The 55602-nt window shown below is 69.0% G+C and carries 52 protein-coding genes and 1 pseudogene (2 of these 53 only partly in view); 33 read left to right on the forward strand and 20 right to left on the reverse strand.

The window, feature by feature from the left end:
* A protein-coding gene (locus AC57B5_RS20090) for a TonB-dependent hemoglobin/transferrin/lactoferrin family receptor (protein WP_496400208.1) crosses the window boundary here: on the reverse strand, nucleotides 1-1767 show its 5' portion. It extends 660 nt beyond the left edge of the window; the window shows 1767 of its 2427 coding nt (coding positions 1-1767); it begins with the start codon at nucleotides 1765-1767; the stop codon falls past the left edge of the window.
* Nucleotides 1768-2045: 278 nt separating this feature from the next.
* Here AC57B5_RS20090 and AC57B5_RS20095 point away from each other — a divergent pair, with 278 nt between their 5' ends.
* The 4 genes from AC57B5_RS20095 to AC57B5_RS20110 all read left to right on the forward strand — a co-directional run bounded on the left by AC57B5_RS20095 (nucleotide 2046) and on the right by AC57B5_RS20110 (nucleotide 6766).
* Nucleotides 2046-3419, forward strand: a complete 1374-nt coding sequence (locus AC57B5_RS20095; RefSeq protein ID WP_034397609.1) for an aspartate aminotransferase family protein — start codon at nucleotides 2046-2048, stop codon at nucleotides 3417-3419.
* A 7-nt stretch (nucleotides 3420-3426) separates the two neighbouring features.
* Nucleotides 3427-4500 (forward strand): GNAT family N-acetyltransferase, encoded by a 1074-nt coding sequence (locus AC57B5_RS20100; protein WP_486640924.1) that lies wholly within the window; start codon nucleotides 3427-3429, stop codon nucleotides 4498-4500.
* Complete coding sequence (locus AC57B5_RS20105; protein ID WP_013800035.1) at nucleotides 4482-5393, forward strand: arginase family protein; 912 nt, start codon at nucleotides 4482-4484, stop codon at nucleotides 5391-5393. The genes AC57B5_RS20100 and AC57B5_RS20105 overlap by 19 nt, the downstream gene beginning before the upstream one ends.
* 68 nt (nucleotides 5394-5461) lie before the next feature.
* Nucleotides 5462-6766 carry a class I SAM-dependent methyltransferase gene (locus tag AC57B5_RS20110; protein WP_496400209.1) on the forward strand — a complete coding sequence of 435 codons (1305 nt, stop codon included), beginning with the start codon at nucleotides 5462-5464 and terminating at the stop codon, nucleotides 6764-6766.
* On the opposite strand, the gene AC57B5_RS20115 is transcribed toward AC57B5_RS20110, so the two are convergent.
* The 9 genes from AC57B5_RS20115 to AC57B5_RS20155 form a co-directional block, all read right to left on the reverse strand.
* A complete protein-coding gene (locus AC57B5_RS20115) occupies nucleotides 6729-7955 on the reverse strand; it encodes a DegT/DnrJ/EryC1/StrS family aminotransferase (protein WP_496400210.1) in 1227 nt (408 codons plus the stop codon). The genes AC57B5_RS20110 and AC57B5_RS20115 overlap by 38 nt on opposite strands.
* Nucleotides 7948-8442: a DMT family transporter gene (locus AC57B5_RS20120; protein WP_012202071.1), complete on the reverse strand. Its 495-nt coding sequence runs from the start codon at nucleotides 8440-8442 to the stop codon at nucleotides 7948-7950. The genes AC57B5_RS20115 and AC57B5_RS20120 overlap by 8 nt, the downstream gene beginning before the upstream one ends.
* Nucleotide 8443: 1 nt before the next feature.
* A complete protein-coding gene (locus AC57B5_RS20125) occupies nucleotides 8444-8812 on the reverse strand; it encodes a DMT family transporter (protein ID WP_012202070.1) in 369 nt (122 codons plus the stop codon).
* Nucleotides 8802-9749 carry an alpha/beta hydrolase gene (locus AC57B5_RS20130; protein WP_496400211.1) on the reverse strand — a complete coding sequence of 316 codons (948 nt, stop codon included), beginning with the start codon at nucleotides 9747-9749 and terminating at the stop codon, nucleotides 8802-8804. Before AC57B5_RS20130 ends, AC57B5_RS20125 begins: the two co-directional genes overlap by 11 nt.
* A 174-nt stretch (nucleotides 9750-9923) precedes the next feature.
* On the reverse strand, nucleotides 9924-10628 hold the full coding sequence (locus AC57B5_RS20135) for an MtnX-like HAD-IB family phosphatase (protein WP_199958774.1): 705 nt from the start codon (nucleotides 10626-10628) through the stop codon (nucleotides 9924-9926).
* Nucleotides 10621-11565, reverse strand: coding sequence for an HlyD family secretion protein (locus AC57B5_RS20140; RefSeq protein WP_034397595.1), 945 nt, complete (start codon nucleotides 11563-11565; stop codon nucleotides 10621-10623). The genes AC57B5_RS20135 and AC57B5_RS20140 overlap by 8 nt, the downstream gene beginning before the upstream one ends.
* Nucleotides 11562-12320 carry an ABC transporter ATP-binding protein gene (locus AC57B5_RS20145; RefSeq protein WP_013800028.1) on the reverse strand — a complete coding sequence of 253 codons (759 nt, stop codon included), beginning with the start codon at nucleotides 12318-12320 and terminating at the stop codon, nucleotides 11562-11564. Before AC57B5_RS20145 ends, AC57B5_RS20140 begins: the two co-directional genes overlap by 4 nt.
* A 15-nt stretch (nucleotides 12321-12335) precedes the next feature.
* Complete coding sequence (locus AC57B5_RS20150; protein ID WP_496400212.1) at nucleotides 12336-13490, reverse strand: ABC transporter permease; 1155 nt, start codon at nucleotides 13488-13490, stop codon at nucleotides 12336-12338.
* Nucleotides 13487-14959 (reverse strand): efflux transporter outer membrane subunit, encoded by a 1473-nt coding sequence (locus AC57B5_RS20155; RefSeq protein WP_496400213.1) that lies wholly within the window; start codon nucleotides 14957-14959, stop codon nucleotides 13487-13489. Before AC57B5_RS20155 ends, AC57B5_RS20150 begins: the two co-directional genes overlap by 4 nt.
* A 344-nt stretch (nucleotides 14960-15303) precedes the next feature.
* Here AC57B5_RS20155 and AC57B5_RS20160 point away from each other — a divergent pair, with 344 nt between their 5' ends.
* The 3 genes from AC57B5_RS20160 to AC57B5_RS20170 all read left to right on the forward strand — a co-directional run bounded on the left by AC57B5_RS20160 (nucleotide 15304) and on the right by AC57B5_RS20170 (nucleotide 18330).
* Nucleotides 15304-16308, forward strand: a complete 1005-nt coding sequence (locus AC57B5_RS20160) for a fimbrial protein (RefSeq protein WP_099752923.1) — start codon at nucleotides 15304-15306, stop codon at nucleotides 16306-16308.
* A gap of 133 nt (nucleotides 16309-16441) precedes the next feature.
* Nucleotides 16442-17167: a response regulator gene (locus tag AC57B5_RS20165; RefSeq protein ID WP_013800025.1), complete on the forward strand. Its 726-nt coding sequence runs from the start codon at nucleotides 16442-16444 to the stop codon at nucleotides 17165-17167.
* Nucleotides 17152-18330, forward strand: coding sequence for a sensor histidine kinase (locus AC57B5_RS20170; RefSeq protein WP_012202061.1), 1179 nt, complete (start codon nucleotides 17152-17154; stop codon nucleotides 18328-18330). The genes AC57B5_RS20165 and AC57B5_RS20170 overlap by 16 nt, the downstream gene beginning before the upstream one ends.
* Before the next feature lie 42 nt (nucleotides 18331-18372).
* Here the strand turns inward: AC57B5_RS20170 and AC57B5_RS20175 are convergent, their stop codons facing one another.
* Nucleotides 18373-19032, reverse strand: a complete 660-nt coding sequence (locus AC57B5_RS20175; RefSeq protein ID WP_496400214.1) for a TetR/AcrR family transcriptional regulator — start codon at nucleotides 19030-19032, stop codon at nucleotides 18373-18375.
* A 45-nt stretch (nucleotides 19033-19077) separates the two neighbouring features.
* On the opposite strand from AC57B5_RS20175, the gene AC57B5_RS20180 reads away from it, so the two are divergent.
* Together AC57B5_RS20180 and AC57B5_RS20185 are read left to right on the forward strand one after the other, a co-directional pair.
* Nucleotides 19078-20772 carry an acyl-CoA dehydrogenase family protein gene (locus AC57B5_RS20180; RefSeq protein WP_043823339.1) on the forward strand — a complete coding sequence of 565 codons (1695 nt, stop codon included), beginning with the start codon at nucleotides 19078-19080 and terminating at the stop codon, nucleotides 20770-20772.
* Nucleotides 20773-20817: 45 nt separating this feature from the next.
* On the forward strand, nucleotides 20818-22338 hold the full coding sequence (locus tag AC57B5_RS20185; protein WP_496400215.1) for a class I adenylate-forming enzyme family protein: 1521 nt from the start codon (nucleotides 20818-20820) through the stop codon (nucleotides 22336-22338).
* Nucleotides 22339-22383: 45 nt separating this feature from the next.
* Here AC57B5_RS20185 and AC57B5_RS20190 read toward each other — a convergent pair whose 3' ends face one another.
* Both AC57B5_RS20190 and AC57B5_RS20195 read right to left on the reverse strand, forming a co-directional pair.
* Nucleotides 22384-23496 carry a siderophore-interacting protein gene (locus tag AC57B5_RS20190; protein WP_496400216.1) on the reverse strand — a complete coding sequence of 371 codons (1113 nt, stop codon included), beginning with the start codon at nucleotides 23494-23496 and terminating at the stop codon, nucleotides 22384-22386.
* Between the two features lie 162 nt (nucleotides 23497-23658).
* Nucleotides 23659-24687, reverse strand: coding sequence for a helix-turn-helix transcriptional regulator (locus AC57B5_RS20195; RefSeq protein ID WP_034397583.1), 1029 nt, complete (start codon nucleotides 24685-24687; stop codon nucleotides 23659-23661).
* Between the two features lie 135 nt (nucleotides 24688-24822).
* On the opposite strand from AC57B5_RS20195, the gene AC57B5_RS20200 reads away from it, so the two are divergent.
* From AC57B5_RS20200 to AC57B5_RS20210, 3 genes are all read left to right on the forward strand, one after another.
* Nucleotides 24823-26022, forward strand: coding sequence for a threonine ammonia-lyase (locus AC57B5_RS20200; RefSeq protein WP_065344929.1), 1200 nt, complete (start codon nucleotides 24823-24825; stop codon nucleotides 26020-26022).
* Nucleotides 26023-26128: 106 nt separating this feature from the next.
* A complete protein-coding gene (locus AC57B5_RS20205; RefSeq protein WP_013800017.1) occupies nucleotides 26129-26278 on the forward strand; it encodes a hypothetical protein in 150 nt (49 codons plus the stop codon).
* Nucleotides 26279-26603: 325 nt separating this feature from the next.
* Nucleotides 26604-28469 carry a phosphoenolpyruvate carboxykinase (GTP) gene (locus AC57B5_RS20210; protein WP_063327825.1) on the forward strand — a complete coding sequence of 622 codons (1866 nt, stop codon included), beginning with the start codon at nucleotides 26604-26606 and terminating at the stop codon, nucleotides 28467-28469.
* Nucleotides 28470-28764: 295 nt separating this feature from the next.
* Here AC57B5_RS20210 and AC57B5_RS20215 read toward each other — a convergent pair whose 3' ends face one another.
* Nucleotides 28765-29184 (reverse strand): hypothetical protein, encoded by a 420-nt coding sequence (locus AC57B5_RS20215; protein WP_012202052.1) that lies wholly within the window; start codon nucleotides 29182-29184, stop codon nucleotides 28765-28767.
* 141 nt (nucleotides 29185-29325) lie between these two features.
* On the opposite strand from AC57B5_RS20215, the gene AC57B5_RS20220 reads away from it, so the two are divergent.
* The 18 genes and pseudogenes from AC57B5_RS20220 (at nucleotide 29326) to AC57B5_RS20305 (ending at nucleotide 48089) form a co-directional block, all read left to right on the forward strand.
* On the forward strand, nucleotides 29326-30285 hold the full coding sequence (locus tag AC57B5_RS20220) for a LysR family transcriptional regulator (RefSeq protein ID WP_013800015.1): 960 nt from the start codon (nucleotides 29326-29328) through the stop codon (nucleotides 30283-30285).
* Between the two features lie 48 nt (nucleotides 30286-30333).
* Entirely contained in the window at nucleotides 30334-31233 is a 900-nt protein-coding gene (locus tag AC57B5_RS20225; protein WP_034397578.1) for a metallophosphoesterase, read from the forward strand.
* Nucleotides 31234-31296: 63 nt separating this feature from the next.
* Nucleotides 31297-31719: a universal stress protein gene (locus AC57B5_RS20230; protein WP_012202049.1), complete on the forward strand. Its 423-nt coding sequence runs from the start codon at nucleotides 31297-31299 to the stop codon at nucleotides 31717-31719.
* Between the two features lie 211 nt (nucleotides 31720-31930).
* Nucleotides 31931-35602: a DUF3616 domain-containing protein gene (locus AC57B5_RS20235; RefSeq protein ID WP_496400217.1), complete on the forward strand. Its 3672-nt coding sequence runs from the start codon at nucleotides 31931-31933 to the stop codon at nucleotides 35600-35602.
* Between the two features lie 173 nt (nucleotides 35603-35775).
* On the forward strand, nucleotides 35776-36456 hold the full coding sequence (locus tag AC57B5_RS20240; protein ID WP_496400218.1) for a fumarylacetoacetate hydrolase family protein: 681 nt from the start codon (nucleotides 35776-35778) through the stop codon (nucleotides 36454-36456).
* Nucleotides 36453-37214: a fumarylacetoacetate hydrolase family protein gene (locus AC57B5_RS20245; RefSeq protein WP_099752418.1), complete on the forward strand. Its 762-nt coding sequence runs from the start codon at nucleotides 36453-36455 to the stop codon at nucleotides 37212-37214. The genes AC57B5_RS20240 and AC57B5_RS20245 overlap by 4 nt, the downstream gene beginning before the upstream one ends.
* A gap of 27 nt (nucleotides 37215-37241) precedes the next feature.
* Entirely contained in the window at nucleotides 37242-38699 is a 1458-nt protein-coding gene (hpaE, locus tag AC57B5_RS20250) for a 5-carboxymethyl-2-hydroxymuconate semialdehyde dehydrogenase (RefSeq protein WP_017405675.1), read from the forward strand.
* Nucleotides 38700-38741: 42 nt separating this feature from the next.
* Nucleotides 38742-39737 (forward strand): annotated as a pseudogene (locus tag AC57B5_RS20255) (tripartite tricarboxylate transporter substrate binding protein); the annotation flags it as partial.
* A gap of 20 nt (nucleotides 39738-39757) precedes the next feature.
* Nucleotides 39758-40084 carry an aromatic ring-opening dioxygenase subunit LigA gene (locus AC57B5_RS20260; RefSeq protein ID WP_239972885.1) on the forward strand — a complete coding sequence of 109 codons (327 nt, stop codon included), beginning with the start codon at nucleotides 39758-39760 and terminating at the stop codon, nucleotides 40082-40084.
* 1 nt (nucleotide 40085) lies between these two features.
* Nucleotides 40086-40904, forward strand: a complete 819-nt coding sequence (locus AC57B5_RS20265; protein WP_486704529.1) for a DODA-type extradiol aromatic ring-opening family dioxygenase — start codon at nucleotides 40086-40088, stop codon at nucleotides 40902-40904.
* Nucleotides 40905-41339, forward strand: a complete 435-nt coding sequence (locus AC57B5_RS20270; protein ID WP_012202041.1) for a 5-carboxymethyl-2-hydroxymuconate Delta-isomerase — start codon at nucleotides 40905-40907, stop codon at nucleotides 41337-41339.
* A gap of 1 nt (nucleotide 41340) precedes the next feature.
* Nucleotides 41341-42174, forward strand: a complete 834-nt coding sequence (gene hpaH / locus AC57B5_RS20275; RefSeq protein ID WP_199958719.1) for a 2-oxo-hept-4-ene-1,7-dioate hydratase — start codon at nucleotides 41341-41343, stop codon at nucleotides 42172-42174.
* A gap of 45 nt (nucleotides 42175-42219) precedes the next feature.
* Nucleotides 42220-43674: an NAD-dependent succinate-semialdehyde dehydrogenase gene (locus AC57B5_RS20280; RefSeq protein WP_496400219.1), complete on the forward strand. Its 1455-nt coding sequence runs from the start codon at nucleotides 42220-42222 to the stop codon at nucleotides 43672-43674.
* 18 nt (nucleotides 43675-43692) lie between these two features.
* Complete coding sequence (locus tag AC57B5_RS20285; protein WP_012202038.1) at nucleotides 43693-44514, forward strand: aldolase/citrate lyase family protein; 822 nt, start codon at nucleotides 43693-43695, stop codon at nucleotides 44512-44514.
* An 86-nt stretch (nucleotides 44515-44600) separates the two neighbouring features.
* Complete coding sequence (gene hpaR, locus AC57B5_RS20290) at nucleotides 44601-45089, forward strand: homoprotocatechuate degradation operon regulator HpaR (RefSeq protein WP_013800005.1); 489 nt, start codon at nucleotides 44601-44603, stop codon at nucleotides 45087-45089.
* Nucleotides 45090-45133: 44 nt separating this feature from the next.
* Nucleotides 45134-45769, forward strand: coding sequence for a 3'-5' exonuclease (locus AC57B5_RS20295; protein ID WP_013800004.1), 636 nt, complete (start codon nucleotides 45134-45136; stop codon nucleotides 45767-45769).
* 190 nt (nucleotides 45770-45959) lie between these two features.
* Nucleotides 45960-46463 carry a flavin reductase family protein gene (locus tag AC57B5_RS20300; protein WP_012202035.1) on the forward strand — a complete coding sequence of 168 codons (504 nt, stop codon included), beginning with the start codon at nucleotides 45960-45962 and terminating at the stop codon, nucleotides 46461-46463.
* Nucleotides 46464-46673: 210 nt separating this feature from the next.
* On the forward strand, nucleotides 46674-48089 hold the full coding sequence (locus AC57B5_RS20305) for an amino acid permease (protein ID WP_047470186.1): 1416 nt from the start codon (nucleotides 46674-46676) through the stop codon (nucleotides 48087-48089).
* Here AC57B5_RS20305 and AC57B5_RS20310 read toward each other — a convergent pair.
* Nucleotides 48086-49285, reverse strand: coding sequence for a DUF5666 domain-containing protein (locus AC57B5_RS20310; RefSeq protein WP_496400220.1), 1200 nt, complete (start codon nucleotides 49283-49285; stop codon nucleotides 48086-48088). The genes AC57B5_RS20305 and AC57B5_RS20310 overlap by 4 nt on opposite strands.
* Before the next feature lie 147 nt (nucleotides 49286-49432).
* On the opposite strand from AC57B5_RS20310, the gene AC57B5_RS20315 reads away from it, so the two are divergent.
* From AC57B5_RS20315 to AC57B5_RS20325, 3 genes are read left to right on the forward strand one after another with little or no spacing between them, the layout of a single operon-like run.
* Nucleotides 49433-50143: a PepSY domain-containing protein gene (locus tag AC57B5_RS20315; RefSeq protein ID WP_325100485.1), complete on the forward strand. Its 711-nt coding sequence runs from the start codon at nucleotides 49433-49435 to the stop codon at nucleotides 50141-50143.
* A complete protein-coding gene (locus AC57B5_RS20320) occupies nucleotides 50143-50823 on the forward strand; it encodes a response regulator transcription factor (RefSeq protein ID WP_099752414.1) in 681 nt (226 codons plus the stop codon). Before AC57B5_RS20315 ends, AC57B5_RS20320 begins: the two co-directional genes overlap by 1 nt.
* Complete coding sequence (locus AC57B5_RS20325) at nucleotides 50813-52150, forward strand: sensor histidine kinase (RefSeq protein ID WP_097204796.1); 1338 nt, start codon at nucleotides 50813-50815, stop codon at nucleotides 52148-52150. Before AC57B5_RS20320 ends, AC57B5_RS20325 begins: the two co-directional genes overlap by 11 nt.
* Before the next feature lie 19 nt (nucleotides 52151-52169).
* Here AC57B5_RS20325 and minE read toward each other — a convergent pair whose 3' ends face one another.
* From minE to AC57B5_RS20350, 5 genes are all read right to left on the reverse strand, one after another.
* Entirely contained in the window at nucleotides 52170-52433 is a 264-nt protein-coding gene (gene minE, locus AC57B5_RS20330; RefSeq protein ID WP_012202033.1) for a cell division topological specificity factor MinE, read from the reverse strand.
* A 6-nt stretch (nucleotides 52434-52439) separates the two neighbouring features.
* Nucleotides 52440-53252, reverse strand: coding sequence for a septum site-determining protein MinD (minD, locus tag AC57B5_RS20335; RefSeq protein WP_034397563.1), 813 nt, complete (start codon nucleotides 53250-53252; stop codon nucleotides 52440-52442).
* A gap of 49 nt (nucleotides 53253-53301) precedes the next feature.
* Nucleotides 53302-54048 carry a septum site-determining protein MinC gene (gene minC / locus AC57B5_RS20340; RefSeq protein WP_034348623.1) on the reverse strand — a complete coding sequence of 249 codons (747 nt, stop codon included), beginning with the start codon at nucleotides 54046-54048 and terminating at the stop codon, nucleotides 53302-53304.
* 168 nt (nucleotides 54049-54216) lie between these two features.
* The gene (locus AC57B5_RS20345) at nucleotides 54217-55005 is read right to left on the reverse strand and encodes a crotonase/enoyl-CoA hydratase family protein (RefSeq protein WP_496400221.1); all 789 of its coding nucleotides are present in this window, start codon (nucleotides 55003-55005) and stop codon (nucleotides 54217-54219) included.
* A gap of 24 nt (nucleotides 55006-55029) precedes the next feature.
* Nucleotides 55030-55602, reverse strand: partial view of an acyl-CoA dehydrogenase family protein gene (locus tag AC57B5_RS20350; RefSeq protein ID WP_496400222.1) — the 3' portion only. Its footprint extends 474 nt past the window's final position; the window shows 573 of its 1047 coding nt (coding positions 475-1047); the start codon falls outside the window, past its right edge; its stop codon occupies nucleotides 55030-55032.

Consider the following 55602-nt stretch of genomic DNA (forward strand, 5'->3'; position numbering starts at 1 on the left):
GAAGACCGAGCTGTTGAAGGTCACGCCCGGCGTGGGCGAACCCTTCAGGCCGAAGTCGAAGGCATTGCTGCTTTCCTCCTTCAGGTTGGGGTTGCCGACCAGCGCGTACTGGTTGCCGGTGTTGTAGTTGCTGGCCATGTTCCACGAGCCGAAGATCTCGCCGGCAGAGGGCGCGCGCCCGCTGCGCTTGAACTGGGCATAGGCGCTGAACGTGGGCGTGAGGTCATAGACCAGGGCCAGGCTGGGGCTGAGGATGGTGTTGCCACGCGTGCCGCCGTAGAGCTTCTGGACATCGGCGGGCGTGAGCACGCCCGAGACGAAGTTGTCCAGGTCGCGTGTCTTGATCTCCACGCGGTCCACGCGCAGCGCGGGAATCAGCGCCAGGCGGCGGCCACCGGCCTGGAAGCTGATCTCGTCCTGCAGGAAGGCGCCGTAGCGGCGGGTGGTGGTGTCGGGCTGGGGCTTCATGTTGCCGGACACGGCCCAGGGGCGCTCCGTGTCCTGGGTCGAGGCATTGACGCCAAAGCTCAGGCGGTGGCGGTCGATGCGCTTGTCGCCCGTGCTCGAGAAACCCCAGGTGCGCGTCTCATTGCCGGAGACGTTGTGCACCTTGGCGCCCGTGGCCAGCGTGGTGGTGTCGGTGACGTCGTTGGTGTCCGTGTTCTGGAAGTACAGCCGCGTGTCCAGCTGGTCCACCCAGGCGCCGGCCGGTGTCCACAGGTGCTGCAGCTGCAGCGTGTTGCGACTGGTGTCGCTGTTCTGGCGCGAGCTTTCGGTGATGCTGGTGTTGGTGGTGTCCCAGCCGTGGAAGGAGGTGTCGTTCTTGCGGCGGTACAGGTCGGCCGACAGCACCAGGCGGTGGGCCGGGTTGATGCGCAGGCCGCCCTTGAGCAGCAGCGCGTTGGAGTTCCAGTCGTCGGGATAGCTGTTGACGATGGCGCTGTGGTTGCGCGTCTCGTGGCCGTCGCGGCGCGAGTAGGCGATCAGGCCGTCGAGGTCGCCCGAGCGGCCAGCGGCCGTGAAGCTCTCGTTCCAGGAGCGGTCGGCCGTGTCGTGGCCGATCTTGCCGCCCAGGTAGGAGGTCTTGCCGCCCACCAGGTAGTCCTCGGCGGACTTGGTGCGAAAGCCCACCGAGCCGCCGATGCCACCGGCCGCGCGCCGCGCCGTGGTGGTGCCGGAGAGGATGTCCACGGCCGAGAACATCTCGGGGTCGATGAAGTCGCGGCCCACGCCGAAGGTGTTGGCGCCGACACGGCTCACATAGGGGCGCGTGGTGGCGTCGGGCATCTCGACGCCGTCCACATCCATGCCGATGCGATTGCCCTCGATGCCGCGGATGTTGTAGCCCGTGGTGCCCGAACGGTCGAAGCTGCTGCGGTTGCGGCTGGTGCCCGAGGCCGTGCCGGGCGCTGAGACCAGCGGCTGGTAGCGCACCACATCGGCCATGCTGCCGGCCTGCTCCAGCGCCGGGCCGCTGACGGTGGTGGAGGCGCCGGGCGTGCGCTGCACGGGCTCGGCTGCATCGACCACATCGACCTGGGCCAGCGCCTTGGTGGGAGCCTGTGCCATCAGCCGGGCCTCATCGTCCGCAGTCTGCACATGCGTCTGCGTCTGCGTCTGCGTCCGCGTCTGTGCCCAGGCGCCGGGCACGGCCAGACCGATCACGGCGGCCTGCACGGCCACGGCCAGCAGGCTGGGCCGCAATGCCGGCGTACGCGAGGGATTGCGGGAGAGGGAGAGGAAAGACGAACGCGAAGACACAGCCATGGCGGGAATCGGGGAAAGAGGGTTGCTGGCTAGCTGCCGACCTGTCCGCGGAGTGCTCTTGCGAGACCATTGCTCCCCCCGTGTGTGATTGTTCCTGCTGGCTTTCCGCGATTCTCCCATCAATTGATAATGATTATCATTTGTTTTGTCTCATTTACGTCACAGGGGCCGATCCAGGCTCCGCGCGGGCCTCCTCCACAAACCCCACACAAAGACTCGACAGCGCAGCAAGATTGCCCGCTCACACTGCGGCGGCTGAATATCTGGAGCCCTTTGCTGTGATCAATAACGCCCAACTTCTGGCCGACGAAGCCAAGTACTGCTCGTTCGGGGATACCGTCCACTACGTCAACCCGCCCAAGATTTTCTCGGGGTGCGAAGGCAGCTACATGTACGACGAGGCCGGCACGCCCTACCTTGATCTGCAGATGTGGTATTCGGCCGTGAACTTCGGCTACAAGAACAAGCGCCTCGAGCAGAAGATGATCGAGCAGCTGCAGACCCTGCCCCAGGTCGCCAGCCAATACCTGCACCCCACCAAGATCGAACTGGCCAAGTTCATCGCCCAGGATGCGGAGCGCAAGTGGGGCCATGCCGGCCGCGTGCACTTCAACGTGGGCGGCGCCCAGGCCATCGAGGACTCGCTCAAGGTCGTGCGCAATGCCAGCGGCGGCAAGAGCCTGATGTTCGCCTTCGAGGGCGGCTACCACGGCCGCACGCTGGGCGCCTCCAGCATCACCTCCAGCTACCGCTACCGCCGCCGCTACGGCCACTTCGGCGACCGCGCGCAGTTCATCCCCTTCCCCTACCCGTTCCGCCGCCCCAAGGGCATGACGTCCGAGGAGTATGCGGACTCCATCGTCCGGGAATTCGCGCGCAAGTTCGAGAACGAGTACCACGCCATCTGGGACCCCAAGACCAACCAGTGCGAGTACGCGGCCTTCTACGTGGAACCCATCCAGGGCACGGGCGGCTACGTCGTGCCGCCGCCCAATTTCTTCAAGGGCCTCAAGAAGGTGCTGGACGACCACGGCGTGCTGATGGTGGTCGATGAAATCCAGATGGGCTTCTGGCGCACCGGCACGCTGTGGTCGGTGGAGAACTTCGGCGTCAAGCCCGACGTGCTGGTCTTTGCCAAGGCGCTGACCAACGGCCTCAACGCCCTGTCGGGCCTGTGGGCGCGCGAGGAGCTGATCAACCCCACCATCTTCCCGCCGGGATCGACGCACTCCACCTTCGCCTCCAACCCGCTGGGCACGGCCCTGGGCCTGGAAGTCATGAAGATGACCCACGAGATGGACTTCGGCCGCCAGGTGCGCGAATCGGGCGCCTACTTCCTCGAAGGCCTCAAGGAGCTGCAAAAGCGCCACAAGGAAATCGGCGATGTGGACGGCCTGGGCCTGGCGCTGCGCGCCGAGATCTGCACCGAAGACGGCTTCACGCCCAACAAGGCGCTGCTGGACAAGATGGTGGACATCGGCCTCGAAGGCGGCCTGGAATACCAGGGCCAGAAACGCGGCCTGGTGCTGGACGTGGGCGGCTACTACAAGAACGTGATCACCTTCGCACCCTCGCTGATGATCTCGCGCCCCGAGATCGACGAAGCCATGGTCCTGCTGGACCAGTTGCTCACGAAAGCCAAGGCGGCCTGAAGGCGCGATGCCCGCAGAGCGCCTGCACAACCAGCTCGAACCCCCAGGCCTGCTCGCGCAGTTCGCGGCCCATCCTCCCGAGGGCTTTGCACTGCTGCAGGACTGGCCGGCGCCGGCCTTCACGGCGCCCTTCGATCTTCTGACCACGGCGGACGACGCGCTCAAGGCGCGTCTTTTGTCGTTGCCCGGTGGCGGCTGGCTGTCGCGCCGGCTGCGCCTGTCCACCGACTTCGTGGGCACCACGGTCAGCGAGTACGCCGTGCTGCCCATGGGCATCCCTGCCGCCCAGCAGGCTGCCGCGCTGCGTGCGCGCGCAGGCCGGCGCATGCTGACCATCGTCAAGGACCTGCCCCAGGATTCACCGCTGCTGCCGGACGCCGACAACGCCCACGCACGGGCGCTGGCGCAGGCGCTGGCCGATGCGGGCTTCATCCTGGTCGAAGGCCAGGCCCTGGCCCATGTACCCATCGACTTCTCCAGCCTGGACGAATACCTTGCACGCCTGTCCAGGAGCCGCCGCCAGAACCTGCGCCGCAAGCTCAGGAGCCGCGCGCAGCTGCACGTGCAGCGCATTCCCACGGGCGCGGCCTTTGCCGATGACGCCTGCGTCGATGCCTACTACGCGCTGTTCGATGCGGTGTATGCGCAAAGCGAGATCCACTTCGACAGGCTCACGCGCGATTTCTTCGCGGCCCTGCTGCGCGATGCAGGCAACGGCGGCACCGTGTTCGAGTACCGCGCGCTGCAGGACGACGGCACGCCCGGCGCGCTGCTGGGCTGGAACCTGTGCTTCGAGCACGGCGGCAAGCTGATCGACAAGTACATCGGCCTGTCCTACCCGGCCGCGCGCGAGGCCAATCTCTACTTCGTGAGCTGGATGGTCAACCTTGAATACGCCATCGAACGCGGCCTGAGCCACTACGTGGCCGGCTGGACCGACCCCGAGGTCAAGGCCCAGCTGGGCGCCAGCTTCACCTTCACGCAGCATGCGGTCTTCATCCGCAATCCGCTGCTGCGCGCACTGGGCCGGCGCTTTGCCGGCCACTTCGAAAGCGATCGCCAATGGAGCGAACAGAACTGAATGCCCAGCCGGTCGTGCTGGATGTGGATGGCTCGGTGGGGACCTTGCCCGGCGAGCTGCGCCTGCCGCTGCAGGACTGGCAGGAGCAGGTGCGCTTTGGCTGCGGCCTGCGCCGCTTTGCGCAGTTCCGCGCGGCGCTCGACGCGCAACTGCCCGCCGCGCATGGCACGGCCCTCATGGGCAGTGGCGACTTCCACCACCTGAGCTGGCCGCTGATCGAGCGCTGCATCACCGCCCAGGCCCTGTCCGCAGGCCGGCCGCTGCGCGTGGTCGTGCTGGACAACCACCCCGACAACATGCGCTTTCCCTGGGGCGTGCACTGCGGCTCCTGGGTGCGGCGCGTGGCCCTGCATCCGGCCGTCTCGCATGTGCATGTGGCCGGCATCACCTCCGGCGACATCGGCCGCGCGCACGCCTGGGAGAACTACCTCACGCCGCTGCGCGCCGGCCGCCTGAGCTACTGGAGCGCGGGCGTGGACACGGGCTGGGCGCGCCGCCTGGGCGTGGATGCCGCCTTTCGCGGCTTTGCCAGCGTGGCCGACCTGTCGCGCACGCTGGCGCGCATGCTGCGCGAGCAGGCCCAGCCCACCTACCTGAGCATCGACAAGGACGTGTTTGCGCCCGAGGTGGTGCGCACCAACTGGGACCAGGGCCGCATGCAGGAAGGCGAGGCCCTGGACATCATCGGCGCGCTGGCCGGCCAGATCGTGGGCAGCGACATCACGGGCGATGTGTCCTCCTGGCGCTACACGACCTGGTGGAAGCGCTGGATGAGCGCCGGAGACGGCCAGGACACGCAGATCGACGCGCAGACGCTGGCCACCTGGCAACTGGGCCAGCATGCCTTCAACGAACGGCTGGTCGAATACATCCAGACCTGCACCAGCCCCTAGGATCCGTCCACACCCCGCATACCCCACGTCCGCGCACCGCGGCCGACCGCAAGACAGGAGGCAACCCCATGATCGACCGGCTGACCGAAAGACTGCTGCAGCGCAGTTTCACACCCCTGGTGCGCGAGGGATTGCTCGAAATCTGCCTGCCCTGGGGGCGCATGCTCGCCTTCGGCGACGGCGGCCAGCCGCAGGCTCGCATCCGCTTCACGGACAGGCGCGCACTGTGGGCCCTGATGCGCGACCCGGACCTGAACCTTGGCGAGATGTTCATGCAGCAGCGCCTGGTGGTGGAGCGGGGCAGCATCTACGACGTGCTGGAGCTCGTGCTGCGCAACGCGCGCAACCTGCCCGTGCCGGCCAGCGTTCGGCTGCTCGATGCCTGGCGCATGCGGCTGCGCCCGCTGCTGCAGCACAACCGCCGCGGCAAGGCGCGCGCCAACGTGGCGCACCACTATGACCTCGACGACCGGCTCTATCGGCTCTTTCTGGATGGCGAGCGCCAGTACTCCTGCGCCTACTTCGAGCATGGCGACGAAAGCCTGGAGCAGGCCCAGCAGGCCAAGATGCGCCACATCGCCGCCAAGCTGCTCGTGGAGCCCGGCCACCGCGTGCTGGACATAGGCTGCGGCTGGGGCGGACTGTCGCGCTACCTGGCCGAGGTGGCTGGCGCGGGCCATGTGACGGGCGTGACGCTGTCCGGCGAGCAGCTGGCGGGCGCCCGCCAGCGTGCCGGCCAGTCCCCGTGCGCGGACCGACTCAGCTACCGCCTGGAAGACTACCGCGACACGCGCGGCACCTTCGACCGCATCGTCTCGGTGGGCATGTTCGAGCATGTGGGCACGCGTTTTCACGACGCCTTCTTCCGCCAGTGCCGGGAGCTGCTGTCCGACGATGGCGTGATGCTGCTGCACTTCATCGGCAACAGCGATGTGCCCGACTTCAACAATCCCTGGATAGAGCGCTACATCTTCCCGGGCGGCCACATCCCTTCCCTGTCGGAGTTCACGCCGGCCATCGAACGCAGCGGCCTGGTGGTCACCGATATCGAAGTGCTGCGCCTGCACTATGCGCGCACGCTGCGGCTGTGGCGCGAGCGCTTCATGGCGCGCCGCGGCGAGGCTGCCGCGCTCTACGACGAGCGCTTTTGCCGCATGTGGGAGTTCTATCTGTCCATGTCGGAAGCCGCCTTCCGCTACCAGGACATCGCCATTTTCCAGGTGCAGCTGGCACGCCGCCAGGAAGCGGTTCCGCTCACGCGCGACTATGTCGCCGAACGCAGCCAGGCCCTGCGCGGGCGCGAGCCACCGCCCGGCGCCACGCAGGCCGCAGCCGTCAGCCAGGCGCGGCGTGCGGCCTCTCCAGCAGGCTGAGCAAGGCCTCGAAGCGCGCGTCGTCGAACCACAGGCTGTTGCCCACGGCCACCAGGCGCCGTGCCCAGTCGCGCCCCTGGTCCACCACGTCCTGGCGCGCCAGGCCCAGCACATGGTCGTAGCGGCCATAGTCGGGCAGCACATGGACGAAGGGCAGCGACAAACCCCAGCCCCGCCCCCATTGCGCGCGCAGCAGCGCATCGCGCGTGGCTGCATCGCGCAGGCGCAGCAGCAGCACGGGCCAGACGCCTTGCGCACCCGGCACGGTGTCACCCACCACCTCGATCCCATCGATGGCCGACAGCCAGGCGCCGCGCTCACGGGCCTGGCGCTGCAGTTGCTGCTGGAAATCCGCCAGCCGCGCCAGCGCGCGCCGGCCCACGCGGCGGCGCCAGGCGCCCAGTTCATGGCGGGCAATGGCGTCGTCGAAATCATCGCCGGCGGCCTGCACCCAGTCGCTGCGCGACAGCGCATCGCGCAGGGGACGGCCATAGGCCAGGTCCAGCCCGGCGGGGCGGTACAGCGCCGCATAGCCCAGCAGCTCCAGGCTGCGGCGCAACTCCCAGCCCCGGTCCTGGCGCACGCTGGCCGCATGTGTCTCGCGCAGTGCCTCGCGCAGCGCGGGGTCGCGCGCCAGCAGCACGCCGCCCTCGAAGGTGGTCAGGCCCTTGCCCACGGCCAGGCTGTAGAAGCCCACATCGCCCTGCCAGCCCACGGGCTCGCCGCGCAGGCGTGCGCCCAGGGCCTGGGCCGCGTCCTCCACCACCCAGGCGCCCACGGCGCGCGCACAGTCCACGGCCGTGGCCACATCGGCCACGCGGCCGCACAGATGCGTGGGCAGCACGGCCAGGGTGCGTTCGCTGCACAGGGCGCGCAGGCGCGCGGGGTCCATGTCCAGCGTGTCGGCATGCAGATCGCACAGGCGCAGTTGCAGGCCGCAGTGCGCCACGGCCAGGGCCACCAGCGGGCAGGTATAGGCGGGTGCGATGACTTCGCTGCGGCCCGGCGCCAGGCGGCGCAGGGTCTGCAGCGCCACCATCAGCGCCGAGGTGCCCGAGCATTCAAGCTGCACGGCGGGCACGCCCAGCCATTGCGCCAGCGCCGTCGCCAGGTCCGCATCGCCCCAGGGCAGCAGGTCGGCCGCGCGCAGCGGCAGGCCCGCCGTGGGCGGCAGCACGCGTTCAGCCACGGTGCGTGCCGTGCTCGGCCGAGGCCGCCAGATGCGCGGCGCCCGCGCTGGCCGAACCCGCGCCCGGGTTGCCGCCCGCATGGCCCGGCGTGTCATCGTCTGCGCCGGGCCCCTCGGCCTCCTGCGTCTCGCTGACGGCCAGGCAGGCGATGCCGGCCACGATGAACAGGCAGCCGATGATCTGGGGCATGCCTATGCGCTCGTCGAACAGCCAGTACGACAGCGCCAGCACGGAAAGAATCTCCAGGTGCGATGCCGCAAAGGCCGGGCCGATGGGCGCGCGCTTGAGCAAGGTCATCCACGAGAAAAAGGCGCCGATGTAGCCCACGAAGGCGCCATAGATCCAGGGCTGGCCGAACACGCGCGCCAGCCAGGCCGTGGAGAACTCCAGCGGCAGCGCCGCATTGCCGGCCTGCTTGAAGCTCAGCTGGGCCAGCGTGTCGAACGCCATGAGCACCAGAAAGCCGATGAAATAAAAGCGCTTCATTTCAATGGAGGCCCACGATGGCGACGCCGATGGACACCAGAACGATGCCTGCCACGCGCATGGGTGCCAGCTTCTCGGCAAACAGCAGCCGGCCCGCGATCATGATGGCCACGATGTTGATGGAGCCCAGCAGCACGCCTTCGGACAGCGGCACCAGCGAGAGAAAGGCCAGCCACAGCACGAACTCGGCCACGTAGCAGCCCACGCCCAGCCACAGCCAGGGCCTGGAGGCCATGAAGCGCCAGCGCGCCAGGCCGTCGAGGTCACCGGGCTGGCTGGCGGCGGCCTTGAAGGCCAGCTGGCCCCCGCTGTCCACCAGCACGTTCAGCACCCACAGCGTGATGACCAGCGGCGAGAGATCACTGCCCATGCCGTGCGGCCTCCGCAGCCCGCACCTCGCGGGGGGCGGCACCGCTGGCGATGCGCGCCACGAATTCGGTGGTGCGCGCGATCACGGTGCGGCGGTCGCGGTCGATGGTGACCATGTGGTAGCTGTTGTCCAGCAGCACCAGCTCGACATGGGCCTGGCTGGCGCCATGCACGATGTCATGGGCGTTGGCCACCGACGAGATGTCGTCGTTGCGCGCATGGATGACCAGGCAGGGCGAGCGCAGCTGGGGCAGTCGCGCCAGCACATGGGCCGAGAGGCGGCGCAGCTCGATGATGGACCACCAGGGATTGCCCGGCAGGCCGGCCGCCGCGCTGTCGCCCGAATGCATTTGCTCGACCACGCGCGCGCGCAGGGCCTCGTCCTTGATGCCGTAGGGCGGCTGCTCCATGAACACGCTGTGGCGGCCAATGCCCAGCGCGCGGAACAGCGGCAGCAGGAAGGCCAGGCGCGTGTAGAAGGGAATGCTCCAGCCGTCGTAGCGGAAGGTGGTGGACAGGGCGCAGACGCCGTCCACCTTGTCGGGGTGGCGCTGGGCCACGGCCAGGGAGAGCACGGCGCCCATGGACAGGCCGCCGACCACCACATGGTCCATGTGCTGCGACAGTCGCTGCAGCCCGGCCTCCACGCTGGCCAGCCAGTCGGTCCAGCGCGTGTCCACGAGATCTTCCATGCTGCCGCAATGGCCGGCCAGCTGGACCGCATAGACGGTGAAGCCCTGCTTGTTCAGCCCCTTGGCCAGCAGGCGCATTTCGGCAGGCGTGCCCGTGAGCCCGTGCACCAGCAGCACGCCGGTGCGCGCGGCAGCGCCCGTGCCCGGCATGACGAATTCACGCTCGGTCACGCAGACATTGTCCAGCCCCGTGGCAGCAGCCTGCTCGCTGTGCTGAACCAAGGAGAGCCCATCACTCAAATTCATGTCAATTTTCCATGACGCTGCGCGTCGCCCTCTGACCGTGAAACTGGCGTGCCCTGAAGCCAGAGACACCGAGGAAGGGCCTTGGCCGGCCGCGCCGCCCCGCACCGAAGGTATCGTCCCCCTTGGGGGGCGCCGTGCAACGGGAAGGCGCGAAGCGACTCAGGGGGTGGTATGTCATGCCAGCGCCTCCAGGCCCAGGACCACCTTGTCGAGCAGGGCCGTGGCCTGCTCGAAATGCTCGAAGGGCGCATGGGCGATGCCCCGGCTTTCGCAGTGGGCGATGAGCTTGTACTTGGCCAGCACGAAGTCGGCCCGGCCCGAGACGCAGAAGTCCGAGGTGCTGTCGCCCACGTAGAGCACGCGGCCGTGCAGGGCCTGCTGCTCGGCCAGGCGCTCGCACTTGCAGTTGCCGCTGGCGCGCGCGCACTGCGCGCTGGCCCAGGGAGAGTCCAGGCGCCAGCTACGCTCGCCGGTCTGCACCAGGCGGTTGGCGATGACCTGCAGATGGCCCAGGCCATGGCGCTCCAGCACATGGCGTATGGCGTAGTCGATGCCGTCGCTGACCACCTGCACCACCATGCCGTGGGCCTGGGCGGCCTCCACGAAGCCGGCAAAGCCGGGGTCGATCTCGATGGTGTCCAGGTGGGCGCGCAGCTCGGCCTCGTCCATGTCCAGCAGCGCGACCTGGCCCTTCATGCATTCGCGCGAGCCGATCTCGCCGCGCTCCCAGGCGTCTTCCAGTTCCTGCCAGCCGGGCTTGCCGAAGCGGTTGAGCAGGGTGTCGGTCACGTCCAGCAGGCTGATCGTGCCGTCGAAGTCGCTTTGCACCATCCAGCCGGGGGCGGCGGTGTCCAGATACAGGGGAATGCGCTTATTCATGGAACTGCACCCTTACGTTTTGACCCACGCGCACGGCGGCGGCGGGAGCTTGCTCGAAGACCAGCACGCACTCGATGACACGCACCGGCCCGCGCTGCTGGTCGTCCTGCAGCCGCGCCGTGCCATAGACGGGACTGATGCGCAGCACGCGTGCCGAGGGCAACTGCTGCTGTGCGGCGCCATCGGCGTCCAGCGTCACCGTGGCCCGCATGCCTTCGCGCACGGCGGCGGCGAAGCTTTCGTTGATTTCGGCTCGCACCTGCAGCGGGCGCTGCGGCAGCAGCACCACGGCCGGCGTGCCGGGCACGGCCTGGCTGCCCGCGTGGGTGGCCAGGCGCACCACGGTGCCGGCCTCGGGTGCGCGCAGTTCCTGGCGCTTGTGCTGGGCGCGCAATTGTTCGAGCTTGCGCTGTGCCACCTGGGCCTCGGCCGCGGCCACGTCGATCTCGGCCTGGGCATCGCGCAGCGCCTGCGCGGCCTCGTCCACGTTCTGCGCATCGGCGGCGCCCTCGCGCGCTGCGGCCTGCCAGCGCGACAGGGTCTGCTTGAGCTGGGGCAGGCGCGCGGCGCGTGCCTTCTGGCGGGCCTTGGCCAGCTGGGCCTCGGACTCGGCCACGGCCAGGTCGGCCTGGCCCGTATCGTCGGCCAGCCTCAGCAGCAACTGGCCGCGCTGCACGGACTGGCCTTCCTTGACGGACAGCTGCTGCACCACGCCGGCCACGGCGGGCGACAGGTCCAGCAGGCCGCCTTCCACCTCGATCTTGCCGCGCGCCACGGCCACGGCCGCCGGGCCGTTTTGCTGCGCCTTGGCGCTGGCCTGGCCGGCATTGGCAGGCGCATCGTGCGAAGGACCGCAGCCCGCCAGCAGCGCGGCGGCGGCCAGCGCCGCAGCCAGACCGGCAGTGGACGCGGCAAGGCCGCTCAGGGGGTACTTCATTCTTTTTCCTTCAACGGGGAGGTCTGGCGCCAGTCGCTGCGGATGGCGCCGTCCTCCATGCCGAGCACGCGGTCGGCATGGCGCACCAGGCGCGGGTCATGGCTCACGCACAGCACGGTCGTGCCATGGTTGCGCGCCGCGCGGTGCAGGATGTCGATGACGCGCTGGCCGCTTTCGGCATCCAGCGCACTCGTGGGTTCGTCGGCAAACAGCAGCTGCGGCGCCTTGGCCATGGCGCGCGCGATGGCCACGCGCTGCTTTTCGCCGCCCGACAGTTCGGCCGGGCGCATGTGGGCGCGGTGGGACAGGCCGACCTCGTCCAGCGCCTGCTGGGCGCGGCGCAGGGCCTCGTCGCTGCGCAGGCCCATGTAGCCCAGGGGCAGCTGCACCTGCTCGATGGCCGTCAGCGCCGGGAACAGGTTGAAGCCCTGGAAGACGAAGCCCGTGTGGCGCAGGCGGAATTTCTCCAGCGCCCGCGTGCCCAGCTTGCCCAGGTCCTCGCCCAGCGCCATGGCGTGGCCGCTGTCGGGCGCCTGCAGGCCCGACATCAGCGACAGCAGCGTGCTCTTGCCGCAGCCCGAGGGCCCGGAGATCAGGCTCAGCTCGCTCGGGTACAGCGACACGGACAGGCCTTGCAGCACCTGCACGCTGACCATGCCCGACAGAAAGGACTTGCACAGGCGCACGGCCTCCAGGCTGGGGGCCGTGCGGGGCGCCGCCGTGGGCGCGGGGGAGTGGGCATTCATCACGTTCATGGGGTCTGGCCGTCTTCAGCGCAGCAACGTGGCCGGGTCGGCACGCAGCAGGCTGCGCATGGCGCCCAGGCCCGACAGCAGGGACAGCACGGCCACCAGCACGGCGCAGGCCAGCACGGCCGATGCGTTCAGCGCCACGGGCACGCGGTAGGCCATGGCCAGGGCCAGCAATACGGCGCTGGCCAGCGCGGCCATCACAAAGCCCAGGCCGCCGATCCAGCAGGCCTGCTCGACCACCACGCGGCCCAGTGCCGCGCGGCTCACGCCCAGCGCGTTGAGCACGGCGTACTCGCGCGAGGAAGCGGCCACCACGGCCTTGAGCGACTGGCTGGTGACCACCGAGCCCACCAGGCAGACGATGACGGCCATGAACAGCACGCCCGCGCCGGCGCCCGTGTCGAACATCCAGTAGCGCTGCGAGCGCCGCGCGAATTCCCTGGCCGTCCAGGCCTCGTAGGGGCCGAAGCTGGGTGTGGGCTGGTTCAGGCGCTGCTTCACGGCCTTGGCCGAGGCGCCCGGGCGCACGCGCGCCACGAAATAGGTGCTGCCCTGGCCGGGGTCGCCCGCAATCTCGCGGGCCGTGGCCAGCGAGGCCAATACGTTCACGCCGCCCAGGCCACGCAGGCCGTCCACGGCCGCCACCACCTGCACGCGGTGGTTGTTGACCCAGGCCACGCCGCCTTCGCTGGTGCCCAGGGTCTGCAGGTCGGCCCGGTCCACGATCACGGCGCCGGTCTCGCGCAGGCGCTGGCGCTGCCAGGGCTGGAGCACGTGGGAAAACAGCATGGAGGCGTCATCGGTGGCAATGCCCGACAGGTAGACCGACACGCCGCCGCCGTGCTCGCTCGCCGCGCCGCCGTCGGCCGAGTCCGAGCGCCAGTCGCCGTCCACCCAGACATAGGGCTCGACCGCCGCGACATCGGGGTCCATGCGCAGGCGCATGTCCACATCGCGGCCGATGGTGCGGCCGAAGTTCACGCTCTGCGTGCCAGGGTAGCCGATCCACAGGTCGGCCGAGGAAGCCGTCACATACAGCGCGGCCGAGCCGAAGATGCCCAGCACCAGCGCGGCCTGCATGGCCAGCAGCACGCCGGAGAAGCCCACGGCGAAGACGGAGGGAATGAAGCGGCGCCACTCGTGCACCAGCGTCTTGCGTGCAAGGGCGATCATGAGGGCGCTCCTTGTGCGAGCGGAGCCAGTGGCGCCATGCCGCTGTCGGCAGCGTCCTGGTCCTCGGCCGGCAGCGGCGCGCCGCCCAGGGCCTTGTACAGCGCCACGTAGGCCAGCGCATGGGCAGCCAGGGCCGTGGTCTGCTCGCTGCGCGCCTGCAGCGCGGCGCGCCGGGGCGCCAGGCCGCCGAATTCGCTGTCCAGGCCCAGCTTCAGGCGCTGGTCCTGCACGCGCTCGCGCTCGGCCAGCACCTGCTGGGTGGACTGCAGCGCGGCGATGCGCTCGCGCTGGGCGTCCAGCGCGGCCAGTGCGGACTCGACCTCGGCCACGCCGTCGAGCACGCTCTGGCGGTAGGCCTGGATGGCGGCCTGCAGCGCCAGCTCGCTGGCGTCGGCCTGGGAGCGGCGGCGGCCCCAGTCGAACAGGGGAATGTCGATCTGCGGCCCGAAGGTGGGTGCGTTGTCCTGCGTGGTACGCAGGTTCTGGGTGATGTTGAACGAGTACAGCAGCGAGCCGCCGATCACGAAGCGCGGATACAGCGCCGCATGCGCAATGCCCTGCTCGGCCGCCGCGCGTTCCACGGCGGCCTGCGCCACCTGGATGTCGGGCCGTGTGCGCAGCAGGTCGGCCGGCAGGACGGCCACGCCCAGCGCCTGGGGACCGGGCAGCGGGGCCTTGGCATCGGCCTGCAGCCACTGGGCATCGGGCCGCGTGCGGCCCAGCAAGGCGGCCAGCATGTGGGCGCTGCGGGCCTGGGTTTCGCGCAGGCTGGCACGCAAGGCCGCGCTCTGGCCGGCCTGCAGTTGCAGCTGGTGCACGGCCTCTGCCGTGCCCAGGCGCTGCTGCTGGCGCACCTGGGCCAGTTGCAGGGCACGCGCATCCAGCAGTGCCTGTTCGTCGATCAGGGCGCGCTGGCGCTGGGCCATGCGGATGTCCAGATAGCGGTGGACCACATCGGCCACCAGGGCCACGCGGGCCGCCTGCAGGCGGCCCCGTGCGTCAAGCACGGAGGCGGCGGCATTGCGCTCGCCGGCCTCGCGGGCGCCGAACAGGCCCAGGTCCCAGCTCACGTCGATGCTGGCGTGGAAATACGAGTCGATGGCCGCAATGTCCTGCAGCGTGCGCGCACCGGCCGTGAACACGGGCCGGAAGGCCGAGCCGGCCGTGCCGGCCAGCAGCCGTTGCTGGCGCAGGCGCGACTGGGCCTGGGACAGGTCGAGGTTGGCGGCCAGCGCCTCCTCGACCAGAGTGTTCAGGGATTCGTCGCCCCAGGCCTTCCACCAGCCCTGCAGGTCGGGCGCCGCGGCCGAGCCAGGTGCACCCGGCGCGGCGGCGGGCAGGGGCTGCGTCCACTGCGTGGGCACCGAGCCGTCAAGCTGCGCCGGAGGCGGCGAGGAGCAACCGGCCAGCGCCAGGGCGGCGCCCAGGCACAGGCTGGAGAGGCGATGCTTCGCGGCGGCGTGGTTCACGGGATGGACAGGCGGGAGGGGATGATCGAGGGGAGGGCCGGGAAAACGAGGCCAGGGAACCATGTCCCCGGATAGCCATTGGACGCGGCCAAGCTTGCGCGAGGTTGCAGGCTTTATGGAGGAAACATGGAGAGCGCGACGCCTTGCGGGAGCCTCTCTGCCCCAACCCGTGCAAGAGCCAGTTGCGGACCGCCCGATCACCGCGGACTCGGATGATTCCGAGTTTATTTTCAGAACGCTCCAATTCCAATGCCGCATGCAGGTCAGTACATTGGCCGGATATCGCGCCCTATGCCACCTGTCCCAAGGCATTGATCCATATCTTCCAGGCTGGAGTTCACAGCATGTCTTTCACAGCCATCTTGCGTCATGCATTGGCCACGCCTCTCCTCTTGATTTTTTGTATGGCCCCTATTTCATCCTGGGCCCGTTGTTCCTCACAGGGCTGGAATGCCCAGTTTCCGGGTTCAGCCAACACCCCCACCATCGTCAATGAAAATTATCCGATTGGCAGCGTTGTCTATTCCAGGACAATGGCTTTGCAAAATACCGGAGCCGGCAGCTACCACATCTCTTGCGACAATGATTTTTATTACATAGAAGGCATTGGAACGGAAAGCGGTGGAATATATTCCACCACCATCCCCAACCTGGGCATGAAAATCACATGGGAAAGAGCCGCGCCTTATTCAGGGTCCATGCTGAAACAGGGCATATTCCATTCACTGCCAAGCAACAACATGACCCTCGAGCTCGTGAAAACCGGAGAACTCACCTCTGGCGGTTCCCTGAATGGCAGCTTCGCACGAATCTACTCAGGGACCAGCAATGCCCGTGACTTGCTGGCCACGATATTCTTTTCAAGTGGCATCACCGTCAACGTCAGCAGCCGCCCCAGGCCGCCGACCTGCCGGGTGTCCACGGGCAAGATCGACGTGACCATGGCCCCCGCCCCGTTCGCCGATTTCAAGGGAATCGGGTCCGTCACGGCAGCCAAGGACTTCAGCATCGAGTTGACCTGCGCGGGAGGCGAAGCCAATACACGCCTGACCGCCTTCATCACGCTGACGGATGCCACCCAGGCGACCAACCGATCGAGCACGCTGACGCTGGCCCAAAATTCCAAGGCCCGGGGTGTCGGCATACAGGTACTGAGAAACAACGTGCCCGTGAGCTTCGGCCCCGACTCCGGCAGCCTGGGCAATGCCAACCAATGGAATGCGGGCCAGGTCGCACAGGGGCAGAACAGCTTGAAGATTCCGCTGAGCACGCGCCTGGTGCAGACAGCCAGCAGCGTGACACCTGGCATGGCCTATGGCAGGGCGACCTTCACGATGAGCTACCAATAGCCGCTGATGGGTCCGCAGGAAATGAACAGCGCCAGCCTTGCGCGCGATTGCAGACTTCGTGGAGCCAATATGGAGGGACTGCGGCACGCAGGGCATCGCACCATAATGTGCGCCTGGCCCTGCCAGCTTTCCCATGAACTCCACAGCACAGCCAACGGCAACCACCCCCCTCGTGCTCGTCGTCGAAGACGAGCCCGCCATCGCCAGCATCCTGACGGCCTATCTCGAGCGGGACGGGCTGCGTTCGCGCATGGCCTCGGACGGACAGGAGGCACTGCAGCTGTTCCGCCTGCTGCGGCCCGACCTGGTGCTGCTGGACATCCACCTTCCCGGCATGGACGGCATCGACGTGCTGCGCGCCATCCGCGATGACAGCCAGACGCCCGTGATCATGGTCACGGCGCTGGCCGATGATGTGGACAAGCTGCTGGCCCTGCGCCTGGGCGCCGACGACTACGTGGTCAAGCCCTTCAATCCGCCCGAGGTCGTGGCCCGCGTGCGCGCCGTGCTGCGCCGCACCCAGGCGCGCAAGAACCCGGCGCCCGCGCCCATCCGCGTGGGCCCCATCGAGATCGACTCCGAGGCGCACAGCGCCGTGGTCTACGACAACGAGGGCCGCGCCCTGCCGCTGCCCCTGACGCTGACCGAATTCCGCCTGCTGGCCTGCCTGGCGGCCCAGCCCCGGCGCTGCTTCTCGCGCTCCCACCTGATCGAGCACTGCCTGCCCGAGAGCGATGCGCTGGAGCGCGTCATCGACTCGCACCTGTCCAAGCTGCGCCGCAAGCTGCAGCTGGCCGGCCAGGAAGGCCTGATCGAGACCGTGCGCGGCATTGGCTACCGGCTATGGCCCTGGGACTGAGGCCCAACCGCATCTGGGTGCGCTTCGGCCTGTGGATCACGGCCACCGTGCTCAGCACCATTGCCCTGCTGGCCATCGGCGTGCTGGTGTTCTCCGAGATCCAGTACCGCGACTTCTACAGCAGCCTGCCGCCGGCCGTGCAGATCGAGCTGGACGAACTCAACGCCCAGTCGCTGGAAGACAGCCCGCGCGCCATGCAGATCTACGGCCAGTACTGGACGGGCGATCTGCTGTTCGGCGAGAAATGGTCCCTGGTCATCGGCCTGCTGGTGTGCCTGCCCTTCGGGCTGGCCGTGGGCTTCTGGGTCTCGCGCCTGGTGACGCGGCCCCTGGCGTCCATGGTCGAGGTGGCCAAGCGCGTGGAGCTGGGCGACTTCAGCGCGCGCGCCCTGCCCGGCAAGGCCCATGGCGAGATGGCCGAGATGGTGGTGGCCTTCAACCGCATGATCGATTCGCTGGAGACGCTGGAGGCCGAGCGCCGCGCCACGGCGGCCTCGATCTCGCACGAGCTGCGCACGCCGCTGACCGTGCTGCAGGCGCGCCTGCATGCCATCTGCGACGGCGTCATCGCCGCAGACGACACCGAGCTGAACACGCTGCTGTTCCAGGTCGAGCACCTGGGCCGGCTGGTCGGCGACCTGCACACGCTGTCCATGGCCGATGCCGGCCAGCTGTCGCTGCAAAAGCAGCGCCTGGACCTGGCCGAACTCGTGGCCGAGACGCTGGACCACCTGCACCCCCAGCTCCTGCAGCATGGCATGCAGCTGGAGATGCACCTGCCCGCGCCCAGTGACATCGGCATGGCCGACATCCGTGCCGACGCCGACCGCATGCGCCAGATCCTCTCCAACCTCGTCAGCAACGCCATCCGCCATGCGGCCAGCGGCGCATGGCTGGGCGTGGCGCTGACGGTGGAATCCGATATCGAAGGCCGTGCCTGGGCCGTGCTGCGCATCAGCGATGCCGGTCCCGGCCTGCCCAGCGAGCTGCGCGCCCACCCCTTCCAGCGCTTTGCCCAGGTGCCCGGCAAGCGCCGCCGCGAGGGCTCGGGCCTGGGCCTGTCCATCGTCAAGGCACTGACCGTCTCCCAGGGCGGCAGCGTGGAGGCCGACGACTCCGAGCAGGGCGGTGCCCGCTTCACGCTGCGCTTTCCGCGCGTCTGATCCTGCGCCACTGAAGGCCGCCGGGGTCCGCTGCGGGGTCCGCTACGCGGACGGAGCCTGCGCCTCGCGCAGCAGCGCATGGATGGCCCAGCCCAGCGGCGCGCGCAGCTGCTGCAGCGTCTGCTGCGGCCCCAGCGCCAGCAGCGACTGCGACACCCAGCCATAGGTCAGCGTGTGCAGCAGCCGTGCCAGGGGCTGGGCCGGCGCGGACAGCGGCGGATCGCAGTCCTGCAATGCCGTGCCCCACAGCTGAACATAGGCCTGGTAGTGGCGGCGGAAGGGCTCGGGCGCGGACACCTTGCGCTCCAGCATGAACAGCGCGGCCCACATCGGCGCCTCGCGCGCAATGCCGTCGACCAGGGTGTCCAGCAGGCGGTCCACGCGCGTGGCCAGCGGCATGCCGGCACTGTCCTGCAGCGTCTGCAGCCCCTGGGCGTGCAGGGCCTGCACCTGGCGATGGATGCACATGGCCGCCAGCGTGTCCATGTTGCCGAAGTATTCATAGAAGGTGCCCAGGCCCACGCCGGCCACGGCGGCCACCTCGCGCACCGTGGTGCGCTCGTAGCCCTGCTCGATCACAAGCCGAACAAAGGCGTCCTGCAGCGCCTGCGACGTGGCCTGCGCGCGCGATTGCAGGGGGCGGCGCCGCACTTTGGGCGGCTGCGGCTGCTGCCGTGAAACCCGAACACCTTTGCTGGGCATTTTTCCTAGACTTTTGCGTTGAGACCAACGATCACGGAGACACGCATGAGCACCGGCCAGACATTGCAGACAGGGCACACCTGGAACACGCACGACGTCCTGAACCAGGTCGACGAACTCACCGACTTCAACCTGCTGGAGGCCGATCCTGCCCTGGCCGAGGCCCTTCAGCGCAACGGCGCCGCGCGCCACATCCCTTCGCTGTCGCGCTATGCGCAGCAGCTGGGCGAGCGCGCCACCTGGGAGCTGGCCGAGCAGGCCAACCGCCACACGCCCGAGCTGCACCGCTTCGACGCGCGCGGCCGCATCATCGACGCCGTGGAGTTCCACCCGAGCTGGCACACGCTGCTGGGACTATACCGGCAGCAGGGGCTGATCTCCCTGCCCTTCGAGGACAGCAGCGCGGGCCGCTGGAGCGCCTGGGCCGCAGGTTTCTACCTGCACGGCCAGGTCGAACAGGGCACGCTGTGCCCGGCCACCATGACCACGGCCGCCATCCCGCTGCTGCAAAAGGAACCGGCGCTGTGGCAGCAGCTGCAGGGCAAGCTGTTCAGCCACGAATACGATCCGCGCGACCTGCCCGTGGCCGACAAGGCATCGATGTGGCTGGGCATGGGCATGACCGAGAAGCAGGGCGGCTCCGACGTGCGCGCCAACACGACGGTGGCCATGCCGGTGCACGCCGGCGGGCGTGGCGGCGAGTACCTGCTGCGCGGCCACAAGTGGTTCTTCTCGGCACCCATGTGCGATGCCCACCTGGTGGTGGCGCGCATGGGGGAAGGCGGTGGGCAGGCCTGCTTCTACGTACCGCGCTGGCGCCCGGACGGCAGCAGGAATGCCGTGCGCGTGCAGCGCCTGAAGGACAAGGTGGGCAACCGCAGCAACTCCAGCAGCGAAGTGGAGTTCGAGGACGCCTGGGGCATCCTGATGGGCGAGGAAGGCCGGGGCATTCCCACCATCATCGAGATGGCCACCTACACCCGCCTGAACTGCGTGCTGGGCAGCGCCGCCATCCTGCGCTCGGCCACGGTGCAGGCCCTGGCCTATGCGCGCCGGCGCAGCGTCTTCGGCAAGCAGCTGGCCGAGCAGCCGCTGATGCGCACCGTGCTGGCCGACCTGGCGCTGGAAAGCGAGGCCGCGCTGCAGATCGCCATGCGCCTGGCCCAGGCCTATGAGCGTGGAGGCGACGAGGGCGATCCGCTGGAGCGCGCCTGGAAACGCATCATGACGCCAGCGGCCAAGTTCTGGGTCTGCAAGCGCGGCGTGGAGCTGACGGGCGAGGCCATGGAGGTGCTGGGCGGCAACGGCTATGTGGACACGGGCGTGATGGCGCGCCTGTTCCGCGAGGCGCCCGTGAACTCGATCTGGGAAGGCTCGGGCAACGTCATGTGCCTGGACGTGCTGCGCGCCATCTCGCGCGAGCCCGACGGCGCGCAGCTGCTGCTGCAGGACCTGATCGACACGGCAGCGGGCGAGCCCGCGCTGCTGCAGCAGGCGCAATCGCTGGCACGGCGCCTGTCCGGCCCGCCTGACCAGCTCGAGGCCCAGGCACGCCGCCTGGTGCAGGACCTGGTGCTGCTGGCCCAGGCCTGCCTGCTGCGCCGCCATGCTCCGCCCGCCATGGCCGATGGCTTCATCGCCACGCGCCTGGGGGCGCAGCAGGGCGCCATGGTGGCGGGCGCCTTCGACCCGGCAGGCCTGGACATCGCCGCCATCCTTCAGCGCGCGCTGCCCGCCTGAAGCGGCCGCCGGCCCACCACACAACAAAGCACAAGGAGACAAGACATGAACCTGCTCGACGCCTTCGACAGCGCCGTGCGCAAGACGCCCGCCAAGGCCTTTCTGCGCGACCGCGGCGCCTCCATCAGCTATGCCGACATGCAGCGGCGCTCGCAGCGCGCGGCCGCCGTGCTCCAGGCCCAGGGCGTGGGCCGAGGCGATACCGTGGCCCTGATGTGCCTGAACACGCCGGGCTTTGTCGAAGCCCTGTTCGGCGCCTGGCGCCTGGGCGCCGCGCTGGTGCCCGTCAACCACAAGCTGCAGGCACCCGAGCTGCAGTACATCCTCGACCACGCGCAGTGCAAGGCCCTGGTGTTTGACGCCGCACTCGCGCCCGTGGTCGCCGCCGCGCCACACCCCTGCGCCCGCCTTGTGACCGAGGCGCAAGAGGCCGTCACGGGTGTCCAGGACTGGGACACGCTGGTGGCAGCCGCCAGGCCCATGGAAGGCACGCGGCCCGCCGATGGCGACATTGCCCAGGTGCTCTACACCTCGGGCACCACGGGCCGGCCCAAGGGCTGCCTGCTGAGCCATCGTGCCGTCACGCTGGCGGCGATCACGGCCGCACTGGGCCTGTCCATCACGCGCGAGGAACGCACGCTGATGGCCATGCCCATCTGGCATTCCTCGCCGCTCAACAACTGGTTTGGCGGCACGCTGTACATGGGCGGCACCGTGGTGCTGCTGCGCGAGTACCACCCGCAGCATTTCCTGCAGGCCGTGCAGGACGAGGGCGTGACGCTGTACTTCGGCGCGCCGGTCTCCTACTTTGCGCCGCTGCAGATGCTGCCCGACTTTGCCCGCTACGACCTGAGCAGCGTGCGCGCCTGGGTCTACGGCGGCGGCCCCATCGGCGCCGAGATGGCACACAAGCTGGCCACGGCCTACCGCAGCGACCGCTTCTACCAGGTCTACGGCATGACCGAGACCGGCCCCACGGGCACCACGCTCTACCCCGAGGAGCAGGTGGAGCGCGCAGGCTCCATCGGCCGCGTGGCCCTGCCCGGCGTGGACATGCGCGTGGTGCGCGACGACGGCGAGGATGCCGGCCCGGGCGACACCGGCGAGATCTGGCTGCGCACCGGCAGCGTGATGGACGGCTATCTGCACGACGCCCAGGCCACGGCTGCCGCCTTCGCACCGGGCGGCTGGTACCGCACGGGCGATCTTGCGCGCCTGGACGACGCGGGCTACCTCTTCATCGTGGACCGGACCAAGGACATGGTCATCACGGGTGGCGAGAACGTGTATTCCAAGGAGGTGGAGGACGCGCTGTCGGCCCATCCCCAGGTCGCCGATGTCGCCGTCGTGGGCAGGCCCCACGCCGAATGGGGCGAGACCGTCGTCGCCCACGTGGTGACGCGCGGCGAGGCCGCGCCGGAGGCCGAGGCACTGCAGCAGTTCCTGGCCGACAGGCTGGCGCGCTACAAGATCCCGCGTGAATTCGTCTTTGCGGCCAGCCTGCCGCGCACGCCCACAGGCAAGCTGCAGAAATTCCTGCTGCGTCAGGAGCGCAGCGCCACCTGAGGTGCCGGCCTCCTGCGTGGCCTACTTGGCGGTCTACTTAGCGGCCTACTTCGCTGCCTTGAAATCCGACTCGCTCATGCCGCGACGCCAATAGGCCACGACCAGCTGCTCGTGCTTTTCCAGACCGCGCTCCTCGCGCGCCCACTGGCGCACGGCCTGGGCGGTGTCGAACTCACCAGCGGCCCAGACGAAGCGGCTGGCGGGATGACCGGCCAACGCATCCGGCCAGCGCACGGCGCGCAGCGCGTCGATCAGCAGCGTGGTGGTGCCGGCCTCGGCAGCGCCGCGGTGCAGCCAGTGCCATTGCAGGCCTTCGGGCGCCTGCACGGGCTGCTCGTCCTGCGGACCCTGGACTTCGGCAAACACATGGCCGCGCGTGTGCGCCGGCAGCGCGGCCGCAATGCGCAGCATGGCCGGCAGGCCGGTGTCGTCGCCGGCCAGCAGCATCCAGTCGGCAGGGGTGGCCGTGCGCCCGCCGGGGCCGGTCATGCCGATGCGCTGGCCCGGCTGGGCGCGCGCGGCCCAGGCGGACCCGGGGCCTGCGTCCTCGTGCAGCACGAAGTCCACGTCGATCCATCCGTTGGCGCCGTCTTGGGCCATTCCCATCGCACGCATGGTGTACGTGCGCATGTCCAGGCGCATGTCGCCCTCGGGCATGCGCAGCAGGCCGCTGGCCGACAGCGTGGGCCATTCGGGCTCGGCCACGCCCGGCTGCGGAAACAGCAGCTTGACGTGGATGTTGGTGTCCTGCGCATAGCGCGCCATGTCGTCACAGGCAAAGCGCACGCGGCGCATGTGCGGCGTGAGATCGCGCACGGCCAGCACCCGCAGCTCGCGGAAGGCCGGCGGGCGCTGCAGCGCGGCGCCGTCACCCTCCCAGGCCAGGGAGCCGTCGGCGGCGCCCGTGGCCTCCAGCAGCAGGTGGGCCAGCATGAGCTTCATGTCCTGCAGCAGCTCCACGCCGGGTGCCGCCACCTCCGCATGGACCTGCCCGCCCTCCAGCCACAGCTGGCCCCGGCCGCCTTCGTAGTCGGCCACCCAGCGCGCGCCTTCGCGGCGCACGGTGATGTCGTGCTCCTGCATGTGCCCGACGATGGCGGCGATGGCCTCCTCGGCCCTGTCCATGCGCACCGAAGTGCGTGCCTGCAGCTGTGTCATTGACGAATGTCCTTTCGTTCGGTGATTGCAGCATCGCCCGGCGCCCGCGGGGTTTGCGCCAGCCCCGCCGACGTTTGCGCAGCGCGCCCATAAGCCCATAAGCCCATAAGCCCATAAGCCCATACGCCCATACGCCCATAGCCCATACAGCGGCCCAGGCCCTCAGAGCCTGGCGCGCACCAGCTTGGGAGAGATGCCGAAGCGGCGCTTGAAGGCCGTGGAGAAATTGGCGGCGCTGGAATAGCCGGCCGCATGCGCGACCTCGGAGACGCTGCAGCCCGTCTGCTCCAGCGCGGCCCAGGCGCGTTCCAGCCGCTGCTCGCGCCGGTACCCGTCGATGCTCGATCCGTAGGCCAGGCGGAACTGGCGCTGCAGGGCGCTGGCGCTCAGGCCGACCTCGCGCGCGATCTCGGCCAGCGGGCGGCAGCCGTCGCCGCCGCTGTCCAGCAAGGCCTTGAGGCGCGCCATGCGCCGGTGTTCGCGCACGCCCAGCACGCCCGGCACGGTCTGCGCCGGATCGGGCTCGGGCGCGTCCAGCGCCTGCACGGCCTCGTGCACCAGCTCCAGCGTGCGGCTGGCCAGCAGCAGGGGCGCAGAGCCTTCGCGCGCCAGCTGGATGATCTGCTCGGCCACCGCCACGGCGCGCGGCGATGGCTGCCAGGGCTGTATGGCCAGCAACTGCTGCTCCATCCAGTGCCGCAGCAGCGGTGGCGCGACCATGGGCAGGGCCTGGGCGGCAAACCATTGCGGCTGCACGGTGATGCTGAGCTTGCGCTCGAACTTGCCGCGCCGCCAATGCCGCATGAACATGTCGCCGGGCCGCGAATGGATGACGGCGCCGCAGGCCTGCACATGGGCACCGGCCGGGCTGGCGGGCGCCACCTGCATCTGCAGGCCCTGGCTGCCGAAGGCCACGTCCACGCAGCCCTCCAGCAGCACGACCAGGTGCAGCCCCGGCACGGCCGGCGAACGCGTGCTCATGGTGCGCAGGTCGCGCGCCTCCACGCCATGCAGCCACAGGCCGGGCTGGACCTGCCAGGACTGCAGGTGCCCGGCCAGCAGCGCGTCCTCGGCCGTGACCTCGGCGTCGAGGATGCGGTAGTCGGGACCGCTGAAGTCGCAGGCACGCAGCGTGCCCCGCCCCAGCCAGCGCGGAGGGCGTGCAGGTGTTTGGACAGAGGAAAGAGCCATGGCCAGCCGGAGCGGTGTGCGCCCCAAAGACAAGAATGATTCTCATTTTATGGATCGCACCGGTGCGGCGCTTTCTGCGGGGAATCCATGGCGTGCCCTGCCGCGCGCCCGGGCCGACGTGCGCCACAATGCGTGATGCTCAGCCTCCAAGACATCCAGAACGCCGCCGACCGCCTGCGCGGCGCCGTGCTCGAAACGCCCTGCGTGGAATCGCGCACGCTGTCCCAGATCACGGGAGCGCAGGTCTACCTCAAGTTCGAGAACCTGCAGTTCACGGCCTCGTTCAAGGAACGCGGCGCCCTCAACAAGCTGGCCCAGCTCTCGCCCGAGGAGCGCGCACGCGGCGTGGTCGCCATGAGCGCCGGCAACCATGCCCAGGGCGTGGCCTACCACGCGCAGCGCCTGGGCGTGCGTGCCGTCATCGTCATGCCGCGCTTCACGCCGGGCGTGAAGGTGGAGCGCACGCGCGGCTTCGGCGCCGAGATCGTGCTGCACGGCGACTCCCTGGCCGAGGCGCGCCAGCATGCCTACACGCTGGCCGAGCAGCAGGGCCTGTGCTTCGTCCACCCCTATGACGACGAGCAGATCGCGGCGGGCCAGGGCACGCTGGCGCTGGAGATGCTGGCCGAGCAGCCCGACCTGGACCAGCTCATCGTGGCCATCGGCGGCGGCGGCCTGATCGCGGGCGTGGCCACGGCCGCCAAGGGACTGAACCCGGGCATCGAGATCATCGGCGTGCAGACCCAGCGCTTTCCGTCCATGTTCAATGCCGTGCGCCAGGCCGGGCTGCCCATGGGCACCTCGACCATCGCCGAGGGCATTGCCGTCACCCAGCCCGGCGCGATCACGCAGGAAGTCGTATCGCGCCTGGTGGACGACATGCTGCTGGTCGATGAAGGCGACATCGAGCAGGCCGTGCTCATGCTGCTGGAGATCGAGAAGACCCTGGTCGAGGGTGCGGGCGCCGCGGGCCTGGCCGCGCTGCTGCGCCATCCGCAGCACTTCGCGGGCAAGAAGGTGGGGCTGATCCTGTCGGGCGGCAACATCGACCCGCTGCTGCTGGCGGCCATCATCGGGCGCGGCATGGTGCGCTCCGGGCGGCTGGCGCGCATCAAGGTCAGCGCGCGCGACGTGCCCGGCGTGCTGGCGCGCATCACGGCCACGGTGGCAGCGGCGGGGGCCAATATCGAGGAAGTCCACCACCAGCGCGCCTTCACCATGCTGGCCGCGCAGAGCGTGGAGATCGAGCTGGTGCTGCAGACCCGCAACAAGGCACACATCGAAGAGGTCATCGCTGCCCTGCAGGCAGAAGGCATGCAGGTCAACGCCGTCTAGAGCCCTAGCAGGCCCCTGGCCCCTTGTGTCATGGCTTTCCCCGAAGGCGCTGGCGGGCAGGCCTGCCTAGAATGGGGCATCCCCATTGGCAGCCAGGAGCTTTTGCATGTCGCATGATCCCGCAGCGAACCACGGCGAGCAGTCGCCCCCCGAAGACGCCACCGAGGCCATCGTCCCCTACATGCCCGTCATCCTGCCCCTGGCGGGCGCCGTGATGATGTTTCTGCTGGCCTTCATCGCCGTCAACATGGCCTGATACGGCCCCTTCGTCCCCTGCACCAAGCCCCGCTTTGCGGGGCTTTTTGTTTGCCTATTGCATAGGCAAACAGACAGATCATCTTGCATATTTCAATGCACAGAATGCATAGTTTTTGCCATTCGTTTGCTGACAAATTCGTGACCGCTCCCTAGAATCGAATCCCCAGCCGGTGCGCCGCCAGCTTCCGCCAGCGCCGCCTCGCCGCCCCGAGAAGAGCTTCCTTCGCGCGCCGACTGAACAAGAGCCCGTTTCTCAAAGTTGGTGCGGCAACAGGCGCGTCCCCTTTGAAAAACTGGTTTTTTCAATTGAAGGAAGCTCCGCGATGAACGCACCCGTCATGCAAGGCCTGAACATCCAGGCCCCTGCCTACGTCAAGAACAGCCGACTGATCGCCTGGGTGGCCGAGATGGCCGCACTGTGCAAGCCCGCCCGGATCCACTGGTGCGACGGCTCCCAGGAAGAGTACGAGCAGCTGTGCCAGCAGCTCGTCGATGCCGGCACCTTCAAGAAGCTCGATCCCGTCAAGCGCCCCGGCAGCTACCTGGCCTGGTCCGACCCGTCCGACGTGGCGCGCGTCGAGGACCGCACCTACATCTGCTCGGCCAACAAGGAAGATGCGGGCCCGACCAACAACTGGATGGCCCCGAACGAGATGCGCGCCACGCTGCAGCCGCTGTTCGACGGCTGCATGGCCGGCCGCACCATGTATGTGGTGCCCTTCTCCATGGGCCCGCTGGGCTCGCCCATCGCCCACGTGGGCGTGGAGCTGTCCGACAGCGCCTATGTGGCCGTCAACATGAAGATCATGACCCGCATGGGCCGTGCCGTGTATGACGTGATCGGCGTGGAAGGCGAGTTCGTTCCCTGCGTGCACACCGTGGGCGCGCCCCTGGCCGAAGGCGAGAAGGACCAGACCAGCTGGCCCTGCAACAAGACCAAGTACATCGTCCACTACCCCGAGACGCGCGAAATCTGGAGCTATGGCTCGGGCTACGGCGGCAACGCCCTGCTGGGCAAGAAGTGCTTTGCGCTGCGCATCGCCTCCACCATGGGCCGCGACCAGGGCTGGCTGGCCGAGCACATGCTCATCCTGGGCGTGACCAACCCCCAGGGCAAGAAGTACCACGTGGCTGCGGCCTTCCCCAGCGCCTGCGGCAAGACCAACTTCTCGATGCTGGTGCCGCCCAAGGTCTTCGAAGGCTGGAAGGTCACCACCATCGGCGACGACATCGCCTGGATCAAGCCCCAGGCCGACGGCTCGCTGCGCGCCATCAACCCCGAAGCAGGCTACTTCGGCGTGGCCCCGGGCACGAACTACCACACCAACCCCAACTGCATGGCCAGCCTCGACAAGAACGTGATCTTCACGAACGTCGCGCTGACCGATGACAACGACGTGTGGTGGGAAGGCATGGACAAGGACACCGGCAAGCAGCCCGATCACCTGATCGACTGGCAAGGCAAGGACTGGACGCCCCAGATTGCCCGCGAGACCGGCGCCAAGGCCGCCCACCCCAATGCCCGCTTCACCGTGGCCGCGACCAACAACCCCGCGCTGGACGAAGCCTGGGACGATCCCAAGGGCGTGAAGATCGACGCCATCATCTTCGGCGGCCGCCGCTCCACCACCGTGCCGCTGGTGACCGAGGCCCGCAACTGGACCGAAGGCGTCTACATGGCCGCCACCATGGGTTCGGAAACCACGGCCGCCGCCTTCGGCGCCCAGGGCGTGGTGCGCCGCGACCCCTTCGCCATGCTGCCGTTTGCCGGCTACAACATGAGCGACTACTTCCAGCACTGGCTCACGCTGGGCGCCAAGATCGAAGGCCAGGGCGCCGTCCTGCCCAAGATCTTCACCACCAACTGGTTCCGCAAGAACGCCGACGGCAAGTTCGTCTGGCCCGGCTACGGCGAGAACATGCGCGTCCTGAAGTGGATGATCGACCGCCTCGAAGGCCAGGCCCAGGGCGAGCAGACCGCCTTCGGCATTGCGCCCCAGTACGCCGAGATCAACTGGACCGGCCTGGACTTCTCCGCCGACCAGTTCGCCAGCGTGACCAGCATCGACAAGGCCGCCTGGGCCGAAGAAATGCAGCTGCACACCGAGCACTTCGACAAGCTGGCCCACAAGCTGCCTCAAGAGCTGCTGGTGACCAAGGCCGAACTCGAAAAGCGCCTGGGGACATAAAGCTCCCCCTGAGCGGCTACGCCGCCTCCCCCTCTCGCTTCGCGGGGGGGGACGGCACCCTCGGTGCGGGGCGGTCCTTCCTCGGTGCCCCTTGCTTTGGGCAGCGCCAGTTTCATGGACTGTGGAAGATGCACAGAACAATGAATCCCTGAGTAGCTCTCGACCCATGGAAAAAGCCTCGCAGTGCGAGGCTTTTTTTGTGGCGTTTCAACGACGCCCCCAGACAACAAAAAAGCCGCGCCTTGTGGGCAGCGGCTTTTTTTGGAGGAGCGCCGAAAGGCGCCCCAGGCAGAGATCAGTTGCCTTGACGATCCATGGCGCGGGCCAGGTCGGCCATCAGGCGGGCGTCCTGCAGTGCGGCATTCCAGATGCGCTCGTCGGCGGCAGCCTGCTGGCGGCTCTCGGTCCAGGCGCGGTAGCCGGCGCGGGCCGTCATGGCAGCGCGGCGGGCGGGAGCGGAGAACAGGGCCAGGCCCATGAAGGCGGCAACCCACAGCACCACCCAGGCGCCCAGCATGTGGCCGTCGGTCCAGTTGTGGGCGACCTCGTTGACCACCACCATCAGCGCGGCCACCAGGGCAGCAAGCAGCAGGGCGCTGGCGCCACGCTTGCCGGAGAAACGCTTGGCAGCGCTCTTGCGGTCATCGGCGGCTTGATAGACATGCACCACACCAGGGTGCTCGACACAGTAGGAGTTGTAAATGAAGTTGCTCATGGCAGATAAACCCAGTTAAATAGCCGCTTTTGACGGCGTGGCGGGCGACTAGGTGTAACTATAGGGTTTACCCTAGAGCTCTTCAAATTTATATCTTGAATCTGTAGCATTCACGCCAGTGATGACTCAGCGCCCGCCGCCATGTCTGCCCTGAACTTCCGCACACTGGATCTGAACCTGCTGCGCGTCTTCGACGAGGTGATGGCAGAGCGCAGCCTGACGCGGGCGGCCCACAAGCTGGCCATCACCCAGCCGGCCGTGAGCAACGCCCTGCGCCGCCTGCGCGAGGCCCTGGGCGACGAGCTCCTGGTGCGCCAGGGCCAGGGCGTGGAGCCCACGCCGCGCGCGCTGGCGCTGTGGCCCGTGATCCGGGAGGCGCTGCAGCAGCTGCAGGACACGCTGACGCCGGGCGAATTCCATCCTTCCACCGCCACCGCCACCTTTGTGCTGGCCATGGCCGACGCCACGGCGGCCACGCTGATCCCGCCCATGTTCAGCCTGCTGGAGCGCGAGGCGCCCGGCGTGGGCATCCGCGTGCTGCCGCTGACCACGCGCGACCCGCGCGGCCTGCTGGAGGCCGGCGAGGCCGACATGGCCGTGGGCTACTTCCCCGCCGCGCTGGCCGACCTGACGGCGCGCGCGCAGTCGGGCGCCCTGGTGGCCTTCGACAGCCGGCGCCTGTATGAAGGCGAGTACCTGTGCGTGATGCGCCAGGGCCATCCGCTGGCCGATGTGCCGCTGACGCTGGACAACTACTGCGCGGCGCGCCACATGCTGGTGAGCTTCTCGGGCCGCTCCTTCGGCTTCATCGACGAGGCCCTGGCCTCGCTGGGCCGCACTCGCCAGGTGGTGCTCACCGTCAACCAGTTCTTCACGGCCGGGCGCGTGGTCATGAACTCCAACCTGCTGACCATCCTGCCGCGCCACTTCGTGCCCGTGACCGGCATGGCCGACAAGCTGGTGCTGCGCGAGCTGCCCTTCGACGTGCAGCCCGTGCATGTGGACGCGCTTTGGCGCCGGCGCGGCCAGCACCCGCAGGCCTATGAATGGCTGCTGCGCACGCTCACGCGCTCGGCCGAGGCCACCTTCCCGCACACCTGAGAGCGTGTTGCGGGGGCGCGCGCCAGCGCAGGTTCTACACTTGGCCGCATGAAGATCCAGCTGCTGTCCGACCTGCACCTCGAGGCCCATCCGCATTTCATCGCCGAGCCCGCACCCGATGCCGACGTGCTGGTGCTGGCCGGCGACATAGGCTCCTACCAAAGCGGCAGCCTGCTGCAAGGCGAGCACTTCGGGCTGGAGCGTTTCTCTCCCCTGCCCCAATACGCGGGCTGGCCCTGCCCCGTGATCTTCGTGCCGGGCAACCATGAGTACGACATGCAGGACTTCGACGCCGCCCATGCCCGCCTGCGCGCCGCCTGCGAGCGCATGGGCATGGTCTGGCTGGAGCGCGAGACCGCCGTGCTGGGCGGCGTGCGCTTCGTTGGCACCACGCTGTGGAGCGACTACGACGCCATGTCCATGCACGAAGGCGTGAGCGACCTGACCCGGCTGCTGAAGCTGCGCGAGAAGGCCTTCCGCGCCGCCAACTTCTACCTGCACAAGACCGGCGGCACGCGCGGCGGCGAGCCCTTTCTGGCCGAGCCCATGCGCGAGCAGTCGCTGGTCTGCCAGCAATGGCTGCGCCAGGCGCTGGCCCGGCCTTTCGACGGCCCCACGGTGGCCGTCACGCACTTCGCGCCCAGCCTGCGCAGCGCCGATCCGCGCTATGGCCTGGTGCCCGGCACGGCCGGCTTTTGCAATGTGCTCGACGACCTGCTGCCCTTTGCCGATCTGTGGCTGCACGGCCACCTGCATTCGCCCAGCGACTATGTGGCCGAGGGCCTGCGCGACGATGGCAGCGCCTGGCGCTGCCGCGTGGTGGCCAACCCGCTGGGCTATGCACGCAAGGGCGAGCAGGAGGGCTTTTTCCCGCGCTCTACCATCGAGTTGCCGGCGCACGTGACCGCAGGGGCGGCAGAGGTGGCAGATGCGCCGGTCCGCGCTTGACCTGGATCAAGCACTCCATCCCGGCTTGGGCTTAGTCTTGGGCCATACCAAAGGAGGACTTTCATGAACATCCTGCTCGCAGTCGATGGCAGCCCCTACACCCAGAAGATGCTGGCCTACCTGACCTCGCACCCCGAGATCCTGGGCTCCGCCCACAGCTACAGCGCCATCACCGTCCAGCCCCAGCTGCCGGCCCGCGCGCGCGCCGCCCTGGGCAAGGAGGTGGTGGACGAGTACTACGCCGAGGAATCGACCAAGGTGCTGGACCCCGTGTGCAGCTACCTGGCCGAACACGGCGTGCAGGCCACGCGCCTGAGCAAGGTGGGGCCGGTCGCCGACTCCATCATCAAGGCCGCCGAGGAAGGCAAGTTCGACCTGCTGGTCATGGGCACGCATGGCCATGGCGCGCTGGGCCGCCTGGTCATGGGCTCGGTCAGCACCCAGGTGCTGGCCGGCAGCCAGGTGCCTGTGCTGCTGATCCGCTGATCCGCTGCACCGTGGACATGCGGCGCCCATAACCAGAAAAAGCAAAGCGCAGGCTTCACGGCGCAATGAACCAAAGACGGCTCCCCCGCGGGAGCCGTCTTTTTTTTGCATGGCAGCTTGCCGCCGTCGTGCATGGCCTGCCGTCACCGGGCTGTCACAGCCGCCTTTTACAGTCGCGCGATTTGTCACACAGGGGATGGTGAGCATGCGCATGGATACTTTGGATTGGCGGCACAAGGCAATTGCAACGGCCTGCCTGGCCCTGTGTGGCGCTGCATGGTCCGCGCCCTTCACCCCGGGCAACCTGGTGGCCTACCGCGTTGGCACCGGCACGGGCGCCCTGCCTGTGTACCTGGACGAGTACCGCGTGGACGGCACCCTGGTGCAGTCGCTGCCGCTGTCAGGCGGTGCAACGCCGCTGACGGCCAGCAGCAAGGGCTCGGAAGGCCTGCTCAACCGCTCGGACAATGGCCTGTGTCTGGTGGTTCCCGGCTATGCCGTGGCCACCGGCGGCACCGAGCCCAACGGCGTCACGGCAGCGGCGGCCCAGCGCGCCGTGGCCGTGGTGGGGTTCGACTCCGACGTGAAAAGCCTGCGCCCGCTCGGCACCACGGCCTTCAGCAAGGACACCATCCGCGGGGCAGCCAGCAGCGACTGCGGCGCCGTCTGGGCCAGCGGCAAGGGCACGGCCACGGCCAACAATGGCGTCTGGCACGTGGCTGCCGACGGCACGGGCATCTCCCAACTGAACAGCAGCAATGTCCAGGGCCTGGCGGTCGCCGGCGGCCAGTTGATCGCCGCCATCAACGGCGGCTCGCTCAACCAGATCGGCACGAATTTGCCGACCACGGGCATCCAGACGGCCCTGCCCCTGGCGGGCCTGACGCCCTCCACCTACCGCGGCATCGCCTTCCTGCAACTCGATGGCGGCCCCGCCCTGGCGAACACCGTCTACGTGGCGGACAACGATACCGGCGCCATCCGGAAATTCCGCCTCTCGATGGACGGCACCAGCTGGCAGTCCGCAGGCTCCATTGCCGGCCTGTCCAAGGTCCACGGCTTGGCCGCCTTCGATACCGGCGGCGGCAATGTGATGCTGATGGCCACCGACACCACGGGCCGCCTGTACCGCGCCTTCGATCACGGCGGCTACGCCGGCACGCTGTCGGGCACGGCCGAGTCCATCGCCGCGCCGCAGGACGGCGTGTTCTATGGCGTGGCCTGGGCTCCGCTGGAGACCGTGCCGGCGACCGTGCCCGCCGCCCCCTCCAACCTGGCGGCCACCCCGGCCGGCAACCGCGTGACGGCCGCCTGGGACGCCGTGCCGGGCGCCGCCTACTACGTGGTGGAGCTGTCGCAGGACAGCTTTGCATCGGTAGCCTCCACGGCCGTGGCCCTGGGCAACAGCCAGGCGCTGGAAGGCCTGCAGCCCGGCAGCTATACGCTGCGCGTGCGCGCCGTCAACGGCCTCGGCGGGAGCACGGCTGCAGTGAGCGTGCCTTTCGTGGCCTCGGCCCCGCCGACGGCCTCGCTGCCCGAACTGACCGCGTTTTCCGGCGTGGTCGGCGACGCCAACGACCCGCTGGCCTCGGCAGGCATCGGCTTCACGGTGCAGGATGCGGGGGGCGCTGGCGGTGTACAGGTCACTGCGCGTTCGAGCAACCAGGCCGTGGTGGCCGACGCCGGCCTGGCCGCGTCCAATCAGGCCGGCAACGCCGTGCTCAAGATCACGCCCACCGGCGTGGGCTATGCCGACATCACCGTCACGCTGACCAACGCGGGCGGCGCCTCCGTCAGCCGCACCATCAAGTACGCGGCCTCGGCCAACACCGCAGCCAACACCAGCCCGCGCTGGCTGGCCGGGCGCTCGGACGCATCGACGGCCATCGTCATCGATGCCGCCACCATGCTGGTGGGCGACGACGAGGCGCCTGCCCAGGATGCCTCGGGCAATGCGCTGCCGGCCGGCAACTCCTTCTCGGCCTATGGCCCGGCCGGCGGGCTGCCCATCAAGCCGCTGATGCTGGACAGGACCGCCCTGGGCCTGGCCGATGCCGCCGCCTGCGCCGCCCCCGGCCTCACGGGCCTGGACAGCTGCAAGAGCGACGAGGAAATGGACATCGAGGCCAGCTTTGCCCTGGGCAGCCGCGTGTACGTGGCGGGCTCGCATTCCAACAACAAGAGCGGCAAGTCGCGCACCGACCGCTGGCGCCTGGCGGCGATGGATGTGACCGGCTCCGGCGCCTCCACGGCGCTGACCGCACGAGGCTACTACCGCTGGCTGCGCGAGGACCTGCGCAGCTGGGACGCGGCCGCGCATGACGGCCTTGCCGCCAACTACCTGGGCCTGGTGGCCAGCTCGGACGGCGGCGCCACCAAGGCGCCCGAGGCCGAGACGATGAGCGGCTTCTCCATCGAAGGCATGTCCACCAGCCCCGACGACGGCGCCGCCTGGCTGGGCTTTCGCGCGCCGCTGGTGCCGGCACCGGGCGCGCCGGCCGTCACGGCCGACCAAGCCACGGGCCGCACGCATGCGCTGATCGTGCCCGTGACCAACTTCGCGGCCCTGCCTGCGGCCGATGGCGGCAGCAAGGGCAGCGCGTCCATGGGCCCGCCGATCCGCCTGGACCTGGGCGGCCGCGGCATCCGCGAAATCCGCAAGAACGCAGCCGGCGAGTACCTGATCATCGCCGGCCCCTCGGCCAGCGCCACGGGCACCGCGCCGCGCAACTTCCAGCTCTACTCCTGGGACGGCCGCGTGAACAGCGCAGGCCTGGCCCTGAACCTGCGCCCGCGCGCTGCCGACCTGGCCGCCATCACCGTGCCCAACACCGCCTGCTCGGCCGAAGGCATAGGCGCCATGCCCGCCAGCCTGGACGCGGGCGGCAGCGTGGACATCATCAGCGACTGCGGCGATGCCGATTTCTACGGCGATGGCACCGTGGCCAAGGACCTGCCCTATGCAGCCTGGAAAAAGGCGCGCCTGGACAGCCTGGCGGTGTCGGCGCTGTCCACCGTGGCCCTGTCCGCCCAGGCCGTGGACCAGACATCGGCCGTGGTCCAGGCCACGCCCAGCATGGGCGGCAGCCTGCGCGCCGTGGCCCTGCCCGCCAACGCACCCGTCCCCAGCTGGGAACAGGTCATGGCCGGCCTGGATGCCGCCGGCCTGCCGGCCCCTGCCAGCAACACGGTCAACACCGCGGCCAATACCGCTGCCACGCTGTCCTTCACCGGCCTGGACCCCGCCGTGAGCTACCGCGTGCATGCGGTCAACCTGCCGGCATCGGGCACGGCCAGCGCGCCGGCTGTGCTGGCCCTGAGCAAGCCCACGCCCATCGGCACGCAGATCGGCACGGGCAGCAACACGGCGGGCGTGAGCAACGGCACGGGCAACGTGGGTGCGGACCAATGGCAGTTCGCCTCGAACTCGGCAGGCTTTCAGCCTGCGCCCTCGCAAAGCCCGCTGCCGGGCAACCTGCGCCTGCCCTACGGCAGCCTGAGCTTCGTGCTCATGGGCGGCACGCCGGGCTCCATGGCCACCATCCGCATGGACCTGCCTGAAGCCGCACCCGTCCAGGCCACGCTCTGGAAGTACGGCCCCACGGCCGCCACGCCCACGGCGCACTGGTATGAGCTGGCCGCGTCGGCCTACCGCTTCGCACCCGACCGCCGCTCGGTGAGCTTCGACATCACCGACGGGCAGACGGGAGACAGCGACCTGGCCGTCAACGGCGTCATCGTGGACCCCGTGGCAGTGGCCGCGCCTGCGGCCCTGCCGCCCGGCGCCACGGCCACCCCCGTGCCCGGCCTGTCCACACTGGCCCAGGCGCTGCTGGCGCTGGCCCTGGGCGGCCTGGCCGCACTGCGCCGCCGCCGCGGCTGACGCCAGCACCGGCCAGCCCCCGCCAGCACCGGCCGCACCCGGTACCCCCTTCAAGCCCCTGCACGGTTCGCCGCGCAGGGGCTTTTTGCTGCGGCCTGGGAAAACCCTGAATCCACCGTGTTGACGGGGCTTGTTGCAAAAACAATAATTACCACGTTAACTAAATCCAAACCATGCAGATTCAGCCCTTTCTCCTGGATGACGGCCTTGCGCTGGGCACGGTCTACGGCACGCTGCTCAACCAGCAGGCCACCGTGCAGCGCCTGTCGCCGCAGTTCGACAGCGCGCCCTACAAGGCCGCTCCGCGCGCCCCCGTGCTCTACCTCAAGCCGCGCAACACCTGGGCGCGCGATGGCGCTGCGGTGGCCGTGCCGGCCGATCCGGGCGAGGTCCGCGTCGATGCCAGCATCGGCCTGGTAATCGGCCGCAGCGCCACGCGCGTCAGCGAAGTAACGGCCCTGGACCATGTGGCCGGCTGGCTGATCGCCAGCGACCTCACGCTGCCGCACGAGAACTACTACCGCCCCGCCATCCGCCAGCGCTGCCGCGACGGTTTCTGCCCGCTGGGCACGCTGGTGCGCGGCGCAGGCTCCGATGCGCAAGCGGCAGAACTCACGGTGTCCATCAATGGTGAACAGGTCTGGCAGCGCGGCTTTGCCGACCTGGTGCGCTCGCCCGCAAGGCTGCTGGCCGACGTGACCGAATTCATGACGCTGTCGCCCGGCGACGTGCTGCTGCTGGGCCCGGGCGAAGGCGCGCCGCTGGCGCGGCCCGGGGACCGCGTGGTCATCGAGGTGCCCGGCCTGGGCCGGCTCACGCATTCGGTGGTGGCAGAACAGGGAGCAGCAGCATGAAGCACGGACGCGTCATCTTCGAAGGCCAGACGCTGCAGGTCACCGAAGGCCCGCACGGACAGGTGCAGTTGCCCGATGGCCGCCTGGTGGCGGAGACCGCCGTGCAGTGGCTGCCGCCGCTGCAGTTCGGCACCGTCTTCGCGCTGGGCCTGAACTATGCCGACCATGCCAAGGAAATCGCCTTCAACAAGGCGCCCGAGGAGCCGCTGGTCTTCCTCAAGGGCCCAAACACGCTGAACGGCCACCACGGCCGCACGTACCGGCCCGCCGACGTGGCCTACATGCACTTCGAGTGCGAGCTGGGCGTGGTCATAGGCAAGACCTGCCGCAACGTGCGCCGCGAAGACGCCTACGGCGTGGTCGCCGGCTACTGCACGGCCAACGACTACGCCATACGCGACTACCTGGAGAACTTCTACCGGCCCAACCTGCGCGTGAAGAACCGCGACGGCGCCACGCCCGTGGGCCCGTGGTTCGTCGATGCGGCCGATGTGCCCGACCCCATGAACCTGCGCCTGCGCAGCTGGGTCAACGGCGAGCTCAAGCAGGACGGCAGCACGCGCGACATGGTGCATGACATCCCCTCGCTGATCGCCCACCTGTCGGGCTTCATGACGCTGAACCCCGGCGATCTCATCCTCACCGGCACGCCCGACGGCGTGGCCGACTCCCGCGTGGGCGACGAGATCGTCACCGAGATCGAAGGCCTGGGCCGCCTGGTCAACACCATCGTCGGCGACGCGCCGGCCGCCTCCTGAACCCACCGCACACGCCAAGGAATCCCCATGCGCATTGACCACCTGATCGACGGCAAGGCCGTCGCCGGCAAGGACTATTTCGAGACCGTCAACCCCGCTACCCAGGAGGTGCTGGCCGAGGTTGCCGCTGGCGGCGAGGCCGAGGTGCAGGCCGCCGTTGCCGCCGCGAAGAACGCCTTCCCGAAATGGGCCAACACGCCCGCCACCGAACGCGCCAAGCTCGTGCGCAAGCTGGGCGACCTGATCGCCCGCCATGTGCCCGAGATCGCGCAGACCGAGACCAACGACTGCGGCCAGGTCATCGCCCAGACAGGCAAGCAGCTGGTGCCGCGCGCGGCCGACAACTTCTACTACTTTGCCGAGATGTGCACGCGCGTGGACGGCCATACCTATCCCACGCCCACGCACCTGAACTACACGCTGTTCCACCCCGTGGGCGTGTGCGCGCTGATCTCGCCCTGGAATGTGCCCTTCATGACGGCCACCTGGAAGGTGGCGCCCTGCCTGGCCTTCGGCAACACGGCCGTGCTCAAGATGAGCGAGCTGTCGCCCATGACGGCCGCGCGCCTGGGCGAGCTGGCGCTGGAGGCCGGCATTCCGCCCGGCGTGCTCAACCTGGTGCACGGCTACGGCAAGGATGCGGGCGAGCCCCTGGTGCGCCACCGCGATGTGCGCGCCGTCTCGTTCACGGGCTCGACCCAGACCGGCAACCGCATCGTGCAGGCCGCCGGCCTCAAGAAGTTCAGCATGGAGCTGGGCGGCAAGAGCCCCTTCGTGATCTTTGACGACGCCGACTTCGAGCGCGCGCTGGACGCGGCCGTGTTCATGATCTTCTCCAACAACGGCGAGCGCTGCACGGCCGGCAGCCGCATCCTGGTGCAAAAGGGCATCTACGCGAAATTCGTGGACCGCTTCGTGGAGCGTGCCAGGAAGATCACCGTGGGCGACCCGCTGGACGAATCCACCATCGTCGGCCCCATGATCAGCGCCAGCCACCTGGCCAAGGTGCGCCACTACATCGAACTGGGCCAGAAGGAAGGTGCCAGCATGCTGTGCGGCGGGCTCGATGCGCCCGTGCTGCCCGAGCGCGTGCGCAAGGGCAACTACGTGCTGCCCACGGTGTTTGCCGACGTGGACAACCGCATGCAGATCGCCCAGGACGAGATCTTCGGCCCCGTGGCCTGCATCATCCCCTTCAGCGACGAGGCCGAGGCCGTGCGCCTGGCCAACGATATCCAGTACGGCCTGTCCAGCTACGTCTGGACCGAGAGCGTGGGCCGCGCCCACCGCGTGGCCGCCGCCATCGAGGCCGGCATGTGCTTCGTCAACAGCCAGAACGTGCGCGACCTGCGCCAGCCCTTCGGCGGCACCAAGGCCTCGGGCACGGGCCGCGAGGGCGGCAGCTGGAGCTACGAGGTCTTCTGCGAGCCCAAGAACGTGGCCGTATCGCTGGGCTCGCACCATATTCCGCACTGGGGCGTCTGAACGGGCGACCAGCGACAACGACAAAGAGAACCGAGGAGACAAGACATGCAACGCCGCCATTTCCTGCAATCCACCGCAGCCACCACGGCCGCAGCGCTGATGCTCCCGGGCCTTTCCCAGGCCCAGCCCGGTAGCCCGGCCGGCACCTGGCCTGCAAAACCGCTGCGCATCATCGTGCCCTTCACGCCGGGCGGCACCACCGACCTGGTGGCGCGCCTGGTGGGCACCGAGCTGGGCAAGTCCCTGGGCCAGCCTGTGATCGTGGAGAACAAGCCCGGCGCGGGCACGGTGATCGGCGTGGACTATGTGTCCAAGCAGCCGGCCGACGGCTACACCCTGGTGTGCGTGGCCAACAGCTTCACGGCCAACAAGACGCTGGTGAAGAACCTGCCCTACGACACCACGCGCGACCTCAAGCCCGTGGCGCTGATGGGCCTGTCCGAGCATGTGCTGGCCACCCACCCGGGCAGCGGCCTGAAGACGCTGGCCGATCTGCGCAACCGCGCCAAGGCCAAGCCCGGCGAGCTCAGCTATGCCTCGTTCGGCAACGGCACCTCGGCCCATCTGTCGGGCGCGCTGCTGTGCCAGGAGATGGGCATCGAGATGGTCCACATCCCCTACAAGGGCCAGGGCCCGGCGCTGGCCGACCTGCTGGGCGGCCAGGTGGACGTGATGTTCGGCAACTGGCCCGAGTTCCGTGGCCATGTGCAAAGCGGCAAGCTGGTGGCACTGGGCATGGCCACGCGCCAGCGCTCGCAGTTCGCGCCCCAGGTGCCCACGCTGGCCGAGCAGGGCGTGGCGCTGGAATCCAACTCCTGGCAGGGTCTGCTGGCACCGGGCGCCACGCCCGATGCGCTGGTGCAGCGCATCAACGCCGCCGTGGTCAAGGCCCTGGCCGAGCCCGCCGTGGTGGACGCCTTCGCGCGCGGCGGCATCGTCTCGCAGGCCGGCACGGCGCAGCAGTTCGCAGCCTTCGTCACCAGCGAAATCGCCAAGTACGAAGCCATCATCCGCCGCGCCAACATCACGCTGGGCTGAGGCCGACACCGGGAGCCGCCATGAGCCTGTACACCATGCAGAAATTCCTGTTCCAGCTCAACCGCGAGCCCGAGGTGCAGCGGCGCTTTGCCGAGGACCGCGCCGCGCTGCTGGCCGAGTACGCGCTGGAGCCCGAGGAGTACGAAGCCATGTTCCACGGCGACATCGGCAAGCTCTACGTGCTGGGCTGCAACGGCCAGTTGCTCATGCACTTCGCGCCGCTGCTGGGCATGCCCTGGGCCGACTACCTGCAGGCCATGCGCGACGGCGTGCAAAAGCACGGACCGGTGCGCGCCGGGGTGTATGCCATGACCACAGGCGCCAACGAAAAAGTTGCAGGAGTTTGAGATGAGTCTGGTATTTGCAGGCGTTTGCAGCCACGCGCCCGGCATCACGGGCCGCGCACACCTGGCCGATCCGGCCACCAGGGATGCCTTCCATGCCGCCTTCCGCGACATGGGCGCACGGCTGGAGGCAGCGCGGCCCGATGCCGTGATCGTCATCGCGGCCGAGCACTTCGCCAACTTCTTCATGAACAACATGCCGGCCTATGCCATCGGCATGGCAGACCACTACGAAGGGCCTATCGAGGACCCGGCCTGGCTGGGCATAGAGCGCCACCGCATCCCCGGCAATGCCGAACTGTCGCGGCGCCTGATCACCGAGGTCATGCAGACCGTGGACGTGGCCTTTGCCGAGGAGTGGAAGTTCGACCACGGCATCATGGTCCCGCTGCACTTTCTGACGCCGGCCTATGACAAGGACATCATCCCCGTCAACATCAACTGCCAGGGCCCGCCGCTGACGCCGCTGCACCGCGCCTGGGCCTTTGGCGAGGCCCTGCGCCGCGCCTGCGACAAGGCGCCCGAGCGCATCGCCATCGTGGGCACGGGCGGCATCTCGCACTGGCCGGCCACGCCCGACTCGGGCAAGGTCAACTGGGAATGGGACCAGCAGTTCATGGACCGCTGGTGCCGCAACGACCGGGACACGCTGCTGTCGTACACCGACGCCGAGACCTACCGCGACGGCGGCCAGGGCGGCTTCGAGATCCGCAGCTTCATCGCCGTGGCCGCTGCCGCGCGCGGCGCGGGCCAGGTGCTGTACTGCCAGCCCATTCCCATCTTCGCCGTGAGCTGCACGGCCGCCACCATGGAGGTGGCCTGAATGCCGCACGTGGTCATCCTCTACACGGCCAGCCTGGACGCGCACACCGACATGACGCAGCTGTGCCGCGCCCTGGCCGACACCATGCTCACCGTGCGTGCCGAAGACGGCGCCCAGGTCTTTCCCACGGGCGGCACGCGCGTGCTGGCCTACCCCGCGCCGCACAGCGCCGTGGCCGATGGCGGGGCCGCGGGCCGCGCAGCGGGCGGCGATGGCGACTACGGCTTCATCTACATCAACCTGCGCATGGGCCGGGGCCGCTCGGCCGCCGTGCAGCAGCAGGCCGGCGACGCCCTGCTGGCCTGCGCGCGCCGCCATCTGCAGCCGCTGTTCGCGCAGCGCCACCTGGGCCTGACCGTGCAGGTCGATGAAAGCCCGGGCCAGGTGTATGACGGCAAGCACAGCACCCTTCATCCCCTCTTTTCCAGGCCTTGAAATGTTTTCCCAAGAACTGTTGACCCAACTGGCCCAGGAGCTCGACCGCAGCGAGAAGACGCGAGTGCAGGTCGAGCATTTCTCCAAGCGCTTTCCCGGCATGACCGTGGAGGATGGCTACCGCGTCTCGCGCGAATGGGTGCGCCTGCAGATCGCGGCGGGGCGCAAGGTGATCGGCCACAAGATCGGCCTGACCTCGCGCGCCATGCAGATATCGAGCCAGATCGACGAGCCCGACTACGGCACCCTGCTCGACAGCATGCTCTACCGCTGCACGCCGGGCCAGGTGCTGGACATCCCGGCCGCCCACTTCATCGCGCCGCGCGTGGAGGTGGAGCTGGCCTTCGTGCTCAAGGCGCCGCTGCGCGGCCCGGGCCTGCCCGGCGGCAAGGAGATCACGCTGCAGGACGTGCTGGACGCCACCGACCACGTGACGCCGGCCATCGAGATCATCGACGCGCGCATCGAGCAGTTCGACCGCCACACCAAGGCCATGCGCAAGGTCTACGACACCATCAGCGACAACGCAGCCAATGCGGGCATCGTGGTCGGCGCCGGGCAGGCTGTTCCCGGGGTGCTTGACCTGCCCTGGTGCGGCGCCATACTGCGCTGCAACGGGGTGGTCGAGGAGACCGGCCTGGCTGCCGGCGTGCAGGGCCATCCCGCCATCGGCGTAGCCTGGCTGGCCAACAAGCTCTCGCCCTGGGGCGAAGCCCTGGAGGCCGGCCAGACCGTGCTGGCGGGCTCGTTCACGCGCCCCGTGGCTGCCCGGGCCGGCGACCTGTTCGATGCCGACTACGGCCCGCTGGGCCGCCTGCAATTCCGTTTTGTCTAGGCGCCGTCGTCCCGACGCCTGCCCCGCCCTTATTGGAGATTTCCCATGCCGCTTGCACTGCGCGACCCCAGCCTGCTCAAGAACCTCTGCCTGATCGACGGCCAATGGCTGGCCGCCGACGATGGCAGCCGCATCGACGTCCACAACCCCGCCACGGGCGAGTCCGTGGGCCATGTGCCCCGCATGGGCGAGGCCGAGACGCAGCGTGCCATCGCCGCCGCCGAACGCGCCTTTGCCCTCTGGAAGCAGCAGACCGCCGAGGCCCGCGCGCGCCTGCTGCATCGCTGGTTCGAGCTGATGATGGAGAACCAGGAGGACCTGGCCCTGATCATGACCAGCGAGCAGGGCAAGCCCCTGGCCGAGTCGCGCGGCGAGATCGCCTACGCGGCCTCCTACGTGCAGTGGTTTGCCGAGGAAGCGCGCCGCATCTACGGCTCCACCGTGCCCGCGCCCTGGGCCGACAAGCGCATCATCGTGACCAAGGAGCCCGTGGGCGTCTGCGCCGCGATCACGCCCTGGAACTTCCCGGCCGCCATGATCACGCGCAAGGTCGCGCCGGCCCTGGCGGCGGGCTGCACCATCATCGTCAAGCCCGCGCAGCAGACACCGCTGTCGGCCCTGGCCATGGCCGAGCTGGCCCAGCGCGCCGGCATTCCCGAAGGTGTGTTCAGCGTGATCACGGGCTCCTCGCGCGCCATCGGCGGCGTGCTCACGGCCAGCATGGCCGTGCGCAAGCTGACCTTCACGGGCTCCACCGAAGTGGGCCGCGTGCTGGCCGAGCAATGCGCGCCCACGCTCAAGAAGATGTCGCTGGAGCTGGGCGGCAACGCGCCCTTCATCGTCTTCGATGACGCGGACCTCGATGCCGCCGTCGAAGGTGCCATGGCCTCCAAGTACCGCAACACCGGCCAGACCTGCGTGTGCGCCAACCGCCTGCTGGTGCAGGACGGCGTGTACGACGCCTTCATGGCCAGGCTCAAGGTCGCCGTGCAGGCCCTCAAGGTGGGCAACGGGCTTGAGGCCGGCGTGGGCCAGGGCCCGCTGATCGACCAGGCCGCCGTGGACAAGGTCGAGGAGCTGGTGGCCGATGCCGTGAAGAACGGCGCCGAGGTCGTGCTGGGCGGGCGGCGCCATGCGCTGGGCGGCACCTTCTACGAGCCCACCATCCTGGCCAACGCCACGGACCGCATGCGCATCGCCAGGGAAGAGGTCTTCGGCCCCGTGGCGCCCGTGTTCCGCTTCAAGACCGAGGAAGAGGCCATCCGCATGGCCAACGACACCGAGTACGGCCTGGCAGCCTACTTCTACGCCCGCGACGTGGGCCGCGTGTGGCGCGTGGGCGAGGCCCTGGAGTACGGCATGGTGGGCATCAACAGCGGCATCATCAGCACGGCCGTGGCGCCGTTTGGCGGCGTCAAGCAGTCGGGCATGGGCCGCGAGGGCGGCGCCGCCGGCATAGAGGAATACCTGAGCACCAAGTACCTGTGCATGGGCCACTGAGGCCCGGACAATCACACCATGCAGACACCTGTGAATCGCTTCAAGGCCGCCATTGCGGCCGACCAACCCCAGATCGGCCTGTGGCTGGGCCTGGCCGACGCCTATTCGGCGGAAATCTGCGCGGGCGCCGGCTTCGACTGGCTCCTGATCGACGGCGAGCATTCGCCCAACGACACGCGCACCCTGCTGGCGCAGCTGCAGGCCATCGCGGCCTATCCCGACAGCCATGCCATTGCCCGCGTGCCCATGGGACACGGCGAGGTCGGCGAGATGCTGATCAAGCAGTACCTGGACATCGGCGTGCAGACCCTGCTCGTGCCCATGGTGGACACGGCCGAGCAGGCCGCACGCATCGTGCGCGCCGCGCGCTATCCGCAGGCCGACGGCCAGGGCGGCATCCGCGGCATGGGCGGCGCACGCGCCTCGGCCTGGGGCCGGCGCGCCAACTACGCCCATGAAGCCAACGCCCAGGTCTGCGTGCTGGTGCAGGTGGAGACACGCCAGGCGCTGGCCCACCTGGACGCCATTGCCGCCACCGAGGGCGTGGACGGCGTCTTCATCGGCCCGGCCGACCTGTCGGCCTCCATGGGCCACATCGGCAACCCCGGCCATCCCGAGGTGCAGGAGGCGATTGCCGACGCCATCGCGCGCATACGCCGCGCCGGCAAGGCGCCCGGCATCCTCACGCCCAACGAGGCCCTGGCGCGCAAGTACCTGGAGCTGGGCTGCACCTTCACGGCCGTGGGCCTGGACACCAGCGTGCTGGTGCAGGCCACCAGCGCGCTGGCTGCGCGCTTCAAGCAGGCAGCGGCCCCCGCGCCGAAAAGCCAGACCTATTGAGGCCCCGGCCTGACAAGGCGCCCGCAACGCCGCTCCGGGGAGGGAGCGGCGGCTGCATAGAATCCAGCCGACAGATGCTGCCGAACATGCCCCAGACCACGCCCTCTTTTGCCCCCGAGCCGCTGCGCGCCTTCTCGCGCTCCCTGCCCATGGCGCTGCTGCGCGCCCGCGAATCGGTCATGGTGCGCTTTCGGCCCATGCTGCGCGCCCATGGCCTGACCGAACAGCAGTGGCGCGTGCTGCGCGCCATGGCGGCGGTCACGCACAGGCTGCGGCCCATGGAGCTGTCGCAGGCCACCTACATCAGCATGCCAAGCCTCTCGCGCCTGCTCAAGACGCTGGAAGGCCGGCAGCTGGTGGAGCGCTCGCGCCACGCCAGCGACATGCGCGGCGCCGAGTTCGAGCTCACGGCGGCCGGCCATGCCATCGTGGCCGAGATCGCGCCGCATTCCTCCGAGACCTATGCCGAGATCGAGCGCCTGGTGGGCCATGAAGAGATCGAGCAGCTCTACGCCCTGCTCGACCAGGTCGTGCAGCGCCTGGGCGCGGCCGACGGCAGCCAGGCCGAGGAATAGCCGCCCCGGCACGCCGGTCGGGCACTGCCGGGCACAATCGCCCCATGCCGCAGCCGATTGCCGTCATCGACTTTGAAACCACGGGCATGGCGCCCGCCCAGGGCGCGCGTGCCACCGAGGTCGCCATCGTGCTGATCGAGGGCGGCCAGGTCGTGGACCGCTTCCAGAGCTTGATGCGCACGGGCGCCTGGATACCGCCCTTCATCACGCGGCTGACCGGCATCACCAATGCCATGGTCGCCGCCGCGCCGCCCGCCGAGGACGTGATGCGCGATGCCGCGCGCTTCGTGGGCAGCGCCCCCATGGTGGCGCACAACGCGGCCTTCGACAGCAAGTTCTGGCAGTCCGAGCTGGCTCTGGCCGGCGAGGCCGCACCCCAGCCCTTTGCCTGCACCGTGCTGCTGTCGCGCCGCATCTACCCGGAGGCGCCCAGCCACAGCCTGAGCCGGCTCACCGCCCACCTGGGCCTGCCCGTGGCCGAGCGTGCCCACCGGGCGCTGGCCGATGCCGAGATGGCCGCCGCCCTGCTGGCGCGCATGCAGCAGGACCTGTGCCTGCGCCACGCGCTGGCTTGGCCCGAGCATGCCCTGCTGATGCAGTTGCAGCGCTGCACGCGGGCCCGCATGAAGGCCTGGCTGAACGAGAACGCCGCGCCCGCCCAGATGAGCATGGCGCTGTGAGCCGGCGCCGCGCACACAGGGCAAAGACCTCCCTGGCAGAGGCCCCATCGGCCGCTTCTGCCGGCATCCGCACCCATAATGCAAGGTTGCTGCCCGGCTCCGGGCGCCCGTCCCAAACGCTGCAGCCCTGCTGCGGCCTTGCTGCCGCCTGGTTCTTGCTCCCGTGAATTCCGCACTGCCTCCCGCCGCCATGGCCGCCCTGCCTCCACAGTCCCCGTTCTCGTCGCGCGAGTTCCGCGACGCGCTGGGCCAGTTCGCCACGGGCGTGACCATCGTCACCGCACGCAGCCCGCAGGGCCATCCGGTGGGCGTCACCGTGAGCTCGTTCAACTCCGTCTCGCTCACGCCGCCGCTGGTGCTGTGGAGCATGGCGCTGTCGGCGGCCTCGCTGCCCGTGTTCCAGCATTGCTCGCACTACGCCATCCACGTGCTGTCGGCCTCGCAAAAGCCCCTGGCCGAGCTGTTCGCGCGCAAGGGCGTGGACCGCTTCGCCAACACCGCCTGGCGCAGTTCGGCCCAGGGCGTGCCGCTGCTGTCCGAAGCCACCACCGTCTTCGAATGCCGCAACCGCCATCGCCATGAAGAAGGCGACCATGTGATCTTCATCGGCGAGGTCGAGCAGTGCAGCCACCAGGCCGGCCACACGCCGCTGCTGTACCACGCAGGCCGCATGCACACGGGCGGCCTGGGCTGATACCGGGCCTGCGGCAGCCCTCTCGTCGCCTCTTTCGGCGACTCCCCCAATTCCCGCTCCTTCCCGCCTCCGGGTAATCCCCGGTCCGGGAAATCGGTGTCTGCGCATATTGTATATACAGGCTTATACATCTGATCGCAGACCCATCCGCAGGCTGATGAAGCCTGTGGATGCGGCAGCCATTTCACCAATGACGGGGGGAGACAGCACATGAGTTCACCATCTGCAGGCAGCCTGCACCGAGGGCTGTCGGCCCGCCATATCCGCTTCATGGCACTGGGCTCGGCCATAGGCACGGGGCTGTTCTACGGCTCGGCCAAGGCCATACAGCAGGCGGGGCCCTCGGTGCTGATCGCCTACCTGCTAGCGGGCGCGGCGGTCTACATGGTGATGCGCGCGCTGGGCGAGATGGCCGTGCACAACCCCGTGCCCGGCTCCTTCGGCCAGTACGCCAGCGACTACCTGGGGCCGTTCGCCGGCTTCGTCACGGGCTGGACCTATACCTTCGAGATGGTCATCGTCTGCCTGGCCGACGTGACGGCCTTCGGCATCTACATGGGCTTCTGGTTTCCCGAGGTGCCGCGCTGGATCTGGGTGCTGTCCATCGTCTGCTTCATCGGCGCGCTCAACCTGTGCTCGGTCAAGGTGTTCGGCGAGATGGAGTTCTGGCTGTCCCTGCTCAAGGTGGCGGCCATCATCGCCATGATCGGCGGCGGCCTGGGCATCATGGTGTTCGGCTTCGGCATGGCGGCCGGCCAGGCGCCGACCGGCGTGCAGAACCTGTGGGTGCACGGCGGCTTCATGCCCCATGGCGTCTCGGGCCTGATCGCCTCGCTGGCGGTGGTGGTGTTCGCCTTCGGCGGCATCGAGATCATCGGCATATCGGCCGGCGAGGCCAAGGACCCGGCGCGCGTGATCCCGCGCGCCATCAACGCCGTGCCGCTGCGCATCCTGCTGTTCTACGTGCTCACGCTGTTCGTGCTGATGAGCATCTTCCCCTGGCCGCAGATCGGCAGCCAGGGCAGCCCCTTCGTGCAGATCTTCAGCGGCCTGGGCATTTCCTCGGCCGCCACCATCCTCAACATCGTGGTGATCTCGGCGGCCGTGTCGGCCATCAACAGCGACATCTTCGGCGCCGGCCGCATGCTCTACGGCATGGCGCACCAGGGCCAGGCCCCCGCCGGCTTCGGCCGTGTCTCGCGCCATGGCGTGCCCTGGATGACCGTGGTGGTGATGGCCGTGGCGCTGCTGGCCGGCGTGGTGCTGAACTACCTGATCCCCGAGGACGTGTTCCTGCTGATCGCCTCCATCGCCACCTTCGCCACGGTCTGGGTCTGGCTGATGATCCTGCTGTCGCAGTTCGCGGCGCGCCGCCGCATGAGCCCGCAGCAGGTGGCCGCGCTGAAGTTCCCGGTCCCGCTGTGGCCCGCCGCGCCGCTGGCCGCCATCGCCTTCATGCTGCTGGTGCTGGGCGTGCTCGGCTACTTCCCCCACACCCGGGCGGCCCTGGTCGTGGGCGGCCTGTGGATCGTGCTGCTGGGCGCTGCCTACCTGCTGTGGGTGCGCCCCGCCGCCGCGCGTGCGCAGAGCGAGGCGATGCGGCCTGCGGCGAACGCGAACCCTTAGTCGAACTCGACCTCGGTGGCCACCACCATCGCGCCATCAACCGAGAGCCGGCCCTTGACCTCGACCACGCGCCCCACGGCAATTTGGGCAGCGCTGCCATCCTCGAAGCGCGCATTGCGATAGTCCACGCGCACGCCGCGCAGCTCGAAGATGCCGGCCAGGCTGTCGACAGCGGTGATGCGGCCCTCGATCTCGAAGCCATCATCACTGTCCAGCCGCAGCTTGCGCTCGACCTCGGAGGCGCGAAGCACCCCGTCCTGGAACATGCCCTCGACCTCGACCAGGTCGCCCACGGCAAGGCCTGCGGGCAGGCGTGTGGCGCTGCCCGCGTCCACGCTCAGGCCGTCCACGACGAAGCGGGTCGGCGAGTCCATGCGGGTGATATGGCCGGTGACGTCCGCCTCCACGCCTGCCTGTTCGGGCAGCGTGGGACGCTGCACCGACAGTGCGGTGGCCACCCACAGGCCGGCGGCATCGGGCTGGCGCGCCAGGCGCAGGCTGACCACGTCGCCGGCAGCCAGCGCGGCGGCAACCTGCACGCCGCTCCAGTTGACGACGGCCTCGCCGATGCGCAGGGTGCGGCGCGACGCGTCAACGGCATCCACAGGCGCGCGCAGGCGCCAGGGCTCGTCGGCGTCATCCTCGATCTCGATGCGGCTGGCAAGAATGCGGCCCTGCGCATCGCGCAGGCCGTGGACTTCCAGCACCCGGCCGACCTGCAGCGCCGCCGCGCGGCCGTCCTCGAACACCGTGGCCGCATCGACGATCACGGTCTGGCCCAGTACGGTCAGCCGGTCGCCCACGACCGCGCTCAACGGACCTTCCAGATCGCTGCGCACAAGAATCTGGCGGGCCATGGCGCGCGCCACACCATCGCTGCCGGTGGTCACGGGGTCGGCCGTGACATGGACCGCCATGCCCAGCTTGAGCGCATCGCTGGCCAGCAGGACGCCATCGCCATCGGTGATCCGGGCCTGGCGCTCGTCATACCGCACCCCATTGACCAGGATGGAGCCGAAGCCGTCAATGGTGCCCGACGCATAGCTGGCGCTGGGAGTGACCGGCGTGGGGGCGGGCTTGTCAGCCCCGCCGCCGCCACCGCCGCAGGCGGCCAGCAGCACGGACAGCGAGAGCGCGCCAGCGCCCAGGACCCGGGGCAATGGCGGGGCGGAGCGGGAAAAGCGAAGAAAATGCATGGTGTTCGATGCCAGAAAGAAACAGATGAAAAGGCACCGCGGCGGGCCATCGGTGCAACCGCCTGCAGTGTCGGCAAAGGCGCCTAAACCGCGCATGAATGGCGCGTTCATGCACTGTTTAAGAACGTGCACATAAGATGCGTGGCCGTGAAACTCCGCCTCGCACTTGCTGCCTTGCTGGCCCTGACGCTGGCGCCCGCCTCTGCCACCACGCCAGCGGAGCATGAAAGCGTGCGCCGCGAGGTGCAGTCGAAGCGCCTGCGGCCCTTGGCGGAAATCCTCCAGGACGTGCAGCAGCGCCACAAAGGGCGCGTCATCGACATCGAACTCGAGCGCGGCGCCGACGGCCGGCGCTGGTACGAAATCAAGCTCGCCAATGGCCAGCGCACGGAGATCTATATCGATGCAGTCACGGGACAGGACATCCCCCGGCCGGGCGCGACCACCGCCGTGCTGATACCCATGTCCGCCGTGGCGGCAGCCGTCACCCGCTTGCATCCCGGCACCGTGCTGCAGATCGAGCTGGAGGAAACGCGCAGCCCCAGGCCCTACTACGAGATCCAGCTGCTCACGCGCGAAGGCCGTGAGCAGCTGCTGCGCGCCGACGCCCAGACGGGCCGCATCCTGGTGGAGCCTGTCCTGAGCCGGGAGCAGGCCGCCACGCTGCAACCGCTGCCGCGCATTCTTGAGGAACTGGAGCGCAAGTACCAGGCCCGCGCCACAGAGGCCGAGCTCAAGATCGACGTCCGGCAGCGCGCCTACTACGAGGTCGAGTTGCAGCTGAGCGCCGGCCGCAGCATCGAAGTGCATGTGGATGCGTACAGCGGCCAGCCCATCGAAGAGGACGGACTGCGCTGATGCGGGTGCTCATCGTCGAAGACGACGCCGATCTTGCTGCAGGCCTGCAGGCCATCCTGCAGGAGGCCGGCATGCTGGCCGAGTGCTGCGCGGACGGCCGCCTCGCCCAGGAACTGGGCAGCGTCGAACACTACGACGCCGCCTTGCTGGACCTGGGGCTGCCAGGACAGGACGGCGTCTCGGTGCTGCGCCATTGGCGCGAGCAGGGCCGCTCCTTTCCCGTGCTGGTGCTCACGGCCCGCAACCGCTGGAGCGACAAGCTCACGGCCTTCCAGGCCGGCGCGGACGACTACCTGACCAAGCCCTTTCTGCACGAGGAGGTCGTCACGCGGCTGCGCGTGCTGCACCGGCGTGCAGCAGGCGGCAGCCGGCCCCTGGTGCAGATAGGCCCGCTGGCCTACGACACCATGGCAGACCGCTTCACGCTCGAAGGTCGGCCGCTTGCGCTGACCGCGCAGGAGCAACGCATCCTGAGCTTTCTGACCAACCGGCATGGACAGCTCGTCAGCCGCGCCGACATCAGCGAGCATGTCTACGCACGCGACCTGGACCCGGACTCCAACACCGTGGACGTGCTGGTCGGCCGCATCCGCCGCAAACTGTCCCCGCATGGCCTGATCCATACCGAGCGCGGACGGGGCTTTCGCCTGCAGCAGGCCAGCGGCGACCATGCGGCCTAGGCACTGGGGCCTGTCGGAGCGCCTGCTGGCACTGAGCCTGGTGGCCACGCTGGCCTGCGGCACGGCCGCCAGCTGGCTGCTGCGCGAGCAGTTGCACGATGCGGTGCTGCGCAGCTTCAAGGCCGGCCTGCAGGACCGTGCCGAGCGGCTGCAGGCCGAGCTGCAGTCCCCGGGGCCCCTGACCGGGCAGGGCACGCGGCTCAATCGCGGCGAGTTCGGCCGCATTTTCTCGGGCTGGTACTGGACACTGGAGCAGGACGGGCGGCTGCAGCAGTCGCGCTCGGTCTGGGACGACAGCCTGGAGCTGGACGACGCCCGTCCCTGGCCCCGGAACAAGGGCAGCGAGACGCTGCTGTCGCTGCGCGGGCCGCAGGGGCGCGAACTGCTGGGCTTGCGCCGCAGCTTCGATGTCGCGGGCCGGCGCGTGCAGCTGCATGTCTTCGGCCCGCTGGACGGTACGCGCCAGGAATGGCGCCGCATCGACCGCATCCTGCTGGTCACCGAGCTGGGCCTGGTCGCCGCGCTGCTGCTGTGCACGGTGGCGCTGGTGCGCCTGGGATTGCAGCCGCTGCGCAGCCTGCAGCAGGCGCTGCAGGACATGGAAGACGGCACACGCACGCAGCTGGGGCGGCACTTCGGCCCCGACCTGGACCCGATTGCCGAGGCCGTGGACCAGGTGCTGCAGCGCAATGCCCAGGTCGTGGAGCGCGCGCGCCACCAGGCGGCCGACCTGAGCCATGCGCTCAAGAAGCCGCTGGCCGTGCTCGGCATCCAGGCACGCGGCCATCAGGTCGATGGCCCGTGGCTGCGTGACCAGGTACAGGCCATGTCCCACACCATCGACCGCCATCTGGCGCGCTTCGCCAGCGGCGCCGGCAGCGCCGGCAGCGTGGCGCTGGATGAGGTGCTGGCCCGGCTGCTGGATGCCATGCGCCAGATCCACGCCCAGCGGCGCCTGTCCTGGTCCATGCAGACCTCCACGCCGCTGCCCGGCCATGGGCTGCGCTGGCGCGGCGCGGCCTCGGACCTGGAGGAGATGGCGGGAAACCTGCTGGACAACGCCGGCAAGTGGGCGCGCAGCCGCGTCACGCTGGCCGTGTGCCAGGATGGCACGACGACGCTGCTGCAGATCGATGACGACGGCCCAGGCCTGGCGCCGGAGCATCTCGCGCAGGCCATGGAGCGCGGTGTCCGCTTCGACGAACAGGCCCAGGGCCATGGCCTGGGCCTGGCCATCGTGCGCGACATCGCCGAGACCTATGGTGGATCGCTGGAGATGGGGCCGAGCCCGCTGGGCGGGTTGCGCTGCACGCTGCGCCTGGGCTGAGCACGGCGCCGGGCGGCGCTCAGCGCGAGGCGTCGGGCAGTTCGATCTTGACTTCGAGCACTTCGAGGTTTTCCTGGCGCTCCAGGTGCACCTTGATGTCGTTGACGTCGATGTCCACGTACTTGGAGATCACCGCCATCAGCTCCTTTTGCAGCGCAGGCAGGTAGTCGGGGCCACCGCCGTTGCCGCCCACGCGTTCGCGCGCGAGGATGATCTGCAGGCGCTCCTTGGCCACCGAGGCCGTCTTCTTCTTTTCTCCGAGCAGGAAAGAGAGCATGGACATGGCCGCTTACCTCCCCCCGAACATGCGTTTGAAGAAGCCGGGCTTTTGCGCTTCGGTGAAGCGCATGGGCTTTTCCTCGCCCAGGAAGCGTGCCACCACGTCCTGGTAGGCCTCGGCCACGTCCGAGCCCTGCATGTGCACGGCGGGAATGCCCTGGTTGGAGGCCTGCAGCACGGTTTCGGATTCGGGCACGACACCGATCAGCTCGATGCGCAGGATGTCCTGGATGTCCTCCAGCGACAGCATCTGGCCGTCCTGCACGCGGTTGGGGTTGTAGCGCGTGATCAGCAGGTGCTCCTTGACGCTCTCGCCCGCGATGGCGCGCGCGGTCTTGGAGCTGAGCATGCCCAGGATGCGGTCGGAGTCGCGCACCGAGGAAACCTCGGGGTTGGTCACGACCAGGGCCTCGTCGGCGAAGTGCATGGCGATCAGGGCGCCGCTTTCGATGCCGGCCGGCGAGTCGCAGATGATGTACTCGAAGTCCATGCCCGACAGGTCGTCCAGGATCTTCTTGACGCCGTCCTGCGTCAGCGCATCCTTGTCACGCGTCTGGGAGGCGGCCAGCACGAAGAGGTTGTCGCACTGCTTGTCCTTGATCAGGGCCTGGTTGAGGTTGGCCTCTCCCTGGATGACGTTGATCAGGTCGTAGACCACGCGGCGCTCGCAGCCCATGATCAGGTCCAGGTTGCGCAGGCCCACGTCGAAATCGATGACGGCGGTCTTGTGCCCGCGCAATGCGAGGCCCGATGCGAAGCTGGCGCTGGTGGTGGTCTTGCCCACGCCACCCTTGCCGGAGGTCACGACGACTATTTTGGCCATGTTTGCACGGTTCCTTAAAGACTGGAGAGCAAAGAAGAGGGGTCCGGTGTCATACCGGCTCGATGAGGATTTTCTCGCCGTCGAGACGCACCTTGGCGGGCCTGGCAGCCACGTCCGCCGGGAGATCGGTCTCGATTGTGCGATAGATGCCGGCAATCGACAGCAGCTGTGCTTCCATGCAGGTGCTGAAGATGCGCGCCTCGGTGTTGCCGCGTGCCCCGGCGATGGCCCTGCCGCGCAGCGGCGCGTAGACATGGACGTTGCCGTCGGCGATGACTTCGGCGCCATAGCTGACCATGGCCAGCACCACGATGTCGGTGCCGCGCGCATAGACGCGCTGGCCCGAGCGCAGCGGCTTGTCCACGATGAGGGCGTCGGCCTGGGGAGCAGGCACCTCGCGCACCACCTCGATCTCGCGCACGACTTCCTGGATCTCGATCTCGGGCACCGTGGGCCGCACGGGTGCGGCCTCGGGCGCGGGCGCCAGGCCTGCGGCACGCGCCGCCTCCATCTGCGCCGGGCTGCCGCCGCGCACGGCCACAGGCACGGTGCGGTGAAAGCGCAGTGCCTCCACGAGCACGGCGAAGTCGATGGCCTCCTCGGCCTCGCGCACATGGGCCAGGTCGATCAGTACGGGGTCGTTGTCGAAGAAATCCGGGTCGTCGGCCAGGCGCTGGGCCAGGTCGGCCACGAGCGCACGTACGTCGGTATCCCGCAGGGTCACGGCCACCACGGGCAGCTGCGCGCTCTTGAGGTCGAAGCTGGGGCGGGCAGTACTCGTCGTTTCAACGGCCATGGGACTGGGAGTGCGGTGGATGGGAGAGTTGCCTCTCGACGCGCAAAGTGTACTGTGTGCGCAGTACATGGGCGCCCACTCCCGCCGGGAGGCCGGCACCGGGGAGTGTCCATTTGTGTTGTGTCACACACGGCCCATGCCCCCGTGGCGGGGGCCGGGCGGGCCAAGTCACTGAAACCGGGGCTTACGCTTCTCCACGAAGGCCATCACGGCCTCGCGGTGGTCGGCGGTCTTGTGGGCCAGGGCCTGGTAGCCGGCGGACAGCTCCAGCAGCGACTCCAGCGTGCTGTGCTCGCCCTCGCGCAAGAGGCGCTTGGTCATGCGCATCACGGCGCCGGGGTTGGCGGCGATCTTGTCGGCCAGCGCGCGCGCCGTGGGCAGCAGCTGGTCGGCGGGCACGACGCGGCTGACCAGGCCACAGGCCAGGGCCTGCTGCGCATCGATGGCCTCGCCCGTGAACGCCATCTCGGCCGCCTTGGCACGGCCCACGGCGCGCGGCAGCAGCCAGGCGCCCCCGTCGCCCGGCACGATGCCCACGCGCACGAAGCTCTCGGCAAAGGTGGCCGTCTCGCTGGCGATGCGGATGTCGCACATGCAGGTCAGGTCCAGCCCCGCGCCGATGGCCGGGCCGTTGACGGCGCAGATCACGGGCACGTCCAGCTGGTTGAGGGCGCGCGGAATGCGCTGTATGCCCTGGCGGTATTCCTCGCGGATGGCGTCGGGCGTGAGCGCGTCGTCGAAGAAGCGCTGCATGTCCTTGACGTTGCCGCCCGAGCTGAAGATGGGGCCGGCGCCCGTGAGGATGACGGCCTTGACCGAGGCGTCGCGCCGGATATCGTCGCAGACCTGCACGAATTCCTCCACGGCCGTGTTGCCCGTGAGCGCATTGCGCGTCTCGGGCTGGTTCATGGTGAGGGTCCAGATGGCGCCGTCGCGCTCGATGTTCAGAAAGGGCATGGATGGGGTTCCTTCGAGAGCCTGTCAGTCGGTGATATCGGCGGTGATATCGGCGGTGATATCGGTGGTGGAGCGGATCAGATCCAGCGTGCTGCCCGCGTGGCCATGGACCAGCGCGGCGCCTGCCACGCCATGCCAGTACGACTCGGAGCCGGCCGTCTGGCGCCAGGCATGCAGGCGGCGCGTGAGCAGTTGCAGGTCGTATTCCTCGGTGAAGCCCATGGCGCCGTGGATGGCGTGGGCCGCCTCGGCCACGGCCAGCGCGGCCTGGCTGCCGCGCGCCTTGGCCACGGCCACGCGCAGCCGATCGGGGAAGACGCCCTGCCCCGCGCAGCCCAGCCGGGCCGCCATACGCGCGGCGAAGACATGCTCGCTCATCACCGCCAGCTGGTGCTGAATGGCCTGGAACTTGCCGATGGGGCGGCCGAACTGCTGGCGCTCGTTCGCATACTGCAGCGTGCGCTGGAACACCTCCATGAGCGCGCCCGCAAGCTGCGCCGCCACCAGGCCGGCTTGCAGCGTGCGCAGGTCCAGCCCATCCGGCAGGGCGATATCGGGAGCAGATGCTGCGCGGACCTGATCGGCGCTCCAGCGCAG

The organism is Delftia sp. BGA-UO-ETr-SB1, assembly GCF_059567865.1.

Excerpts from the sequence above, each read along its gene's own strand:
- AC57B5_RS20200 (WP_065344929.1), top strand. The coding sequence starts at position 24,823 with ATGCTCAGCCTCCAAGACATCCAGAACGCCGCCGACCGCCTGCGCGGC.
- AC57B5_RS20205 (WP_013800017.1), top strand. The coding sequence starts at position 26,129 with ATGTCGCATGATCCCGCAGCGAACCACGGCGAGCAGTCGCCCCCCGAA.
- AC57B5_RS20130 (WP_496400211.1), bottom strand. The coding sequence starts at position 9,749 with ATGAATTTGAGTGATGGGCTCTCCTTGGTTCAGCACAGCGAGCAGGCT.
- AC57B5_RS20285 (WP_012202038.1), top strand. The coding sequence starts at position 43,693 with ATGCAGACACCTGTGAATCGCTTCAAGGCCGCCATTGCGGCCGACCAA.
- minD (WP_034397563.1), bottom strand. The coding sequence starts at position 53,252 with ATGGCCAAAATAGTCGTCGTGACCTCCGGCAAGGGTGGCGTGGGCAAG.
- AC57B5_RS20260 (WP_239972885.1), top strand. The coding sequence starts at position 39,758 with ATGAGCCTGTACACCATGCAGAAATTCCTGTTCCAGCTCAACCGCGAG.
- AC57B5_RS20195 (WP_034397583.1), bottom strand. The coding sequence starts at position 24,687 with ATGGCTCTTTCCTCTGTCCAAACACCTGCACGCCCTCCGCGCTGGCTG.
- AC57B5_RS20125 (WP_012202070.1), bottom strand. The coding sequence starts at position 8,812 with ATGGGCAGTGATCTCTCGCCGCTGGTCATCACGCTGTGGGTGCTGAAC.
- AC57B5_RS20135 (WP_199958774.1), bottom strand. The coding sequence starts at position 10,628 with ATGAATAAGCGCATTCCCCTGTATCTGGACACCGCCGCCCCCGGCTGG.
- AC57B5_RS20190 (WP_496400216.1), bottom strand. The coding sequence starts at position 23,496 with ATGACACAGCTGCAGGCACGCACTTCGGTGCGCATGGACAGGGCCGAG.
- AC57B5_RS20235 (WP_496400217.1), top strand. The coding sequence starts at position 31,931 with ATGGATACTTTGGATTGGCGGCACAAGGCAATTGCAACGGCCTGCCTG.
- AC57B5_RS20185 (WP_496400215.1), top strand. The coding sequence starts at position 20,818 with ATGAACCTGCTCGACGCCTTCGACAGCGCCGTGCGCAAGACGCCCGCC.
- minC (WP_034348623.1), bottom strand. The coding sequence starts at position 54,048 with ATGGCCGTTGAAACGACGAGTACTGCCCGCCCCAGCTTCGACCTCAAG.
- AC57B5_RS20160 (WP_099752923.1), top strand. The coding sequence starts at position 15,304 with ATGTCTTTCACAGCCATCTTGCGTCATGCATTGGCCACGCCTCTCCTC.
- AC57B5_RS20325 (WP_097204796.1), top strand. The coding sequence starts at position 50,813 with ATGCGGCCTAGGCACTGGGGCCTGTCGGAGCGCCTGCTGGCACTGAGC.
- AC57B5_RS20320 (WP_099752414.1), top strand. The coding sequence starts at position 50,143 with ATGCGGGTGCTCATCGTCGAAGACGACGCCGATCTTGCTGCAGGCCTG.
- AC57B5_RS20105 (WP_013800035.1), top strand. The coding sequence starts at position 4,482 with ATGGAGCGAACAGAACTGAATGCCCAGCCGGTCGTGCTGGATGTGGAT.
- hpaH (WP_199958719.1), top strand. The coding sequence starts at position 41,341 with ATGTTTTCCCAAGAACTGTTGACCCAACTGGCCCAGGAGCTCGACCGC.
- AC57B5_RS20300 (WP_012202035.1), top strand. The coding sequence starts at position 45,960 with ATGGCCGCCCTGCCTCCACAGTCCCCGTTCTCGTCGCGCGAGTTCCGC.
- AC57B5_RS20230 (WP_012202049.1), top strand. The coding sequence starts at position 31,297 with ATGAACATCCTGCTCGCAGTCGATGGCAGCCCCTACACCCAGAAGATG.
- AC57B5_RS20265 (WP_486704529.1), top strand. The coding sequence starts at position 40,086 with ATGAGTCTGGTATTTGCAGGCGTTTGCAGCCACGCGCCCGGCATCACG.
- AC57B5_RS20345 (WP_496400221.1), bottom strand. The coding sequence starts at position 55,005 with ATGCCCTTTCTGAACATCGAGCGCGACGGCGCCATCTGGACCCTCACC.
- AC57B5_RS20175 (WP_496400214.1), bottom strand. The coding sequence starts at position 19,032 with ATGCCCAGCAAAGGTGTTCGGGTTTCACGGCAGCAGCCGCAGCCGCCC.
- AC57B5_RS20110 (WP_496400209.1), top strand. The coding sequence starts at position 5,462 with ATGATCGACCGGCTGACCGAAAGACTGCTGCAGCGCAGTTTCACACCC.
- AC57B5_RS20120 (WP_012202071.1), bottom strand. The coding sequence starts at position 8,442 with ATGAAGCGCTTTTATTTCATCGGCTTTCTGGTGCTCATGGCGTTCGAC.
- AC57B5_RS20210 (WP_063327825.1), top strand. The coding sequence starts at position 26,604 with ATGAACGCACCCGTCATGCAAGGCCTGAACATCCAGGCCCCTGCCTAC.
- AC57B5_RS20145 (WP_013800028.1), bottom strand. The coding sequence starts at position 12,320 with ATGAACGTGATGAATGCCCACTCCCCCGCGCCCACGGCGGCGCCCCGC.
- AC57B5_RS20240 (WP_496400218.1), top strand. The coding sequence starts at position 35,776 with ATGCAGATTCAGCCCTTTCTCCTGGATGACGGCCTTGCGCTGGGCACG.
- AC57B5_RS20170 (WP_012202061.1), top strand. The coding sequence starts at position 17,152 with ATGGCCCTGGGACTGAGGCCCAACCGCATCTGGGTGCGCTTCGGCCTG.
- AC57B5_RS20310 (WP_496400220.1), bottom strand. The coding sequence starts at position 49,285 with ATGCATTTTCTTCGCTTTTCCCGCTCCGCCCCGCCATTGCCCCGGGTC.
- AC57B5_RS20140 (WP_034397595.1), bottom strand. The coding sequence starts at position 11,565 with ATGAAGTACCCCCTGAGCGGCCTTGCCGCGTCCACTGCCGGTCTGGCT.
- minE (WP_012202033.1), bottom strand. The coding sequence starts at position 52,433 with ATGTCCATGCTCTCTTTCCTGCTCGGAGAAAAGAAGAAGACGGCCTCG.
- hpaR (WP_013800005.1), top strand. The coding sequence starts at position 44,601 with ATGCCCCAGACCACGCCCTCTTTTGCCCCCGAGCCGCTGCGCGCCTTC.
- AC57B5_RS20220 (WP_013800015.1), top strand. The coding sequence starts at position 29,326 with ATGTCTGCCCTGAACTTCCGCACACTGGATCTGAACCTGCTGCGCGTC.
- AC57B5_RS20215 (WP_012202052.1), bottom strand. The coding sequence starts at position 29,184 with ATGAGCAACTTCATTTACAACTCCTACTGTGTCGAGCACCCTGGTGTG.
- AC57B5_RS20245 (WP_099752418.1), top strand. The coding sequence starts at position 36,453 with ATGAAGCACGGACGCGTCATCTTCGAAGGCCAGACGCTGCAGGTCACC.
- AC57B5_RS20295 (WP_013800004.1), top strand. The coding sequence starts at position 45,134 with ATGCCGCAGCCGATTGCCGTCATCGACTTTGAAACCACGGGCATGGCG.
- AC57B5_RS20280 (WP_496400219.1), top strand. The coding sequence starts at position 42,220 with ATGCCGCTTGCACTGCGCGACCCCAGCCTGCTCAAGAACCTCTGCCTG.
- AC57B5_RS20100 (WP_486640924.1), top strand. The coding sequence starts at position 3,427 with ATGCCCGCAGAGCGCCTGCACAACCAGCTCGAACCCCCAGGCCTGCTC.
- AC57B5_RS20180 (WP_043823339.1), top strand. The coding sequence starts at position 19,078 with ATGAGCACCGGCCAGACATTGCAGACAGGGCACACCTGGAACACGCAC.
- AC57B5_RS20305 (WP_047470186.1), top strand. The coding sequence starts at position 46,674 with ATGAGTTCACCATCTGCAGGCAGCCTGCACCGAGGGCTGTCGGCCCGC.
- hpaE (WP_017405675.1), top strand. The coding sequence starts at position 37,242 with ATGCGCATTGACCACCTGATCGACGGCAAGGCCGTCGCCGGCAAGGAC.
- AC57B5_RS20165 (WP_013800025.1), top strand. The coding sequence starts at position 16,442 with ATGAACTCCACAGCACAGCCAACGGCAACCACCCCCCTCGTGCTCGTC.
- AC57B5_RS20270 (WP_012202041.1), top strand. The coding sequence starts at position 40,905 with ATGCCGCACGTGGTCATCCTCTACACGGCCAGCCTGGACGCGCACACC.
- AC57B5_RS20225 (WP_034397578.1), top strand. The coding sequence starts at position 30,334 with ATGAAGATCCAGCTGCTGTCCGACCTGCACCTCGAGGCCCATCCGCAT.
- AC57B5_RS20150 (WP_496400212.1), bottom strand. The coding sequence starts at position 13,490 with ATGATCGCCCTTGCACGCAAGACGCTGGTGCACGAGTGGCGCCGCTTC.